Here is a 56,380-nt window from a genome sequence, read left to right as displayed (position 1 = left end):
TGTGGGCGAGGGCGGGGCCGCGGACGAGCGGGCGCGGGGGGTGCGGGGCGGGTAGGGTCCCGCCGCGGGCCCGTCGCGGAGGCCTTCTGTGCGGCGATTGCCGGCCATTTATGCCCTCTGAGCTGGGCGTTGTACGGTCCGTAGTCGTTTGGTTATAGATCGAAATGCGGCGTATGTCCGGGCGTGTCACTCTGACAGAGGCCCCATCCCCTCAGCCATTTGGGAGTGAACCCGCATGGGCACGATGGACCAGTTCAAGGACAAGGGCGAGCAGCTCTCCGAGCAGTCGAAGGAGAAGATCGCCCGCGAGAAGCGTGAGCGTGGGCGGTCTCCGCAGGCTCCGGGTGAGCGCGGCAAGCGTGAGCGCGGCTCGCACATGCCCGAGGAGGAGCCTTCGCGGCGGATGCCTCGGGAATCTGGCGAGGAGCGGTTCGACCGGGACGAGTACGACGTCTGACGGTTCGCTCTCTTGAAGGGGTGCCCCCATTGTGGGGCACCCCTTCTTGTGTGGCTCGGCTTCTTGTGTGGCTTATTGGCTCACTGCCTCGGTGGGAGTTTCGGCCGGGTTCGTTTCGGGATCCTCGAGTAGTCCGGGGGGCTTGCCGCCGGGTGGTGGTCCAGGAGGTCCAGCGCTACCTCGACCGCCTTGTGGAGCTGGGTGTTGCGGCCTTCCGCCCAGTCGACGGGGGTGCGCGCCACCTCGATGTCCGGGTTGACGCCGTGGTTCTCGATCGACCAGCCGTACGCGTCGAACCAGGCCGCGTTCATCGGCACCGTGATGACCGTGCCGTCGCTGAGGCGGTGGCGGCCCGTCATGCCGACGACGCCGCCCCAGGTGCGCTGACCCACCACGGGCCCCAGTCCGAGGAGCTTGAACGCCGCCGTGATCATGTCGCCGTCGGACGAGGTGGCCTCGTCGGCGAGGGCGACGACCGGACCCCGGGGCGCGTTGGAGGTGTACGAGATGGGCTGCGCGTTGCGCGTCAGGTCCCAGCCGAGGATCGTGCGCGTGAGCTTCTCGATGACGAGTTCGCTGATGTGGCCGCCCGCGTTGCCGCGTACGTCCACGATCAGGGCCGGGCGGGACACCTCCATGCGCAGGTCGCGGTTGAACTGCGCCCAGCCGGAACCGCCCATGTCGGGGATGTGCAGGTATCCGCACTTGCCGCCACTCAACTCGCGGACGACGGCGCGGCGTTTGGCGACCCAGTCCTGGTAGCGCAGGGGCCGCTCGTCGATGAGCGGGATGATGGCGACCCGGCGGGCGTGGCCCTTGCCCTCCGCCGTGGCGAAGGTCAGCTCGACCGTGGTGCCGCCCGCGCCCGCGAGCAGCGGGTAGGGGCCGGTGACGGGGTCGACCGCGCGGCCGTCGACATGCGTGAGGATCTCGCCCTCGCGGATGCCCATGCCGGCGAGCGGGGAGCGCGCCTTGGAGTCGGAGGAGTCGCCGGGCAGGACGCGCTTGACCACCCAGTTGTCGCCCCGGCGTACGAGGTTGGTGCCGAGCAGGCCGATCGCGCGCTGGTAGTGCGGCGGGCCCTCGTTGCGGCGGGCCGGGGTGACGTACGCATGGGAGGTGCCCAGTTCGCCGAGGACCTCGCGCATCAGGTCGGCGAACTCGTCGGGGGACGCGACCCGTTCGACCAGCGGCCGGTACTGGTCCAGGACGGCCGGCCAGTCGATGCCGCACATGTGCGGTTCCCAGAAGTAGTCGCGGATGATGCGCCCTGCCTCGTTGTACGCCTGGCGCCACTCGGCGCCCGGGTCGGCCTCGTGCAGGATGCGGCGCACATCTATCCAGACGGTCGAGTCGCTGTCGCCCAGCTCGTTGGAGGGGACGGCCTTCAGATCGCCCTCGTCGACCACGACGAGCCGGCTGCCGTCGCCGCTGAGCGCGAACGAGTCGAGGTGGACGACCAGCTCGGACTTCCTGGCCTTGGTGAGGTCGAAGTGCTCCAGCGTCGGCCGGCCGGTGGTGTCGCTCGGGTTGACGAACGTCTCGCCGAGGGCGCCGGAGATGGGCCAGCGCAGCCATACGAGGCCGCAGCCCGCGACCGGGCGCAGCGCCGAGTACTTGGAGGCGGACACCGGGAACGGCGTCACCCGGTTCTCAAGACCCTCGGTCTCCACGATGACGGTGCCGCCGCCCGGTCCGTTCCCGTCCGGGTCGAGCCCGCCGGCGGCGGGGCGGCCGTCGGGCGAGAGCGCGAAGGGTGATGGCGTGGCCGACGACAGCGGTACGAGGTAGGGGCGGCAGCCGAGCGGGAAGGACAGGTCGCCGGTGTGCACGTCGTAGACCGGGTCGAAGCCGCGCCAGGACAGGAACGCCAGATAGCGGCCGTCCCGGGTGAACACCGGGTTCTCGTCCTCGAAACGGCCGTTGGTGACGTCCACGATCGTCCGGTCGCTGATCCGTGCGACCTTGATCTGGCGCAGGGAGCGCCCGATGCCCGGGTGGGACCAGGTGATCCAGGCGCCGTCGGGCGAGAAGGCGAGATCGCGCACCGGCCCGTTGATGGACCGGATCAGCTCGGTCACCTCGTCCTTCGGCGCTTCCGGCGCTTCCGGCGCTTCCGGCGCTTCCTCCGCCTCCGTGCCGGAGGCTGAGGCGGAGGCGTCCTCGGACTCCTCGGTCGCCGCCTCGCCGGACACATTGATCAGCAGCAGCCGCCCGTCGTGCGAGGCGATGGCGATCCGCTCGCCCGCGGGGTCGGCCACCAGTTCCTGTACGCGGCCGAGCCGGCCCGAGGCGAGGCGGCGCGGCTCGCGGGCTCCGCTGGCCCGCGGCAGATCGGCGATCTCGACGGCGTCCTCGCCGTCGGCGTCCGTGACATAGGCGACCTGGCCGCCGTTGCCGAGCATCTCCGGCATGCGCACGCGTACGCCGGGGGTGTCCGTGATCACGCGCGACGGCCCGTCCCGGTGCGTCAGCCAGTACAGGCTGCCCCGTACGACCACCGCGCTGGCCCGGCCCGTCGTGTCCACGGAGATCGCGCTGATGTTGTTGGCGGCCGGCACCTGGGAGCGGCGGCGGCCGGCGCGCGGGCCGCCGAGCCGTACGTCCAGGCGGCGCGGCTCGCCGCCGGGGGAGAAGTCGTCGACGAGCCACAGCTCGCCCGCGCACTGGTACACGACACGCATGCCGTCCGACGAGGCGTGCCGGGCGTAGAAGGCGTCGTGGTCGGTGTGGCGGCGCAGGTCGGAGCCGTCGGGCAGGCAGGAGTACAGGTTGCCGGTGCCCTCGTGGTCGGAGAGGAAGGCGATCCGGCCGTCGACGAACATGGGCGACTCGAGATGCCCGTTGATGTCCGCGGCGATCTGCCGGCCCTGCAGCCAGAGCCGGCCGGTGGCGCCGCCGCGGTACCGCTTCCAGCTGGCCGGTTCGTGCGGCGGCTTGCCGGTGAGGAGCAGGGTGAGGTGTTCGCCTCCGACGTCGGCGATGGCGATGTCGGAGACGGGGCCCCAGGGCAGCTTGTCTCCGGGGGAGCCGTCGGTGGGGACGCGGTAGGCCCAGGAGAAGTAGGAGAAGGGCTGGCCGTGCGAGGCGACGGCGAGGATGTCGGCCTTGCCGTCCTTCTCGGGGGGTGCCCAGCCGCACACGCGCGTGTCGATGCTTCCCCAGTAGGTGAGGCGGCGCGCCGGGCCGCCGTCCACGGGGGCGAGATGGATCTCGGGATCGAGGCTGCGCCACGTCGTGAACGCGATGTGGTGGCCGTCGGGCGAGAAACGGGGGTGGCTGACCTTGGTCCGGTCGACGGTGAGCCGCCAGGCCCGCTCGGGGGTCTTCCCCTCGGGCGTCAGAGCCGCCATCCACAGATCGTCCTCGGCCGCGAAGCAGAGGCGGTCGCGGTGGAGGTGCGGAAATCGCAGATACCCAGGTGTGTAGTCGCTCGCGTCGCTCACCCAACCATGCTTTTACTCGGAACGGGTCATGGCAAGTTATGCCGGTATGGGGGACTTCGGGCGGGCTTCTCGGGGTGGTTTCGGCGGCTTCGAGGGCGGGCGTGACGTGAGACACGTACGAAACGGTTTCGTTTCGATAAGGAGGGGGGTACGCTCTCGGCTGTACGACACCGTTTCGTTCGGAGTGGGAGTGGATGAGCATGGCTGAAGCCGCGACGGTGCGCCGCAGCCGGATCACCCCCGAGCGCGAGGCCGAGCTCTACGCGGCCGTGCTCGACCTGCTCCGCGAGGTCGGCTACGACGCCCTGACCATGGACGCCGTGGCATCCCGCACCCGGTCCAGCAAGGCCACCCTCTACCGCCAGTGGGGGAGCAAGGCCGAGCTGGTCGTCAAGGCGCTCCGGCATCAGAAGCCGGTGAGCATAGGTGAGATCGACACCGGGAGCCTGCGGGGCGACTTCCACGAGATGGTGACGCGTGAGGACGACTGCCGGATGGAGCAGGACACTTCGCTGATGCGGGGCCTGGCCATGGCGGTGCACGGGAACGCCGATCTTCTGCAGGCCCTTCGTGAGCTGCTGTTCGAGCCGGAGATGACCGGTCTCGACCGGATGCTGCGGCGGGCCGTGGAGCGGGGTGAGATCCGCGCGGACAACCCCGCGCTCGGCTACGTCCCGCACATGCTGGTCGGCGGCCTCGTCGTCCGGGGACTGGTCGACAACAGACCGCCCACGCAGGCCTTCCTCACCTCGTACATCGACGCCGTGGTCCTCCCCGCCCTCGGCGCCTGACGTCCCCGGGGTCCCGCGACCCTCCTGCTTCACCTGACGCGACCGCTCACGTCGTCGGGCCGATGCCCCATGCCCTTCAAGACCCCACGACCTGACCCGGGAGTGCCTCCTCGTGGCCACATTCCTCTATAAACTGGGCCGATTCGCCTTCCGGCGACGGCACTTCGTCGCCCTGATCTGGGTGGCGCTGCTGACCCTCGCGGGTGTGGGCGCCGCACAGGCCCCCGCGGCCGGCTCCACCTCCTTCTCGATCCCCGGCACCGAGGCCCAGAAGGCCTTCGACCTGCTGGAGGACCGTTTCCCCGGCGCCAGCGCCGACGGAGCCACCGCACGCGTCGTCTTCAAGGCGCCCGACGGCGAGAAGATCACCTCTTCCGCCAACAAGGCCATCGTCAAGGAGACCGTCAAGGAACTCGGCACCGGCTCGGAGGTCGTCTCCGCGGCCGATCCGTTCCAGGCCAAGGCCGTCAGCCAGGACCGCACGATCGCCTACGTGCAGGTGTCGTACAAGGTCTCCGGCATGGAGCTGAAGGACTCCTCGCGCGACGCGCTCGAGGACACCGCGCAGGAAGCGCGGGACAAGGGGCTGACCGTCGAGATCGGCGGTGACGCGCTGCAGTCGGTGCCCGAGACCGGTGCCACCGAGGCCATCGGCATCGGCGTCGCCGCGGTCGTGCTCGTGATCACCTTCGGTGCGCTGCTCGCGGCCGGGCTGCCGCTGCTCACCGCGCTGATCGGTGTCGGCATCGGTGTCTCGACGATCACCGCGCTCGCGAACGCGCTCGACCTGGGCTCCACCACATCGACGCTGGCGATGATGATCGGCCTCGCCGTCGGCATCGACTACGCCCTCTTCATCGTCTCCCGCTACCGCGCCGAACTGGCCGAGGGACGTCAGCGCGAGGAGGCGGCCGGACGGGCCGTCGGCACGGCGGGCTCCGCGGTGGTCTTCGCCGGTCTCACGGTCGTGATCGCGCTGGTGGGCCTGGCCGTGGTCAACATCCCGATGCTCACCAAGATGGGCATCGCGGCCGCCGGCACCGTCGTCATCGCGGTACTCATCGCGCTCACCCTGATCCCTGCGCTGCTCGGATACGCGGGCAGGAAGATCAAGCCCGCGGGCGAGAAGAGCAAGCTGCTGGGCGGTGGCCGCAAGGCCAAGAAGGCCGAGGGCCAGGGCGAGCACGCGTCGCAGAAGCCGAACATGGGCACGCGCTGGGCGCGCTTCGTCGTCCGCCGTCCCGTCATCGTGCTGCTGCTCGGCGTCATCGGCCTCGGTGCGGCCGCGATTCCCGCCGGCTCGCTCGAGCTCGGCCTGCCCGACGACGGCTCGCAGCCGACCAGCACCACGCAGCGCAGGGCGTACGACCTGCTCTCCGAAGGGTTCGGGCCCGGCTTCAACGGTCCGCTGATGGTCGTCGTCGACGCGAAGTCCAGCGACGCCCCGAAGGCCGCCGTCAAGGAGGTCACCACCACCATCAAGGGCCTCGACGACGTGGTCGCGGTGACCCCCGCGACGTACAACAAGGCCGGTGACACCGCGATGATCACCGTGGTCCCGGACTCCAAGCCGTCCTCGGCCACGACCGAGGACCTGGTGCACGCCATCCGTGACGCCGGCGGCGACATCAAGGCGGACACCGACGCGAAGGTGCTGGTCACCGGCTCCACCGCGATGAACATCGACGTCTCGCAGAAGCTCAACGACGCGCTGCTGCCCTATCTGGCGCTGGTCGTCGGCCTGGCGTTCCTGCTGCTGATCGTCGTCTTCCGCTCGATCCTGGTGCCGCTCAAGGCCGCGCTCGGCTTCCTGCTCTCCGTGCTCGCCGCGCTCGGCGCCGTCGTCGCGGTCTTCCAGTGGGGCTGGCTCGCCGACCTCCTGGGCGTCGAGGAGACCGGTCCCGTGATGTCGATGATGCCGATCTTCATGGTGGGTGTCGTCTTCGGCCTGGCGATGGACTACGAGGTCTTCCTGGTCACGCGTATGCGAGAGGCGTACGTGCACGGGGAGCAGCCCCGGGAGGCGATCGTGACCGGGTTCCGGTACGGCGCCCGGGTGGTCACGGCCGCTGCCGTCATCATGATCGCGGTGTTCTCGGGCTTCATCGGCTCCAGCGAGTCGATGATCAAGATGATCGGCTTCGGTCTCGCGATCGCCGTCTTCTTCGACGCGTTCATCGTGCGCATGGCCATCGTCCCGGCGGTCCTGGCGCTGCTCGGCAAGGGTGCCTGGTGGCTGCCCAGGTGGCTCGACCGCGCCCTGCCGAACGTCGACGTCGAGGGCGAGGGTCTGCGCGACCTCCACGACACCCCGAAGGACCCCGAGCCGGAGCTGGTCGAGGCCGGTCTCCCGGCCATCGACGAGACGGTGCCCGTGGCCGTGCGCGAGCCCGTGGCCGTGGGGGCCGCGTCCGGGCCCGATGCCCGGCTCGCCCTGGCCGGTACGGCAGTCGGTTCGAGCGAGGAGCTGTATCTGCCGGACGCCTGTGGCATCCGCGGCACTGTCCGCAATGCGAGTGGTGCGGGCGTGGCGGGTGCCGCGGTGACGCTGATCTCGCCGAGCGGACAGCAGCTGGGCCGCTCCGTGGCGGACGCCGACGGCTCGTATCTGGTGGACGCCCCCGCGCCCGGCAGCTACGTGGTGATCGTGGCGGCCGAGGGGCACCAGCCGCACGCGTCCACGATCGCCGTGGGCGAGGAGATGCTGGGCCACGACATCGTGCTCTCCGGCACGGGCGGTCCGGCGGGCGCGGCGGTCCGAGGTGTCGTGAGTGCGGGCGAGGGTGCGAGCGGCCGGCCGCTGCCGGACGCACGGGTCACGCTGGTGGACGCGGTGGGTGACGTGGTCGCCACCGCCACGACCGGCGAGGACGGCGAGTACGCCTTCACCGGCCTGGCCGCCGGTGAGTACTCGATCGTCGCCAGCGGGTACCCGCCGGTGGCGGGCGCGCTGCAGGTCGGCGGGGCCGGAGTGGACGGCTACGACATCCGGCTGCACCACGCGGCCGAGTAGTCCACGCACCACCTGAGGACGCATGGCCTCCGGGTCCTCCGCGAGCGGGGCGGACCCGGGAGCGCCGCCCGTGGGGACGGGGCAGGCGCAAGGGGAAGGGCCCGGCGGCAGCGCGAGCGGCGCTGCCGCCGGGCCCACGCGCGCGTGCGGGGCCCGCGGGGCGTTTCGCCGCCTCAGTGCGTGATCGGACCCGTCGCCATGTACGTCCGGCGCAGGAAGCGGAACAGTGCGGACGAGTCGAACTGCACGACCGTCACGCCCTCGCGGGAGTGGAACTCCATCACGGCCTGCACACGGCCGCACGGCCAGATGCGGACATCGCCGCTGTCGGCCGGGGCGCGCAGCCCCTCCTCCAGCAGCTCACGGCGGAAGATCCAGTCGTGACGCTGCGGGGAACCCGGGACTCCGGGGAGGCTGACCCGTACGGAATCCGGGTCGGACTGCGGGTCGTAGCTCAGTTCGACGGGGAGTGGCTGGTCGTCTGCGGCGTCGGTCACCAGGTGGGCCCGCGCGTGCTGCTCGACGGTGGCGGCTGGCATCGGAGACTCCTTACGTCGACCCCCTCTTGTCATCTAATGTCGCATATTTTCATGAATGTGCCCCTCGGCTATTCGTGCTGAGACGCTCTTGCAAGCTATTCGCAACAAGGCTCTATGATCGAACGGTTCGCCATGCGTTCCGGCGCATGCCGAACCGAACGGACCGACGGACCCGCAGACGCCGCAGCAGGAGAGCGAGCCCACCCATGCATGTCCCTGACGGATTCATCAACGCCCCCGTCTCGGCTGCCACCGGCGTGCTCGCCGCGGGGGCCGTGGCGGTCAGCCTCAAGGGCGCCCGGCGGGAACTGGACGAGCGGACCGCGCCGCTCGCCGGGCTCGTCGCCGCCTTCATCTTCGCGGTGCAGATGCTGAACTTCCCGGTCGCGGCGGGCACCAGCGGCCATCTGCTCGGCGGTGCGCTCGCGGCGATACTCGTCGGCCCCTACACCGGAGTCCTGTGTGTGTCGGTCGTCCTGCTGATGCAGGGCGTCCTCTTCGCGGACGGCGGCCTCACCGCCCTCGGCGTGAACATCACGGACATGGCGATCGTCACCACCGTCGTCGCCTACGCCGTCTTCCGCGGCCTCGTGAAGGTCCTGCCGCGCACGCGCCGGTCCATCACCGTCGCCTCCTTCGTCGCCGCGCTGCTCTCCGTGCCGGCCGCCGCCGTCGCGTTCACGCTGATCTACGCCGTGGGTGGCACGACCGACGTGTCGATCGGCAAGGTCGCCACGGCCATGGTCGGCGTGCACATCCTCATCGGCATCGGCGAGGCCGCGATCACCGCGCTCACGGTCGGCGCCGTCGTCGCCGTCCGCCCCGACCTCGTGTACGGCGCCCGCGGGCTGACCACGCCGCTCAAGCTCCGCGTGAACGGCGAGCTGGTCGACGCGCCCGCCACGGGGCCCCGGCCGGTCGCCGCCCGGTCCACCCGCAAGGTCTGGATCACCGGCCTGGTCGCCTCACTCGTCCTCGCGGGCTTCGTCAGCTTCTACGCCTCCGCGAGCCCCGACGGCCTGGAGAAGGTCGCCCAGGACCAGGGCATCGACAAGCGGACCACCCAGCACGCCAGCTCCGACTCGCCGCTTGCCAACTACGGCGTCAAGGACGTCGGCGACGCCCGGCTCTCCGGCGGCCTCGCGGGCGTGATCGGCGTCGGCGTCACGGTCGTCGCGGGCAGCGGCGTCTTCTGGCTGGTCCGCCGCCGCCGTACCGCTGACACCGGCCCCACCGCCGTACCGCAGCAGGAGACCGTCTGACATGGGTGCTGGACACGCGCACCGGCTCTACCGGCGCGGGCACTCGCCCGTGCACCGGCTTCCCCCGCACACCAAGCTCGCGGCCGTCTTCGCCTTCGTCGTGGTCGTCGTCTCGACGCCGCGCGAGGCGATGTGGGCCTTCGGGCTGTACGCAGTGCTGCTGGGAGGGGTCGCGTACGCGGCCCGCGTCCCGGCCGGGTTCCTGCTCAAGCGGCTGCTGATCGAGATCCCGTTCGTGGCCTTCGCGGTGCTGATGCCGTTCGTCGCGCAGGGCGAGCGCGTCGACGTCCTCGGCCTCTCCCTCAGTGTCAACGGCCTGTGGGGCGCCTGGAACGTACTCGCCAAGGGCACCCTCGGCGTCGCCGCCTCCGTCCTGCTCGCCGCCACCACCGAACTGCGTGAGCTGCTGCTCGGCCTGCAGCGCCTCAAGCTGCCGCCGCTGCTCGTCCAGATCGCATCCTTCATGATCCGCTACGGAGACGTGATCACGGACGAGATGCGCCGTATGAAGATCGCCCGGGAGTCGCGCGGCTTCGAGGCCCGCGGCATCCGCCACTGGGGCGTCCTCGCCAAGTCCGCGGGAGCCCTCTTCATCCGCTCGTACGAGAGGGGGGAGCGGGTGCACCTGGCGATGCTCAGCCGCGGCTACGCCGGAACGATGCCGGTCATCGACGTGGTGACCGCGTCCCGGGCCCAGTGGTCGTACGCACTGGCCCTCCCGTTCGCCGCCCTTGTCGTATGCCTTCTTGGATGGACCCTGTGACCTCGACACCGCCCCCCTCGCTGGACGTATCCGGGCTCGCCTTCGCCTACCCGGACGGGCACCAGGCCCTCTTCGGGGTCGATCTGCGCATCGAGCGCGGCGAGCGCGTCGCACTGCTCGGGCCGAACGGCGCCGGCAAGACGACGCTCGTGCTGCACCTCAACGGCATCCTCACCGGCGGCGCCGGGGCCGTGAAGGTCGCGGGGCTTCCCGTCGGCAAGCAGCACATGGCGGAGATCAGGCGCCGGGTCGGCATCGTCTTCCAGGACCCGGACGACCAGCTGTTCATGCCGACGGTGCGCGAGGACGTGGCCTTCGGGCCCGCCGCGGCCGGCGTGAAGGGGCCCGAGCTCGAGGCCCGGGTGCACGGGGCGCTGGAGCGGGTCGGTATGGCGGAGTTCGCCGAACGGCCGCCGCACCACCTCTCCTTCGGGCAGCGCCGCCGCGTCGCCGTCGCGACGGTCCTGGCGATGGAGCCCGAGATCCTCGTCCTCGACGAGCCGTCGTCGAACCTCGACCCGGCGTCGCGACGCGAACTCGCCGACATCCTGCGCTCCTTGGACGTCACCGTCCTCATGGTCACGCACGACCTGCCGTACGCCCTGGAGCTCTGCCCGCGCTCGGTGATCCTCAGCGAGGGCGCGATCACCGCGGACGGGCCGACCGGTGAGCTGCTGGCGGACGACGAGCTGATGCGCGCGCACCGGCTGGAGCTGCCGTTCGGGTTCGATCCGCGGTCGGTGAGCGCCCCCACGGCCTGAGCCACCGAAAAAGCTACCCCCGGGTAACTTCCCGCTGTACTGCGCAGATACATTGAGCGCGATGCACTTGTGCACTCTTCTTGCGCCTGCCACCGGGGAGTTGGAACCATGACCGACGGTGCCGTTGCCGACACTCGTCCGGCGAAGATCGTGTACCTGGCCGAGGCCACCGCGCACGGCGGCCGCGACGGCTACGTCACCAGCCACGACGGGCAGCTGGACCTCAGGGTCGCGATGCCGCCCGCGCTCGGCGGTGACGGACAGGGCACCAACCCGGAACAGCTCTTCGCCGCCGGGTACAGCGCGTGCTTCCACAGCGCCCTCGTGCTCGTGGGACGCCGCGCCGGCTACGACCTGACCGGCTCCACGGTCGCCGCGAAGGTCGGCCTCGGCCCCAACGCCCAGCGCGGATACGGCCTCGCCGTCGCCCTCAACGTCTCGCTGCCCCTCCTCGACCAGGAGCTCGCGGCCCAGCTCGTGGACGAGGCGCACGAGGTGTGCCCGTACTCCAACGCGACCCGCGGGAACATCGACGTGTCGATCCTGCTCAGCTAGCAGGCGGGGGCCGTACGGACGGGTTCGCGCCCGCCGGTCAGCCCGCGTGCAGCATCAGGCCGATCCCGGCCACCATCAACCCCGCAGCCGCGAGCCTCGGCGCCCCGAATCTCTCCTTGAAGAACAGGGCGCCGATCGCCGCGCCCACGATGATGCTGGACTCCCTCAGCGCCGCGATCGGCGCGAGCTCGGCCCGCGTCTGGGCCCACAGCACCAGGCCGTACGCCAGGACGGAGAGCGCCGCGCCGAGCAGGCCGAGCGTCGCGAACGGACGCAGCAGCGAGACGAGTTCACCGCGCCACCGCCGGGCGGCGTACAGCGGGACGAGCAGGCCCTCCAGGGCCATCAGCCAGGCGATGTAGCCGAGCGACGAGCCGGAGGCGCGTACGCCCAGGCCGTCCACGACGGTGTACGCGGCGATGGACAGGCCCGTCGCGAGCGCCGCCCCGATCGCCGGCCACTCGGGGCGGCGGCCGCGCAGTCCCCAGAGCGCGACGCCGGTCAGTCCGGCGCAGGACAGGGCGATGCCCGCCGCCTGCCAGGCGCCCGGCGTCTCCTTGGCGAAGACCGCGGCCAGCACGGTCACCACGAGGGGCGCCGAACCGCGCGCGATCGGGTACGCCTGGCCGAAGTCGCCCAGCTTGAAGGAGCGCATGAGCAGGGCGTAGTACACGACGTGCAGCACGACCGAGGCCATCAGATACGGCCAGGCGCCGGCCTCCGGCACGGGGACGAAGGGCATGGCGGCCAAGCCGATGAGGGAGCCGCCGCCCGAGATCAGCGTGAAGCCGACCAGTTTGTCCGTGATGCGGTGGGCGATGGCGTTCCAGCTCGCGTGGGTGACGGCCGCCAGCAGGACGGCGGCCGCGACCACCGGCGTCACGCGAGCCGCTCGCGGACGTCCACCAGGGTGCCGCCCGCGTGGGCGATCAGCGACTTGGGGTCCATCGGGAAGACCGCGTGCGGGTTGCCCGCGGCGGCCCACACCACGTCGTGGTCGAGCAGGGAGCGGTCGGCGAGCACGCGGGTCTTCGTGCGGTGCCCGAAGGGCGGTACGCCGCCGATCGCGTACCCGGTGGTCTCGCGCACCACGTCCGCCTTGGCGCGGCCGACCTTCTCCGCGCCCAGCTCGCGCCGCACCAGCTCCACGTCGACGCGGGACGCGCCGTCCATGAGGACCAGGACCGGGACGCCGTCCGCGGCGAAGATCAGCGACTTGCAGATCTGGCTGAGCTCGCAGCCGATCGCGGCGGCGGCCTCGGCGGCGGTCCGGGTCGCCTCGGGGAAACGACGGATCCGCGGCAGGAGCTCGGCGAGACCGAGCTCCTGAACGGCCTCGGCGAAACGGGGATGGGCGGCGGAGGTCTCGGCGGCTGCGTCGGAAGCGGTCATGAGCGGCACGCTAGCGGTGCGTGTATGGGGCACGCTAACGAGTTCCGGCGGCTGGACGTCAGTTCCCCGCCGGCACGAGCGCCCGTTCCCCGCCCGTACCGACGCCCGTTCGCTTCAGCCGCCCGCCCGCAGCAGCGCCGCCACCACCGGTCCCGCCGAGTCGCCGCCGTGGCCGCCCTGCTGCACCACCGCCGCGGCGGCCAGGTCGCCGCGCCAGGCGGTGAACCACCCGTTCGGCTCCTTCTGGCCGTCGACCTCGGCGGAGCCGGTCTTGGCGCCGTAGTCCGGACCGAGCCCCGACATGGCCTCGGCGGCGGTGCCGTAGGCGGCCGTGTAGGTCAGGAGTTCGCGGAGCTGGGACACGGTGGACGCGGACATCGTCCGGGACGCCTTGGCCAGTGCGCGGCCGTCCACCGCCGGGGACACCAGGTACGGCTGGTGGAAGACGCCCGTCTTGGCCGTCGAGACGACCGACGCCATGTTCAGCGGGTTCATGCGCACCCCGCCCTGGCCGATCAGCGACGCCGCCATCTGCGCGTTGCTCTGCACGGGGACGGAGCCGTCGAAGGACGGGACGCCGATGGACCAGTTGTCCATGCTCAGCCCGAAGACCTGCTGGGCCTGCTTGGTCAGGTCGTCGTCCTTGAGTTCCTTCGCCTGGCTGATGAAGGCCGTGTTGCAGGAGCGCGCGAAGCTCGCCTTGAAGGTGCCGTTCTTGATCTCGAACTTGTCGTCGTTCTGGAACTTCCAGCCGCCGTACGTCACGTACTTGGGGCACGGGTGCGCCTTGTCGGCCGACGCGAGGCCCTTGTCGATCAGCAGCGACGACGTCACGATCTTCATCGTGGAGCCGGGGGCCAGGGAGCCCTGGAACGCCGTGTTGAAGTTCGGGTTCGAGTTGGCGACGGCGAGGATCTCGCCGGTCGACGGCCTCATGACCACCACGGACGCCCGCTCCCGGCTGGCCACCTGCTGCTCGGCCGCGGCCTGCAGAGTCGCGCTGAGCGTGGTCTTCACCGTGCCGGGCGTGCCCTCGGACAGCGTCAGCAGCGTCTTGTCGGGGATCTGCTCGCTCTTCTTCTTGGTCTCCTTGCGGACGATGCGCAGCTCGATCCCGGCCGTCCCCCCGGACTTCTTGCCGTACTTCTCGCGCAGCCCGTCCAGGACGGTGCCGAGCGAGGGGTACTTCGCGGCGGTGAGCGCGGTGCCGTTGCGGTCCACCGCATTGACCGGCGGGTCCCCGGCGGCACCCGTGACCAGCGTGTCGCCGTCCTTCAGATCCGGGTGCACGACGGACGGCTGCCAGTGGACCAGCGCCTTGCCGTCCTTCGCCCGGCGGGCGACGGTGAGCTCGGACTCGTAGGCGAGGGGCTTGCTCTTGCCCTTGTACGTGACCGTGGCGGCGACCTTGAACGTCACCGTGGCGTCGGACGGCTTGCCGCGGGTCAGCGTGACCTCGTCGATGTGCGCGTCCTTGTGGTACCCGGTCAGCGCGGCCGTGGCCGCCGTCGTGTCGTCCGTGTACGCGGCGGCCTTCGCGGCGTCGCCGGACTGCCATGCGGTGAGGAACCCGTCGGCGGCGGTCCGGACCTCGGCGGCCGTCACCGGGCCCGTCTTGATCTTCTTCACGACGCTGCCGGCGGCGGTTTCCTTGTCCTTCGGCGCGTCGGACATAAGGCTGTACGCGGCAAAGCCCGCGGCGCCCACAACCACTGCCGCCACCCCGCCGATCAAGGCGGGGTGCGTTCTTTTGCGCGCGGCGCGCCTTCTCTTCCCCACGAGTCCTCCGCTGCTCTGGTCCCCCAAACGCCTCACCGAGGCACCACACTAGAGCCTGCCGTCAAACCGTTCCGATTATGTGAGCAGGAGTGGGTCTTGGACCCATGCCTGGTCACTGCGGGCATCCCGAACGGTGTTGGATGCCCGGCTGGTTCCCCGCTTTCGCGTCCTGCTCGGCGACGGCACTCTCAGTGCGCGGTCCGTGGCAGGCGGGCAGGGTCCCTCACGCCGTCGGGTACCTGGCCGGGCCTGGGCGGTCCGATGCCCCACGCTCTGGTGCGGTGGGGGCGGTGCCGTCCGTCGCCGGATCGGGTGCCCGAGGGCGCGTCGCCCGATCGCGATGCTCGCGGGATATGCGCGGCCTGTGCGCGCCGGGCCAGCGCCCACTGGTCATGGGTGGCCTTGGTGATACTGCCCGCCCATCGCGATGACGACCGGCCCGTCAGCTCCCGCTTGCGCACCGCCCACGCCGCGGCGTCGTGCTCCGGACCCTGGCGGCAGCGGTCGGCGAGATCACCGGCGGCCAGAGAGCCGAGGAACGCGCCGACCTCATCCAGCACGGCCACGTCCCGGTCCGTCACGCGCAGCCGGTCCCGGACGGCCACCCCCGCAGGCCCCGGCACCACGAAGGGCGCAGCCAGCTCCCGCACTCCGTCCACCCCCTCATCCCCCGGCCCGACGATCCCGTCACCGCACTCAACGACCACCGCCCGCAAAGGTCACCTATTCGATCAACGAAACTCTGTTCGCCTCCAGGGGCCTCAGGACACGCACCGCGGAAGCGGGCCTCCAGCGCATGGCCAGACGACCAACCCCAAGCCCGCCCGGTGCTCACTCTTACTCACCAAGACTCACTACTGCTCAGCACACCGGCAGCAGTTCCCAACCCCCTACTCCCGCCCGAAAGGTGGGCAAGAGAAGGGGGGAAGCAAGGGGCGGCCCTCAGGCCCCGGCCAGGCCCCGGCCAGGCCCCGGCCTCAGCCGCCCGCCAGCAGTACGCCCTTCACGATCGGGCCGGCCGCGTCGCCGCCGTGCCCGCCCTCCTCGGTCATGGCAGCCGCGGCGATGTCGCCCCGGTACCCGGTGAACCAGCTGTTGGACTTGGCCTGGCTGTCGACCTCCGCGGAGCCGGTCTTCGCGCCGATGTCGCTGCCGAGCCCGGCCATCACCTGCGTGGCGGTGCCGGTGGCGCTCGTGGCGGTGAGATGCATCATCTGCCGCAGCTGCGCGGCGGTGTTCGGCTCAAGGCCCCGGGCGGTGGCGAGCTCACGGTCGTCGAGTTTCTGCGGGACGATCACCGGCTGCCGGAAGGCGCCCGTCTTGACCGTCGCCGTGACCGACGCCATGTTCAGCGGGCTCATCTGGACCTGGCCCTGGCCGATCGCGTTGGCCGCACGGTCGGGGCCCCCGGAGGGTGGCACCGAGCCGTCGAACGACGCGATCCCGGTCTTCCAGTTGTCCTGCCCGAGCCCGAACCGGTCCTGGGCCTCGTGGGTCAGCGACTCGTCCGTGAGCGGCTCCTCGTCGACGAGCTTCACGAAGGCGGTGTTGCATGAGCGCGCGAAGCTGTCCGCGAGTGTGGCGTTGTCGTTCGGCGCCAGACCCTTGAGGTTGTGGAAGGTCTGGCTCTGCCACACCGCGCTTTCGGTGCAGGGCGCCGAGCCGTTCATCGAGGTGACGCCGTTGTCGATCAGCATCGCCGCGGTGATGATCTTCATCGTGGAGCCGGGCGCGAGCTCCCCCTGGAACGCCGCGTTGAACTCGCCCCATCCGTGGTTCGCCACCGCCAGCACCTCGCCGGTGCTCGGCTTCACGGCGACCACCGACGACTTGGCGAACTTCTTCACGGCCGTCTCGGCCGCGGCCTGGACGCTCGCGCTGAGCGTGGTCTGCAGCTTGCCGGGCGTGCCCTTGTCGAGCGTCAGCAGCGTCTCGTCCGGTACGTCGGCGTTCTGGTGCCGCACGAACAGCTCGATGTCGGGAGTGCCGCCCGCATCGCCGCCGTACCGCTTGCGCAGCTGCTCCAGGATCGGCCCCAGCGAGGGGTACTTCTTCTCACTCAGCACGGCGCCGTCACGGTCCACCGCCTCGATCGGCGGCGCCGACGCCTCGCCCGTGACGAGCGTGTCGCCCTTCTCCAGGTCCGGGTGCACGACGGACGGCTGCCAGTCGACGAGGGGCTGCCCCGTGGTGAGGCCGCGGACGACGGTCAGTCCGGTCTTGTACGACAAGGGCTTCGACTTGCCCTCGTACGAGACCGTGGCTTTGACGGAGAACGGCACGCTCGCGCCGTTCGCCGTGCCCGGCGTCACCTTCACCCCGGTGATGTGCGCGTCGTCGCGGTAGCCCGCGAGCAGTGTCTGCGCGGCCACCGCGTTGTTCGTGAGGTCCGCGGCACCCGCCGCATCGCCCTTCTCCCACGCCGCGAAGAACTTCCGCGTGGTGTCGCGGATCTCGTCGCTGGTGAGCGGCCCGGTCTTCACCGCGCCCCCGTCCGCGGACGTGTTGCCGCCGGTGACCGCGGTCACCAGGTTGTACGCGCCGTACCCCGCGCCCCCGACCATCACGGCGAGCACCCCGCCGACCAGGGCAGTCTTCGCCCCCTTGCGCATGGTGCGCTCCCCCTCCCCATGCCCCGGTGGCCGTCGCGAAGACGTTCACAAGGGCGATCCCGAGACAGCACTGTAAACGCATGGGTGATGAACGGGTCGTGAGTTGACGGATGTTGTCCGAATGGAGATCCACCCTCGGTTCACGACAGTGTGGCGCCGATCGTCGAGAACCGGCGCGGTGGTCGGCGAGACCGCCGCTAAGGTCATGCCCATGACCAAAGCGCGTCTGGGGGATGACGGCAGGTACTACGGCGAGTTGCCGTGCCGGTGGTGCGAGACGCTGATCAATCAGGGCGGGCGCCGAAAGCCGCGGCTGTACTGCCGTACGTCCCACCGCTTGAAGACGTACGGCATGTGGGTCGTCGGCCTGGTCGGCTCCCTGTTCTGAGCCGGCTCGACCGACGCCCCGCGCTGCGGAGGAGGCCCGGAGGCACCGCCGCAGCACAGATGGCGGCTAGATCCAGGTGTCCAGCCACATCCGCGACCGCCAGGAATCCAGCGGAATCGCCTGCCCGGTATAGATCGGCCAGAAATAGATGAAATTCCAGGCGATGAGCAGGACCAGCACACCGGACGCCGTGGCGCCCACGACCCGCCGTCGCTCCGATGATCCCGGCGGTCCGAGAATCGCCCCGATCATCATCGCCACGGCCAGGCACAGGAACGGCACGAAGACGACGGCGTAGAAGAGGAAGATCGTCCGTTCCTGGTACATGAACCACGGCAGATAGCCGGCGGCGACGCCGCACGCGATCGCGCCCGCGCGCCAGTCGCGCCGGAAGAACCAGCGCCACAGCACGTAGAGGATCGCGAGGCAGGCAGCCCACCACAGGAGCGGGGTGCCGAGCGCCAGGACCTCGCGGGCGCACTTCCCGGCCGTGCCGGCGGGGCAGCCGTCCTGGCCGGCCGCCGGGTCCTCGTAGAAGTACGAGACGGGGCGGCCGAGGACGATCCAGCTCCACGGGTTCGACTGGTACGTGTGCGGCGAGGTCAGGTGGGTGTGGAACTCGTACACCTCGTGCTCGTAGTGCCACAGGCTGCGCCACCAGTCCGGGAACAGCCAGGACCAGCTGCTGTTCCTGCCGTCGGTCGCGGCCCAGTTCCGGTAGTAGCCGCCGGTGCCGTCGGTGGGCGAGAGGATCCAGCCGGTCCAGGACACGACGTACGTGGCGATCGCGACCGGCACGGTGGCCAGGAAGGCGATGCCCAGGTCGTACTTGAGGACGGCGAGGTACGGGTGGCGGGCGCCGGCGACCTTGCGGGAGCCGACGTCCCACACCACGGCCATCACGCAGAACGCCGCGAGGATGTACAGGCCGTTCCACTTCGTGCCGATGGCCAGGCCCAGCATCAGGCCCGCCGCCCAGCGCCACGGCCGCCAGCCCAGGCGGGTGTTGTCGCCGGTGTCCGCGTCCGGGCGGACCCGGCCGTCGGCGTCGACCGGGAGCGCGGCCGCGAGTCTCTCGCGCGCCTTGTCCCGGTCCACGACGAGGCAGCCGAACGCCGCCAGCACGAAGAACATCAGCACCTGGTCGAGCAGCGCGGTGCGGCTCATCACGAAGTGCAGCCCGTCCACGGCCATCAGGGCGCCCGCGAGGCATCCGAGGAACGTGGAGCGGAACAGCCGCCGCCCGATCCGGCACAGCAGCAGCACGGACAGCGTGCCGAGCAGGGCTGTCATGAACCGCCAGCCGAACGGGTTGAACCCGAACAGCCACTCGCCGACCCCGATGACGTACTTCCCGACCGGCGGATGCACGACATAGGCCGCGTCCGACGGCAGGGTGACGGCATCGCCCTGCTGCAGGATCTGGTCGTTGGCCTCCTTGGGCCAGTTGACCTCGAACCCGCGGTGGATCAGCGCCCACGCGTCCTTGGCGTAGTACGTCTCGTCGAATATCACGGCCTTCGGGCTGCCGAGGTTCCAGAACCGCATCAGGCCCGCGACGAGCGTGACGAGCAGCGGCCCCAGCCACCCCGACCAGCGCACCAGCAGGTCCGCGAGGTCCTTCGGGACCCCGAACGCCGCCCACAGCCGGGTGCCGGGCCGTGTGTAGGGAGGCACCAGCCGGTCGCGGACGTCGGTCGTGGTCCGCGGTACGTGGCCGAATCGGCGCAGCCGCAGCTGCCACGACGGCGGTCGCGGTTCGGTGGCCTGGCCCTGCCGGGTGTCCGTGGAGGACGCGGTACTGGTCACCGCGCCATCGTAGGGAACCGTCCTGTGCGATACCCGTGGACGGGCCTGATCCGGCCGGACCGATCGGTATCCGGCCTGACCGGCCGGGCCCGGTCCGCCCCTGCGAGGATGGAACGGTGACAGAGACCAGCCCCCACGGCACCCTCGTACTCGCCGGCACCCCCATCGGGGACGTGGCCGACGCGCCGCCCCGCCTCGCCGAGGAGCTGGCCTCCGCGGACGTCGTCGCGGCCGAGGACACCCGGCGGCTGCGGCGGCTCACCCAGGCGCTCGGTGTGCAGCCGGCCGGGCGGATCGTGTCGTACTTCGAGGGCAACGAGACCGCGCGTACTCCCGAGCTCGTCGAGGCCCTGGTGGGCGGGGCGCGGGTGCTGCTGGTGACCGACGCGGGGATGCCGTCGGTGTCCGACCCCGGGTACCGGCTGGTCGCGGCCGCCGTCGAGAAGGACATCCGGGTCACCGCGGTGCCGGGCCCGTCCGCCGTGCTCACGGCGCTCGCGCTGTCCGGGCTGCCCGTCGACCGGTTCTGCTTCGAGGGCTTCCTGCCGCGCAAGGCCGGCGAGCGGCTCTCGCGGCTCAAGGAGGTCGCCGACGAGCGCAGGACCCTCGTCTACTTCGAGGCGCCGCACCGGCTCGACGACACCCTCGCCGCCATGGCCGAGGCGTTCGGCGCGGACCGCCGCGCCGCCGTGTGCCGGGAGCTCACCAAGACGTACGAGGAGGTCAGGCGCGGCCCGCTGGGCGAGCTCGCCGCGTGGGCGGCCGAGGGCGTCCGCGGTGAGATCACCGTCGTCGTCGAGGGCGCGCCCGAGAAGGGCGCCGAAGAGCTCGACGCCGACGAGCTGGTGCGCAGGGTGCGGGTGCGCGAGGAGGCGGGGGAGCGGCGCAAGGAGGCCATCGCCGCCGTCGCGGCCGAGGCGGGGCTCCCCAAACGCGAGGTCTTCGATGCTGTGGTCGCGGCAAAGAAGAGCTCACAACTCGGCTCTGCCAGTGCATAGGTGAGCAAAGAACCGTGACGGCCTGCAGAACCCTCTACAGGCCTTGATCACGGCTCGCCGCCGCCACCGACTGTGACGAAGCCCGAGGGGAAAGCCGCAGCTGAGCTCCTCCACGCCTGCTGGTTTCACTCTCTGTAATCGAGAACATAGGTGTTCGAAGCCGGGCAGCCCAGCCGAAAGCGAAAACTTCGTCCAGCATCCAGTAAAGGGGCGATGCCTTCCCGGCTCGGCGGGTGTCCACTGGATGAAGACGACCTCGGACATCGCTGTCCAGGTCATTTGCTGTCCAGCGGACCAGAGGAGCTGGCATGAGTGAGAGCGCTGGAACCGGCCACCACACCTCGGCGACCCCCGTCGTCCACGAGTCGTACTCGTTCGCATGCATGCGCTGCGGACACGGCTGGGAGCAGTCGTACGTCATAGAGCACCACTTCGACGCCGACGGCACCGAGTTCCCGATGTACACCGTGGACGGAGAGCGTGTCCCGTCACCGCTGACCAGGCCCACCTGCCTGAACTGCGACGGACACGTGGTGCGGATCATGCGACCGGGGCAGGTGTCCTCGGTGCTGGACTCGATGCGCCGGCACCACGTCCCGCAGCAGCCGGCGCAGGCGGGGCAGAAGGAGGCCGCCGCCGGGGAGCCGGGCGTCGAGGGTGCCTCCAAGGAGCACCACTGGCACCTCTCCGACCTGCTGCATGCGTTCCACCGCAAGGCCGGGTGACCGGCCGCCGGCGAGACGCGGGAGCGGCCGAGGCGGCGTGAGGGCTTCGCGGCCCTCCTCGCAGGACTCGCGGCCTTCTTCGCAGGACCAGCGGCCCTCTTCGCAGGACCAGCGGCCCCCTTCGTAGGATCGGGGACATGCCTTCGAAAGCCGCCGCAGACGCCGCTCCACCGCTCCCGGAGCCGCTCCGGGTGCCCGTCGCGGACTCGCACACGCATCTCGACATGCAGTCCGGCACGGTCGAGGAGGGCCTTGCCAAGGCCGCGTCCGTGGGCGTGACCACCGTCGTCCAGGTCGGCTGCGACATCCGCGGCTCGCGGTGGGCGGCCGAGACGGCGGCCACGTACGAGAACGTGTGGGCGACCGTGGCCCTGCACCCCAACGAGGCGCCGCGCATCGTCCACGGCGACCCCGACGGCTGGTCCAGGCAGGGCGCCCGGCAGGCGGGCGGCGACGCGGCCCTCGACGACGCGCTCGCCGAGATCGACAGGCTCGCCGCGCTGCCCCAGGTCAGGGGCGTCGGCGAGACCGGCCTCGACTACTTCCGCACCGGGCCCGAGGGCAAGCACGCGCAGGAGAAGTCCTTCCGCGCCCACATCGAGATGGCCAAGCGGCACGGCAAGGCCCTCGTCATCCACGACCGCGACGCCCACGACGACGTGCTGCGGATCCTCAAGGAGGAGGGCGCGCCCGAGCGCACGGTCTTCCACTGCTACTCCGGCGACGCGGACATGGCCCGGATCTGCGCCGAGAACGGCTACTTCATGTCGTTCGCCGGCAACGTCACCTTCAAGAACGCCCAGCCTCTCCGCGACGCTCTCGCCGTCGCCCCGACGGAGCTGGTGCTCGTCGAGACGGACGCCCCCTATTTGACCCCCGCCCCGTACCGCGGACGGCCCAATGCGCCGTATCTGATTCCGGTCACTCTGCGTGCCATGGCGGATGTGAAGGGCGTCTCCGAGGATGCCCTGGCGACCGCCGTATCCGCCAATACTGCCCGCGTGTTCGGCTACTGACGGGCGGTCCGCCCGTCCCTTCTCCCCGGCGCGCGAGCATGCGACGCGGCCGCGACACCGCGAATCCGCGTTGCTTTGGAGAGCGGCGATGCTCGGTTAGGTTCTGACACCCGATCAGGACCCCTGGAGCGTCGCGTGAGCAATTCGCAGGACGAGACGTACGACAAAACGGCGGGGGAATGCGCCGAAACCGCGGCCCGGTGCGGCCTGCGGCCCGGCGGACGTATGGCGGCGCGGCATGCGGCGCGCCGGAGGAGGACAGCCGACCGGCACGACACGCTGCGGCGCATCGTGCCGCAGGCGCTGGTCGTGGCCTTACTGGCGGGTGGCACCACCGCGTTCGTCGCCGACGACAAAGTGGTCCACCTCACCGTCGACGGCAGACCACGCACCCTGCACACCTTCGCCGACAGCGTCGGCGACCTTCTCGCCGGCGAAGGGCTGGACGTCGGCGACCACGACATCGTGGCGCCCGCACCCGCGACCGCCCTGTCCAGCGGCGACGAGGTCGTCGTCCGCTACGGCCGGCTGATGCACCTCACCGTCGACGGGCAGCGCCGCAGCCTGTGGACGACCGCAGGAACAGTCGAGAAGGCCCTCGGCCAGCTCGGGGTGCGCGCCGAGGGCGCGTATCTCTCCGTCTCCCGCTCCGAGCCGATCGGCCGACAGGGTCTGCGGCTCGACGTACGCACCGAACGCACGGTCACGATCATGGCGGACGGGCGGGAGCGGACCCTCCGTACGAACGCGGCCACGGTCAGCGAGGCCGTCGACGAGGCCGGGATCCTGATGAACGGCCTGGACACCACGTCCGCCGAGCCCGACAGCTTCCCGGACGACGGCCAGACGATCACGGTCCTGCGCATCACCGAACGCAGGGCGGTGCGCCAGGAACCCGTCCCGTTCGAGGTGCACAGGACATCGGACCCCTCGCTGCTCCGCGGTACGCAGGTCGTGGAGCGGGCCGGGCGGAAGGGCGCACGGCGGGTCACCTACGCCCTGCGGACCGTCGACGGCGTCAAGCAGCGGCCCCGGGCGCTCAGGACCGAGGTGCTGCGGGAACCCGAGACGCGGGTCGTGCGGGTCGGTACCAGGACGCTGCCCACGACCGTCGACGGCGCCGAGGGCCTGAACTGGGACGCCCTCGCCCAGTGCGAGTCGGGCGGCCGCGCCCGGGTGGTGGACGCGTCCGGCAGGTACGGCGGCCTCTACCAGTTCGACCGCCACACGTGGCGCTCCGTCGGCGGCACCGGCAGCCCACAGGACGCCACCTCCACGGAACAGACCTACCGGGCCAAGAGGCTGTACGTACGCCGGGGCGCGAACCCGTGGCCACAGTGCGGCCACCGCTTGTACGGGTAGTAACCGTCCGACGTGCCCACCCCACGTACCCTGGGGCGGTGAGCACGCCCCACCCCGACGCCCTCCTCGGCCCCGCAGACATCCGCGAACTGGCCGCCGCCCTGGGCGTACGCCCGACCAAACAGCGCGGTCAGAACTTCGTCATCGACGCCAACACGGTCCGCAGGATCGTCCGCACCGCGGACGTCCAGCCGGACGACGTCGTCGTCGAGGTCGGCCCGGGCCTCGGCTCGCTGACCCTGGCGCTGCTCGAGGCGGCGGACCGCGTCACGGCCGTCGAGATCGACGACGTCCTCGCGGCCGCGCTGCCCGCGACGATCGCCGCCCGCATGCCCGCGAAGGCGGACCGCTTCGCGCTGGTCCACAGCGATGCGATGCACGTGACCGAGCTGCCGGGCCCGGCCCCGACCGCCCTCGTCGCGAACCTCCCGTACAACGTGGCCGTCCCCGTGCTGCTGCACATGCTCGACACCTTCCCGACCATCGAGCGCACGCTCGTCATGGTCCAGGCGGAGGTCGCCGACCGGCTCGCCGCCGCGCCCGGTTCGAAGGTGTACGGCGTGCCGTCGGTCAAGGCCAACTGGTACGCCGAGGTGAAGCGGGCGGGCGCCATCGGGCGCAACGTCTTCTGGCCGGCGCCGAACGTGGACTCGGGACTGGTGTCACTGGTGCGGCGCGCCAAGCCGCTCGACACGACGGCCTCGAAGCGCGAGGTCTTCGCCGTCGTCGACGCGGCCTTCGCCCAGCGCCGGAAGACGCTGCGGGCCGCCCTGGCGGGCTGGGCGGGGTCGGCCGCGGCGGCCGAGGCGGCCCTGGTCGCGGCGGGCGTGTCGCCGCAGGCGCGCGGCGAGTCGCTGACGGTCGAGGAGTTCGCGCGGATCGCGGAGAACAAGCAGCCTGTCGACAGCGAGGGAAACGCGTAAGTGAAGGGCAACGTGAGCGTCACCGTACGGGTACCGGCGAAGGTCAACGTCCAGCTGGCCGTGGGCGCCGCGCGCCCCGACGGCTTCCACGACCTGGCCAATGTGTTTCTCGCGGTCGGGCTGTACGACGAGGTGACGGTGGAGCCCTCGGACGCCCTGCGGGTGACGTGCTCGGGGCCGGACGCCGACCAGGTGCCGCTCGACCGTTCGAATCTGGCGGCCCGGGCGGCCGAGGCGCTGGCGTCCCGGCACGGCCTGGCTCCGGATGTGCACATCCACATCGCCAAGGACATCCCCGTCGCGGGCGGCATGGCGGGCGGCAGCGCGGATGCCGCGGGCGCCCTCCTCGCCTGCGACACGCTCTGGGGCACCGGCGCCGGCCGGGACGAGCTGCTGGAGATCTGCGCCGAGCTCGGCAGCGACGTGCCGTTCAGCCTGGTCGGCGAGGCCGCGCTCGGCCGGGGCCGGGGCGAGCTGCTGACCCCGCTGGAGGTGGGCGGCACCTTCCACTGGGTGTTCGCCGTCGCGGACGGCGGGCTGTCGACCCCGGCGGTGTACCGGGAGTTCGACCGGCTCACCGAGGGCGTGGCCGTCCCCGAGCCCGAGGCCTCGCCCGCCCTGCTCGAGGCCCTGCGCACCGGCGACGCCTCCGCGCTCGCTGCCGCACTCGCCAACGACCTGCAGCCTGCCGCGCTTTCGCTGCGCCCGTCGCTCGCGGAGACCCTGCGCGCGGGGACGGAGGCCGGTGCGCTGGCTGCGCTGGTGTCGGGCTCCGGCCCGACCACCGCGTTCCTGGCGAAGGACGCCGAGTCGGCGACGGCGGTGGCGGAGGCGCTGATCGCCTCCGCCACGTGTCGTACGGCTCGGGTCGCGGTGGCCCCGGCGCCCGGGGCCACCGTCATCTGACCCGACAGGATTGACGATCCGTCAGAAGGTCAGCTTCCAGCTGTTGATGTAGCCGGTGTCCGCGCTGTAGACGTCCTGCACCTTCAGCTGCCAGGTGCCGTTCGCCGTCTCGCTCGACGCGTCGACCGTGTAGGTGGCGCTGACGTTGTCGGCGGAGTCGCTGCTGCTGCTGTTCTTCAGCCGGTACGTCGAGCCGTCCGGGGCGACGAGGTCGATGACCAGGTCACCGCGGTAGGTGTGGACGATGTTCACGTTCACCGACAGGTCGCTCGGCGCGTTGCCGCTCAGGCCGCTGACGGTGATCGGCGAGTAGACCGCGGAGCCCGCGTCCGGGATCGAGACGTCGGTCGTCGACTCGAAGCTCGTACCCGGGTCCGTGCCGCCGCCGGAGCCGCTCGGGGTGATCTGCAGCAGCCGGTTGGGGCTGCCGGTGCCGGGGCTGGTGACGACGCCGGTGGCCGCTGCCGAGGTCAGCGCCGAGGCGACCTGGGACGGGGTGGCCGAGGGGTTCGCGCCCAGGTAGACGGCGGCCGCGCCCGTGACGTGCGGGGTCGCCATCGACGTACCGGACAGCGTCGTGGTGGCGGTGTCCGACGTGTTGTACGTCGAGGTGATGCTGGAGCCCGGCGCGAAGATGTCGACGACGCTGCCGTAGTTGGAGAACGACGACCGGGCGTCCGAGCTGGTGGTGGAGCCGACGGTGATCGCCGAGGCGACCCGCGCGGGCGAGTACGAGGAGGCGTTGGCGTTGTCGTTGCCCGCCGCGACCGCGTAGGTGACGCCGGAGGCGATGGAGTTGGCGACCGCCGTGTCGAGCACGGTGTCGGCGCCGCCGCCCAGGCTCATGTTGGCGACGGCCGGCTTGACCGCGTTCTGGGTCACCCAGTCGATGCCCGCGACGACCCCGTCCGTCGTACCGGACCCGTCGTCGTCGAGCACGCGCACGGCGACGATCTTCGCGGCCTTGGCGACACCGTAGGTGGTGCTCGCCACCGTGCCGGCGACGTGCGTGCCGTGCCCGTTGCCGTCCTGCGCGGTGCTGTCGTTGTCCACGGCGTCGTAGCCGTAGGAGGCGCGGCCGCCGAACTGGCTGTGGGTGATCCGGACGCCGGTGTCGATGATGTACGCGGTGACGCCCGCGCCGGCGCTGGCCGGATAGGTGTAGGACGAGCTGAGCGGCAGGCTCGGCTGGTCGATCCGGTCCAGGCCCCAGGTGGGGTTGGTCTGGGTGTCGGTCATGTGGACGGTCTTGTTCTGGACGACCTTGGCGACCGCGGGGTCGGCGGCGAGCCGCTCGGCCTCGGTCTCGCTCATCTCCGCGGAGTAGCCGTTGAGGGCCTCCTTGTAGGTGCGCTTGACCTCGCCGCCGTACTTGGCGGCCAGCGCCTTGCCCTTCTTGGAGTCGCCGCGGAAGCCCGCGTCGTCCTTGAGCATGACGATGTAGCTGTCCTTGATGGCGCCTGCCGCGTCGGCGCCGACGATCACGCCCTCGGCCGGGGTGGCCGCCGCGGCCGAGGGGGCGACGGCCGCGGCGCCGAGTGCCATGGCGGCGGCCGCGGCGATGAGGCCCGCGGCGGCGGAGGTCCGTCTGCGACGGCCTGTGGGGGGATTCGCGGGGGAGTGCATCACTGACATGGGGGAGTTCCCCTCTCGTTCGGTGGTGCCCTGATGAGGTGTGGGGGGTGGGGGATGCGAACGCGGGTCGCCGGATGCGATGTGGGGGGTAGCCGGTTCCCGTCGGTAACAGACTGATGGTCTTGGCAGGTCCGCATCAATGAGGGGAATCCCTAAACACGCGATTTCCGCGTATTCAGCGGGGAGCCGAGGCCGGTGAGCGCTCGTGCGCAGGGGCGAGCGGCCGAGCCGGGCCGCCGCACCCGTACTCTGGGAAGTCGGTCGATCCCCGAAGCAGGAGCGAAATGGCGGTCAATCTCGTCAATGTCGAAGCAGTCAGCAAGGTGTACGGCACCCGTGCCCTGCTCGACGGCGTGTCCCTCGGCGTCTCCGAGGGGGATCGGATCGGTGTCGTCGGACGCAACGGCGACGGCAAGACCACGCTGATCCGGATGCTCGCCAAGCTGGAGGAGGCCGACACCGGGCGCGTCACACACAGCGGCGGGCTGCGCATCGGCGTGCTCACGCAGCACGACTCGCTCGACCCCGAGGCGACCGTGCGGCACGAGGTCATCGGTGATCTGGCCGACCACCAGTGGGCGGGCAACGCCAAGATCCGCGACGTCCTGACGGGCCTCTTCGGCGGCCTCGACCTGCCCGGGTTCGAACGGGGCCTGGACACGGTCATCGGCCCGCTGTCCGGCGGCGAGCGGCGGCGCATCGCGCTCGCCAAACTGCTCATCGCCGAGCAGGACCTGATCGTCCTCGACGAGCCGACGAACCACCTGGACGTCGAGGGCATCGCCTGGCTCGCCGGGCACCTGCAGGCGCGCCGCTCGGCGCTCGTCTGCGTCACGCACGACCGCTGGTTCCTCGACCAGGTCTGCACCCGTATGTGGGACGTGCAGCGCGGCACGGTCTTCGAGTACGAGGGCGGCTACTCCGACTATGTCTTCGCGCGGGCCGAGCGCGAGCGCATCGCGGCGACCGAGGAGGTCAAGCGGCAGAACCTGGTCCGCAAGGAGCTGGCCTGGCTGCGGCGCGGCGCCCCCGCCCGTACGTCCAAGCCGCGCTTCCGTGTCGAGGCCGCCAACGAACTGATCGCGGACGTGCCGCCGCCGCGCGACAGCAGCGAGCTGATGAAGTTCGCGTCGTCACGGCTCGGCAAGACCGTCTTCGACCTCGAGAACGTGACCGTGCAGGCCGGGCCGAAGATGCTGCTCAAGCATCTGACCTGGCAGCTCGGCCCGGGCGACCGCATCGGCCTGGTGGGTGTGAACGGCGCGGGCAAGACGTCGCTGCTGCGGGCCATGGCGGACGCGGCCCGCTCGGAGGGCGAGCAGCAGCCGGCCGCCGGCCGGGTCGTCGTCGGCAAGACCGTGAAGCTCGCCTACCTCTCGCAGGAGGTCGCCGAGCTCGACCCGGACTGGCGGGTGCTCGAGGCCGTGCAGCAGGTGCGCGACCGGGTCGATCTCGGCAAGGGCCGGGAGCTGACCGCGGGCCAGCTCTGCGAGACGTTCGGCTTCGGCAAGGAGAAGCAGTGGACGCCGGTCGGCGACCTCTCCGGCGGTGAGCGACGCCGGCTGCAGCTGCTTCGCCTGCTGATGGACGAGCCGAACGTCCTCTTCCTCGACGAGCCCACCAACGACCTCGACATCGAGACGCTCACCCAGCTCGAGGACCTCCTCGACGGCTGGCCCGGCTCGATGATCGTGATCTCCCACGACCGGTTCTTCGTCGAGCGGACGACGGACCGGGTGTTCGCGCTGCTGGGCGACGCCACGCTGCGGATGCTGCCGCGCGGCATCGACGAGTACCTGGAGCGGCGCCACCGCATGGCCGAGGCCGCCGCAGCGGCCCCGGCCCCTGCCGCCGCAACTCCCACGGAGAAGACCGTCTCCGCGGCGGACGCCCGCGCGGCGAAGAAGGAACTCCAGAAGATCGAGCGGCAGCTGGACCGGATCTCGGAGAAGGAGTCCAAGCTGCACGCCGCCATCGCCGACAACGCGACGGACTTCGAGAAGGTCGCCGGCCTTGACGCCGAACTGCGCGAACTGGCGGGCGAGCGCGAGGAGTTGGAGATGCGCTGGCTGGAGCTGGCGGAGAACGCCTGACGAAGTGCGCCGCGTACGCCTGCACATGGCCGCGACGGCCCCGCTCCCCGGGAGCTGGGCCGTTCCCGTGTCGCTTTCGGTATCGCCGGGTCTCGCCTGTTCTCGCCTTGTCAGCCGCGGATGCGGGTTTTCCGTATTCCGGGCCCCACACTCCCCCATGCGAGGAATCTCGGTATTCCGGGTCACTTATCACCGGTAGGGGAAGCGCAACGTAGAACAAGCGTGTAGCTTCCGATGGACGGAGACCGGGGGGCCTCCGGATCCGTGGGGGGATCAGTGGGGGGAACTGGGGGGTTCTCGATGGGCGTGCGTCTCATGGTGGTCGACGACCACCGATTGCTCGCCGAGGCGCTCGCCTCGGCGCTGAAGCTGCGCGGGCACCGGGTGCTCGCCGCCGCCGCACCCGCGGCCGGGGCGGCGGAGCTGGTCATCAGCAGGGCGCCGGAGGTGTGCCTGCTGGGTACGGCGACGCCCGCGGAGCCGGGGATCTTCGACCCGGTGGTGAAGATCAAGCGGGAGCGGCCGCAGGTGGCGGTCCTGGTCCTCGGGCCTGTGCCGTCGCCGCGCGGGATCGCCGCGGCGTTCGCGGCCGGCGCCTCCGGTTACGTACGGCATGACGAGCGGATCGAGGGCGTCGAGCGGGCGATCATGAAGGCACGGGCGGGGGAGGCGGCGGTGGCGCCGCAGCTGCTGCAGGGGGCCTTCAGCGAGCTGCTCAATCCGGCGACGCAGCCGGACGACGAGGGGCAGCGGCTCCTCGAGATGCTCACGCCGCGCGAGATCGAGGTGCTGGTGCGCGTCGCGGACGGTGAGGACACCCGGCTGATCGCCGCCGGGATGGGGATAGCGCCGAGCACCGCGCGGACGCATGTGCAGCGGGTGCTGATGAAGTTGGGCGTCGGATCGCGGCTTGAGGCGGCGGCGCTCGCGGCGCGCACGGGGCTGCTGGACCGGGCGGGCCCGTCGCCCGTCGTCCTGCCGGACCTGCCCGGCCCCCCGGGTGCCGGGGATACGCCGACGGGGCCGGAGTCACCGTCAGCGCAGTGAACTCCGGCCCCGCGGGGGAACTTCCGGGGACTACTCCTCGTCGGGCGTCGGCGGCGCCGTCGGGCGCAGCTTCACCCAGACCAGGAAGAACAGGCCCAGGACGAGCATGCCGATGCCGGTCCACAGGTTGATGTGGACACCCTGCGCCTTGGCCAGGTCGGCGTCGGACGGGTTGATCCCGGCGATCGTGACGATGACGCCGTAGAGCACGAACAGGTAGCCGATGATCCGGCGGAGGTCGAAGAGGCGGGCGGCGGTCGCCGACTTGCTCTCCAGGTCGGAGACTTCGCGCTGCAGGTCAGACATGATTCAGTGCCTCCGATCAGGTCAGAAGGAGTAGGGGATGTAGCAGGCGGCGGCGATCACGATCGCGCCCCAGCCCAGCACGGCCGGCTTGCGGTACCAGCCCTCGTCGCCCTTCTGGGGCAGCTCGTCCATGCCGGGCGACCGGGTTCCGTAGACCAGACCGGCCAGTTCGGCCTTCGGCTTCGGCTTGGTGAAGAGCGAGACGACGACCATGACGACCGCACCGGCGACGAAACCGGCGATCGCGGAGACGAAGTTGGCGCCCTGGTCGGTCGGGATGTCGATGATGCCCTGCTTGTAGATCACGAAGTAGTTGATCATCGCGGCGACGGTGCCCGCGATCAGGCCCCAGAAGCCGGACTTCATGGACGCGCGCTTCCAGAACATGCCGATGATGAAGACCACGAACATCGGGACGTTGAAGAACGAGAACAGGGTCTGCAGGTACCCCATGATGTTGGAGAAGCTGGACGCCAGGAACGCCGTGCCGATGGAGGCCAGCACACCGACCGCGGTGATGAGGCGGCCGAACTTCACGTAGTACTTGTCCTCGCGGTCCTTGGCCACGTACTTCGCCCAGATGTCCGTGGTGAACACGGTGTTGAACGACGAGACGTTGGCCGCCATGCCCGCCATGAAGGCGGCGAGCAGACCGGTCACGGCGATGCCGAGCACGCCGTTGGGCAGCAGCTCCTGCATCAGGTAGGGGATCGCGTCGTTGTACGTCAGGTCCGAGCCGGCGGTGCCGATCTTCGGGACGAGGACGGCGGCGACGAGGCCCGGGATCATCACCAGGAAGACGATGAAGATCTTCGGGAAGGCGGCGATCAGCGGGGTGCGCTGGGCGGCGGACAGGTTCTTCGCGGACAGGGCGCGCTGCACCTCGGCGAAGTTGGTGGTCCAGTAGCCGAAGGAGAGCACGAAGCCGAGGCCGAGGACGATCGTCAGCCAGTTGGCGCCCAGTGCGTTGGCCTCACCTATGCCCGTACCGCCCCAGGCGGAGAGGAAGTTGTCGCCGTGGCTCTCCCGCAGCGAGCTGGTCAGGCCGTCCCAGCCGCCGACCTTCTTCAGGCCGAGGATGGTGATCGGGATGAGCGCGGCGAGGATCACGAAGAACTGCAGCACCTCGTTGTAGATCGCCGAGGAGAGGCCGCCGATCGTGATGTACACGAGGACCAGGAAGCCCGCGACGACGATCGCCACCCACTGCGGCCAGCCGAGGAGCGCCTCGACGACGATCGCGAGGGCGTACAGGTTGACGCCCGCGATCAGGATGGCGGCGAACGCGAAGAGGATCGAGCTCAGCAGGTGCGCGGACTTGTCGAAGCGCTGGAGCAGGAACTCGGGGACGGACCGGACCTTGGAGCCGTAGTAGAACGGCATCATCACCAGGGCCAGGAAGACCATCGCCGGGATGGCGCCGATCCAGTACCAGTGCACTACGGCGACGCCGTACTGGGCGCCGGTGGCGGCCATGCCCAGCAGCTCCGTGGCGCCGAGGTTGGCGGCGACGAAGGCGAGGCCGGTGATCCAGGCGGGCATCGAGCGGCCCGAGAGGAAGAAGTCGAGGCTGGTCTTCACGGAGCGCCGGGCGGCGAAGCCGATGCCCAGAACGACGATGAAGTAGATCGCCAGGATCGTGTAATCCAGCCCGTTCGTCGGGAGCCGGAGCCCGTCGGCGAGGTAATGCATGGGGAACTCGCTTCGTTGCGCGAACTTAACTCGCCGAAACCTACGCCGAATCTTTCAAGATCTGAACAGTTCAGCTGATGTTCTCTGTTTGATTGTGAGCGACCTCACGACTTTGTCCGGATTTTCCGTGTCAGATGCATTCACTTTGTAACGCACATCTCACCTGGGGTGAATCGCGCCCGCGCGGGTCTTCCGTCCGCCCTGCACGCCCATTGACGCTGCTGTTGCATTGTGGTTTGTTATGTGTAGTTCTGTTTGATGGGTGTGCTGAGGAGCCCGCAAGTGAAGAAGACCTCGACCCGGCTCGCCGACGGTCGCGAGCTCATCTACTACGACTCGCGTGACGACGTCGTACGGGATGCCACGGACCGGCGGCCGCTCGATGCGACCGCCACGACGTCGGAGATCCGCCGCGACCCGCTGCTCGGCGACTCCATCGCGATCGCCTCGCACCGCCAGGGCCGCACCTACCACCCGCCGGCGAACGAGTGCCCGCTGTGCCCCTCCGAGGGCGAGCGGCTGAGCGAGATCCCCGACTCGTCCTACGACGTCGTGGTCTTCGAGAACCGCTTCCCCTCGCTCGCCGGCGACTCCGGCCGCTGCGAGGTCGTGTGCTTCACCTCGGACCACGACAAGTCGTTCGCGGACCTCACCGAGGAGCAGGCGGCGCTCGTCCTGGACGCCTGGACGGACCGCACCGCCGAGCTGTCGAACCTGCCGTCGGTCGAGCAGGTCTTCTGCTTCGAGAACCGCGGCGCCGAGATCGGCGTCACCCTCGGCCATCCGCACGGCCAGATCTACGGCTACCCCTTCACCACCCCGCGTACGGCCCTGATGCTGCGCTCGGCCGCCGCGCACAAGGAGGCCACCGGCGGCGGCAACCTCTTCGACCAGGTCGTCGAGCAGGAGCAGGCCGACGGCTCCCGGATCGTCCTGGACGCCGAGCACTGGGTTGCCTTTGTGCCCTACGCCGCCCACTGGCCGTACGAGGTGCACCTCTACCCCAAGCGGCGCGTGCCCGACCTGCTCGCGCTCGACGAGGACGCACGCACAGAGTTCCCCAAGGTCTATCTGGAACTGTTGAGGCGCTTCGACCGGATCTTCGGTGAGAGTGAGCCGCCGACGCCCTACATCGCCGCCTGGCACCAGGCGCCGTTCAGCGCGCTGGAGGAGTTCGAGGGAGTCAGCCGTGACGACTTCGCGCTCCACCTCGAGCTTTTCACCATCCGCCGCACTTCCGGCAAGCTGAAGTTTCTCGCGGGTTCCGAGTCCGGCATGAACGTGTTCATCAACGACGTGCCGCCGGAGACCGCGGCCCAGCGACTGCGAGAGGTAGCGAGTTCATGAGTGGGAAGTACCTGGTCACCGGCGGAGCGGGCTACGTCGGCAGCGTCGTCGCCCAGCACCTGATCGAGGCGGGCCACGAGGTCGTCGTCCTCGACAACCTCTCCACCGGCTTCCGCGAGGGCGTTCCCGCAGGCGCCGCGTTCATCGAGGGCGACATCCGCGACGCCGCCAAGTGGCTGGACTCCTCCTACGACGCAGTGCTGCACTTCGCCGCGTTCTCGCAGGTCGGCGAGTCGGTCGTCAAGCCCGAGAAGTACTGGGACAACAACGTCGGCGGCACGATGGCGCTGCTCGGCGCGATGCGCGAGGCCGGGGTCCGCAAGCTGGTCTTCTCCTCCACCGCGGCCACGTACGGCGAGCCCGTCAACACGCCCATCACCGAGTCCGACCCGACGGCGCCCACCTCGCCGTACGGCGCGTCGAAGCTCGCCGTCGACCACATGATCACCAGCGAGGCGGTCGCGCACGGTCTCGGTGCGGTGTCGCTGCGCTACTTCAACGTCGCCGGTGCCTACGGCGCCTACGGCGAGCGGCACGATCCCGAGTCGCACCTCATCCCCCTGGTCCTCCAGGTCGCGGCGGGCAGGCGCGAGGCGATCTCCGTCTTCGGCGACGACTACCCGACGCCCGACGGCACCTGCATCCGCGACTACATCCACGTCGCCGACCTGGCCGAGGCCCACCTCCTCGCCGTGGACGCCGCGACGTCCGGCGAACACCTGATCTGCAACCTCGGCAACGGCAACGGCTTCTCGGTCCGCGAGGTCGTCGAGACCGTCCGCCAGGTCACCGGCCACCCGATCCCGGAGGTCATGGCCCCGCGCCGCGGTGGCGACCCGGCGGTCCTGGTCGCCTCCGCACAGACGGCGCGCGAGCGCCTCGGCTGGAACCCGTCCCGCGCGGACCTCGCGGGAATCGTCGCCGACGCCTGGGCGTTCGCGCAGGCACGTCAGGAGGAGAGCGGATCGTGAGCGAGAGTGTCGCGGCCGGGGTCGCCGCAGGGTTCGAGGAGCTGTACGGGGCCGCGCCGCAGGGTGTGTGGGCGGCGCCGGGCCGGGTCAACCTGATCGGCGAGTACACGGACTTCAACGAGGGGTTCGTGATGCCGCTGGCGCTCCCGCACACCGCGGTCGCCGCGGTCTCCCGCCGGGACGACGGCGTGCTGCGGCTGCACTCCGCCGACATCGACGGCCCCATCGTCGAGCTGCGCGTCGACGAGCTGCAGCCCGGCACGGACACCGGCTGGGCGGCGTACCCGGCGGGCGTCGTGTGGGTGCTGCGCGGGGCGGGCCACGCGGTCACCGGCGCGGACATCCACCTCGCCTCGACCGTCCCGACCGGCGCCGGCCTGTCGTCCTCGGCGGCCCTGGAGGTCGTCACGGCCCTCGCCCTGAACGACCTGTTCGAACTCGGCCTCACCCGCCCCGAGCTGGCGAAGCTCGCGCAGCGCGCCGAGAACGACTTCGTCGGCGTCCCCTGCGGCGTGATGGACCAGACGGCGTCGGCCTGCAGCACCGAGGGCCACGCCCTGCACCTCGACTGCCGCGACCTGTCGATCCGCCAGGTCCCCTTCGACCTGGCCGCCCAGGGCCTGCAGCTGCTCGTCGTCGACAGCCGCGTGAAGCACGCCCTCGGTGACGGCGCGTACGCCGAGCGGCGCGAGGGCTGCGAGACCGGCGCCCGGGCGCTCGGCGTCTCTCACCTGCGCGACATCGCGTACGAGGAGCTGCCCGAGGCCCTGGCCAAGCTGGACGACGAGCGGGTCCGCCGCTACGTACGCCATGTCGTCTCCGACGACCACCGCGTGGACCAGGTCATCGCCCTGCTCGACGCCGGTGACGTGCGCGCGATCGGCCCGGTCCTCACCGAGGGCCACGCCTCGCTCCGCGACGACCTGCGGATCTCCTGCCCCGAGCTGGACCTCGCCGTCGACACGGCGAACGCGGCCGGCGCGCTCGGCGCCCGGATGACGGGCGGCGGCTTCGGCGGCTCCGCGATCGTCCTCGTCGAGACGGCGGACGCGGAGACGGTGACCAAGTCGGTCGTCGAGGCGTTCGCGGCGGCCGGTTACACGGCGCCGCGGGTGTTCCCGGCGGTGCCGTCGGCGGGGGCGCGGCGCATCCGCTGACCGCGGCCCTCGCAGCGAACCGGATATGCGTGATCCCCGGCGGACAGCCGGGGATCACGCATATCTGTCTACTCCCGTCCCCGTGCGAAACATACGGCTCACCAAAAACGTGCTGGCCACCCAGTTTTGCGAATTTCCTTCCGCTCCGCCCGCCCGCCCGTACCCTGATTGGCAGCGCCGGTGGGGGCCGGTGCTGATCAGGGGGCGAGACAGTCGGGTACGACGCCCGGAGTGGGGTAGCAGTGTGAGCACGGCGGCGGCCGTGCTGCTGCGGTGATCCTTTCTCCGGGCGCCGTACCTGCGCCGGCCGCCCCCCGACGATCGTTCTCCCCTGCTCCTGAAGGAGCTTGGGGAAGGGGGTTTTCACGTGGTTCGCATCCGAGTCCTGGTCGTCGACGACCACCGCATCTTCGCCGAGTCGCTCGCCGCGGCTCTGGCCGCCGAGCCGGACGTCGACGTCTCCGCGGCCGGCAGCGGCCCGGCCGCGCTGCGCTGCCTGGAGCGGGCCGCCGCCGAGGGCCGCAGATACGACGTACTGCTCGTCGACGCCGATCTGGGCGGCATGGTGCCGGGCGGTCGCCCCGCCGTGTCCGTCCAGGAGAACAACGCGGACGGCCTGGTCGACGGCATCTCGCTGGTCGCGGGCGTCCGTTCGGCCCAGCCCGCGGTGCGCACGGTCGTGCTCGCCGAGAAGGACGACCCGCGCCGTGCGGCGCTCGCCCTCGGAGCCGGCGCCTCCGGCTGGGTCGCCAAGGACTGCTCGCTGTCCCGGCTGCTCACCGTCATCCGCGGCGTACTGCGCGACGAGACGCACCTGCCGCCCGCCCTGCTCACAGGCGTACTGCGGGAGTTGACGGCGGCTCGTAAACACCGCACGGAGAGCGAACGCCTCGTGGAGTCCCTCACCCCGCGCGAGCGCGAGGTGCTGCGCTGCATGGTCGCGGGCCTGGGCCGCAAGGCCGTCGCCGAGCGGCTCTTCCTCTCCCCGCACACGGTGCGTACGCACATGCAGAACGTGCTGGGGAAGCTGGGCGTGCACTCCACGCTCGCCGCGGTGGCGCTGGCGCGCCGGGCGGGCGTCGGCCCCGTGGATCTGGCCTCAGCCGGGGATGTTGTCGAACGGGGCGGTCAACTGGCGTAGCAGCGCGGCCAGTTCGGTGCGCTGGGCGCGCGAGAGCTCGCTGAGGATCGCCCGCTCCTGGTCGAGCAGCCCGGCGAGCGCCTGGTCGGCGCGGTCGCGGCCCTCGTTCGTGAGCCGCACCAGCACACCACGCCGGTCGCTGGGGTCCGGCAGCCGCTCGACGAGGCCCTTCTTCGTGAGCCGGTCGATGCGGTTCGTCATCGTCCCGGAGGTCACGAGGGTCTGCGTGAGCAGCTGGCCGGGCGAGAGCTGATACGGGGCTCCGGCGCGCCTGAGCGCCGTCAGTACGTCGAACTCCCACGGCTCGAGACTGTGCTCGGAGAACGCGAGGCGGCGGGCGCGGTCCAGATGCCGGGACAGCCTGCTCACCCGGCTGAGCACTTCCAGTGGTTCCACGTCGAGGTCAGGGCGCTCCCGGCGCCACGCTGCGACCAGCCGATCGACCTCGTCCTCCATGAGATCAAGTGTAGTGGGTCTGTCGATGTGAAGTCTCTTGACGTCAAGATATCTAGGGGTCGAGGATGGATGTGCGGCGCCCGAACCCCCGGGCCGCTGGACTCTCGCCGGACCCTGCCGACCCCACCCAGGACGGCGCCAAGGAGGCCTCGCCATGCCCGCCACCGCCCCCGTCTGGGACCCGCGCCAGTACCTCCGCCACGAGGGTCACCGCGCGCGGCCGTTCGTCGACCTGCTGGCCCGCGTCCCCGGCCTCCCGGCTGACGGCGCGGGGAGTCGGCCCCGTATCGCCGACCTGGGCTGCGGCCCCGGCAATGTGACGCGGCTCCTCGCGGACCGCTGGCCCGCCGCCCGCATCACCGGCTTCGACAACTCGCCGGAGATGCTGGCCCGCGCCGAGCCGCTTGCGGGCCCCACTGCGGGCGGAGGCCGCCTCGACTTCGCACTGGCGGATGCGACGACGTGGGCACCCTCACCGGACGAGCCGTACGACCTGATCCTCTCGAACGCCACGCTCCAGTGGGTGCCGGCCCACGCGGAGTCCTTCGCGTCATGGATCGCCGCACTCGTCCCCGGCGGCACGTTCGCCTTCCAGGTGCCGAGCAATTTCGACGCCCCCAGCCACGTACTGATGCGGGAACTGGCGGAGGCGGAGAAGTGGAAGGACCGCCTGGTCGGAGTCCTGCGCCACGGGGACGCGGTGCTGACGGCGGCCGACTACCTGGAGCGGCTGGTTGCTCTGGGTTGCGAGGCGGACGTCTGGGAGACGACGTACCTCCATCTCCTCGAGGGCGAGGACCCGGTCCTGGACTGGGTCAAGGGCACGGGCCTGCGCCCGGTGCTGACAGCACTCGCCGACGACCCATCGGCCACGGAGTCCTTCGTCACCGAGTACCGCGAGTTGCTCCGCGCGGCGTATCCGGCGACTCCGCACGGCACGGTCTTCCCCTTCCGCCGCCTCTTCGCGGTGGCCCGCAAGGCGGACGCCTGATGCTGGTGGCAGTCGATCACGTACAACTCGCGGCGCCACCGGGTTCGGAGGACGAGCTGCGGGCGTACTACGTGGACGTACTCGGCATGACGGAGATCCCCAAACCACCGGCGCTGGCGGCTCGGGGCGGCTGCTGGTTCCAGGCGGGGCAGGTGCAGCTCCACCTGGGCGTGGAGACGGACTTCCGCCCCGCGAAGAAGGCCCACCCAGGGCTGCGCGTACACGACATCGAGTCGTACGCGACCCGCCTCGCAGCGCGCGGGGCGGACGTGACCTGGGACGACGACCTCCCGGGCCACCGGCGCTTCTACTCCGAGGACCCGGTGGGCAACCGGCTGGAGTTCCTGGAGCCGGTCACGGCTGTTTGAGGGCGTCCACCGTGATGTCGGTGTCGATGTCGTACGGGACTCCGACCTTGAGGGTCCCGTCCAGCCGGTCGCAGCCCGGCCTCTGCCTCCGCTGCCTCGCGGATCCGCTGGACCTCGGCGATCGCGTCGCCCGGCTCCTGCTCGCGGCCGTCCACGATGCGCTCCAGCTCGCGCAGCCGGGCGGCCCGCTCCGGGTGACGCTCGATCGCGACGAACACGGCCCACGAATGCACGAATGCCCTGAGAGGGGCAAGGCTCTGCGTCTGCTGCGCGCTGGTCGTGGCCTCGACGCTACTTGCCCGCCGCAGTGCGGCCGCTCCGTCTTGTGGCAGGCGTGGAAGGCGGCCGCCGCAACAACGAGGACGAACACCGCGTCCCGTGGGGGGCGGACGCGATCACCCCCAGCGGGCCCGCCGAGGGCTTCGCCATCGGTGAGGCGATCACCAAGGCCTGAAAGAGACCCGCAGGGGCTAGCTCTTCCGGTGCCCTATCAACCGCGGCCTCTGCTCCAGCCCGTCCAACCCGTGCCACGCCAGGTTCACCAGATGCGCCGCCACCTCCGCCTTCTTGGGCTTGCGGACGTCCAGCCACCACTGGCCGGTCAGGGCGACCATGCCGACCAGGGCCTGGGCGTACAGCGGGGCGAGTTTCGGGTCGAAGCCGCGGCTTTTGAACTCGCGGCCCAGGATGTCCTCGACCTGCGTCGCGATGTCGGAGATCAGGGACGCGAAGGAGCCCGTCGACTGGGGGATGGGCGAGTCACGGACCAGGATGCGGAAGCCGTCCGTGTACTCCTCGATGTAGTCGAGGAGGGCGAAGGCGGCCTGCTCGCACAGCTCGCGGGGATGGCCGGCGGTCAGGGAGCCGGTGACCATGTCCAGGAGGCGGCGCATCTCGCGGTCCACCACGACCGCGTACAGCCCCTCCTTGCCGCCGAAGTGCTCGTACACGACCGGTTTCGAGACCCCGGCGCGGGCCGCGATCTCCTCCACCGACGTGCCCTCGAAACCCTTGTCGGCGAACAGCGTGCGACCGATCTCCAGCAGCTGCTGACGGCGCTCGGCACCGGTCATGCGGGTACGGCGCGGGCGCCGCGGCTTCTCGTTGCTCGGGGTGCTGCTGGAGTCGGTCGCCACGCTGTCAATCATGCCCGGTCGGCGGCCTCGGCCTTGCGGCGGGAGTCGATACGGGACTTCGACGGCCACCGCACGTCATACGCCCAACCCAGCTGTTCGCACCAGCGGATGATCCGGGCCGACGAATCGATCTGGCCGCGCTCGACCCCGTGCCGGGCGGAGGTCGGGTCGGCGTGGTGGAGGTTGTGCCAGGACTCGCCGCACGAGAGGGCGGCCAGCCACCAGACGTTGCCCGAACGGTCACGCGACTTGAAGGGCCGCTTGCCCACCGCATGGCAGATCGAGTTGATCGACCACGTCACGTGGTGCAGCAAAGCCACCCGTACGAGCGAGCCCCAGAAGAACGCCGTGAAAGCACCCCACCAGGACATCGTCACCAGACCGCCGATCAAGGCGGGCAGCGCCAGCGAGACCATGGTCCAGTAGATGAACTGGCGCGAGATCGTCCGGATCGCCTTGTCCTTGATCAGGTCCGGTGCGTACTTGTCCTGCGGCGTCTGCTCCTCGTCGAACATCCAGCCGAGATGGGCCCACCACAGGCCCTTCATCAGGGCCGGGACCGTCTCGCCGTAACGCCACGGCGAATGCGGGTCGCCCTCCGCGTCGGAGAACTTGTGGTGCTTGCGGTGATCGGCCACCCACCGCACCAGCGGACCCTCCACGGCCAGCGAACCCGCGATCGCCAGCGCGATGCGCAGCGGACGCTTCGCCTTGAACGAGCCATGCGTGAAGTAGCGGTGGAAGCCGATCGTGATGCCGTGGCACCCGAGGTAGTAGAAGAACACCAGGAGGCCGAGGTCGAGCCAGCTCACACCCCAGCCCCAGGCCAGCGGCACCGCCGCCAGCAGGGCCAGGAAGGGCACCGTGATGAACAGCAGCAGCGTGATCTGCTCGATCGACCGCTTCTGCTCACCGCCCAGAGTGGCGGATGGAACTGGGGTCCCGGTCTTGTCAGACGACGCCTGCGGGGCGTCTTGGATCACATCGGAGCTCGTGGTCATGGGGCGTCCCCTGTGGGGTCGAGGTGGTGGCAGGTGGTCTGGCGGGTGTCCTGGACAACAGTTTCCTACGCTTCCGTAACCTACGGCATCGTAAGTGTGGCGTCCCGCTGGCGTCTCGCGGTCCGGCGAGAGGCCTTGAGACGGCGCGCAGGCAAGGACACCTATCCTTGGAGTCGGTCGGACAGCGCGGTCCGCTCTCTTTTCTTCCCGGGCGCCCGGTCCCTGATGCGGCACCCGCCGCGCCAGGACCCGGGTCCCCTCCCAGACGTGCTTCAACACTGCAAGGAGCCGCACCTGTGAGCAGTGCCGACGACCAGACCATGACGACGAGCGCCGAGCTGCGCGCCGACATCCGCCGACTGGGCGATCTGCTGGGTGAGACGCTCGTACGGCAGGAGGGCCCCGAGCTGCTCGAGCTGGTCGAGCGCGTACGCCGGCTGACCCGCGAGGACGGCGAGGCCGCCGCCGAGCTGCTGCGCGGCACGGAGCTCGAGACCGCCGCCAAGCTGGTACGCGCATTCTCCACGTACTTCCACCTCGCGAACGTCACCGAGCAGGTACACCGCGGCCGCGAGCTGGGCGCCAAGCGCTCCGCCGAGGGCGGCCTGCTGGCCCAGACCGCGGACCGCCTCAAGGACGCCGACCCAGAGCACCTGCGCCAGACCGTCGAGCACCTCAACGTCCGCCCCGTCTTCACCGCCCACCCCACCGAGGCGGCCCGGCGCTCCGTACTGAACAAGCTACGGCGCATCGCCGCGCTCCTGGAGACCCCGGTCACCGAGGCCGACCGCCGCCGCTACGACACCCGGCTCGCCGAGAACATCGACCTGGTGTGGCAGACCGACGAACTGCGCGTCGTCCGCCCCGAGCCCGCCGACGAGGCCCGCAACGCCATCTACTACCTCGACGAGCTCCACGCCAATGCCGTCGGCGACGTCCTCGAAGACCTCACGGCCGAGCTGGAGCGCGTCGGCGTCAAGCTGCCCGAGACCACCCGCCCCCTCACCTTCGGCACCTGGATCGGCGGCGACCGCGACGGCAACCCCAACGTGACCCCCCAGGTCACCTGGGACGTGCTGATCCTCCAGCACGAGCACGGCATCAACGACGCGCTCGACCTGATCGACGAGCTGCGCGGCTTCCTCTCCAACTCCATCCGCTACACCGGCGCCACCGAGGAACTCCTCACCTCCCTCCAGGCCGACCTGGAGAACCTCCCGGAGATCAGCCCCCGCTACAAGCGCCTCAACGCCGAGGAGCCCTACCGGCTCAAGGCCACCTGCATCCGCCAGAAGCTGGTCAACACCAAGCAGCGCCTCGCCAAGAGCACCCAGCACGAGCCCGGCCGCGACTACCTCGGCACATCCGAGCTGCTGCACGACCTCACCCTCATCCAGACGTCGCTGCGCGCGCACCGGGGCGGGCTGTTCGCCGACGGCCGCATGAACCGCACCATCCGCACCCTCGCCGCGTTCGGCCTGCAGCTCGCCACCATGGACGTACGCGAGCACGCCGACGCCCACCACCACGCCCTCGGCCAGCTCTTCGACCGCCTCGGCGAGGAGTCCTGGCGGTACGCCGACATGCCGCGCGACTACCGCGCCAAGCTCCTCGCCAAGGAACTGCGGTCCCGGCGTCCGCTCGCCCCCACCCCGGCGCCCCTCGACGCCGCCGGTGAGAAGACCCTCGGCGTCTTCCTCACCGTCAAGAAGGCCCTGGAGGTCTTCGGACCCGAGGTCATCGAGTCGTACATCATCTCCATGTGCCAGGGCGCCGACGACGTCTTCGCCGCGACCGTGCTCGCCCGCGAGGCCGGACTGATCGACCTGCACGCCGGCTGGGCCAAGATCGGCATCGTGCCGCTCCTCGAGACCACAGACGAGCTCCGCGCGGCCGACGTCATCCTCGACGACATGCTCGCCGACCCCTCCTACCGGCGACTCGTCGCCCTGCGCGGCGACGTCCAGGAGGTCATGCTCGGCTACTCCGACTCCTCCAAGTTCGGCGGCATCACCACCTCGCAGTGGGAGATCCACCGCGCGCAGCGGCGCCTGCGCGACGTCGCCCACCGCTACGGGGTGCGGCTGCGGCTCTTCCACGGCCGCGGCGGCACCGTCGGCCGCGGCGGCGGCCCCACCCACGACGCGATCCTCGCCCAGCCCTGGGGCACCCTCGAAGGCGAGATCAAGGTCACCGAGCAGGGCGAGGTCATCTCCGACAAGTACCTCATCCCGTCCCTCGCCCGGGAGAACCTCGAACTGACGGTCGCGGCAACCCTGCAGGCCTCCGCCCTGCACACGGCCCCCCGCCAGTCCGACGAGGCCCTCGCCCGCTGGGACGCCGCCATGGACCTCGTCTCCGACGCCGCCAACGCCGCGTACCGGGGGCTCGTCGACGACCCCGACCTGCCCTCGTACTTCTTCGCCTCGACCCCGGTCGACCAGCTCGCCGACCTGCACCTCGGCTCCCGGCCCTCGCGCCGCCCGGACTCCGGCGCCGGCCTCGACGGGCTGCGGGCCATCCCCTGGGTCTTCGGCTGGACCCAGTCCCGGCAGATCGTGCCCGGCTGGTTCGGCGTCGGCTCCGGCCTCAAGGCACTGCGCGAAGCCGGCTTCGACACCGTGCTCGACGAGATGCACGAACAGTGGCACTTCTTCCGCAACTTCGTCTCCAACGTCGAGATGACGCTCGCCAAGACCGACCTGCGGATCGCCCGCCACTACGTCGACACGCTCGTGCCGGACGAGCTCAAGCACGTGTTCTCCGCGATCGAGGCCGAGCACGAACTCACCGTGCGGGAGGTGCTGCGCATCACCGGTGGCGAGAAGCTGCTTGACACCCACCCGGTGCTCCAGCAGACCTTCGACATCCGCGACGCCTACCTCGACCCGATCTCGTATCTGCAGGTCGCGCTGCTGAAGCGGCAGCGGGACGCGGCGGCGGCCGGCGAGGAAGCCGATCCGCTGCTCGCACGGGCACTGCTGCTCACGGTCAACGGTGTGGCGGCCGGGCTGCGCAACACCGGCTGAACCAGGTCAGCTGACGAAAAAGCGGGTGCCCGGGATTCCCCCGGGCACCCGCTCGCTGTTCGTGGTCCAGCCCCCGATTACGGGAAACGCGACATACGTCAGAGCGTCGCGAACGAAGCCGTGAGCAACGCGACCCCCAACCCCGCCGCCACCCACGCCGTACGCCGCATCCGCAAGCCCCCCGCGATGACGACGGCCGCCAGCAACAGCGCCCCGCCCAGCGGAACCCACGCATGCAGAAGACCCGCCACACCCGAACGGACCACCTCATCCGTACCGGGCTTGATCACCACCGGGACCTTCGCGCCCTTCTCCTCGGCGATCGACCGCTCGATCACCACACGGTCGCGCGGCTGCGAACCCGGCGACAAAGGAGCATACGAACCCGTGCACTGCTCCTCGCCGCACCGCAGCACCGTCATCGTGCCGCGCTCACGCCCCTTCGTGAACATCACATGCTGCGCCGACCCCCACGACTGCCACACCCCGCCGACCAGCAGCAACAGCGCAATCCCCGCCATCGCCACCCGCCGCCCGAGCAGCAACAACCCATACGCGCTCTCGCCCGCTCTGCGCGTACGACTGCGCTTGACGATGCCCGGGCGACGCGAAGAAACCGTGGCCGAAGTGGCTGAAGAGGCTGACGTGCTTGGCATGGCCGCGATCCTTGGCCATATGACAGCACCCGGTCAACCTCTACGGGCGAGAGGCCACAAGTGCCACAACACGTCCCGAACACACCGAGACGTCAGGAGTTGTACGCGCTCTGCGCCCGCTCCAGCCCCTCCGCCACCAGACACTCGACCGCATCCGCGGCCCGGTCCACGAAGTAGTCCAGCTCCTTGCGCTCAGCCGACGAGAAATCCTTCAGGACGAAGTCCGCGACCTGCATACGACCCGGCGGACGCCCGATCCCGAACCGCACCCGGTGATACTCCCGCCCCATCGCCTTCGTCATGGACTTCAGCCCGTTGTGGCCGTTGTCGCCACCACCCAGCTTCAACCGCAGCGTGCCGTAGTCGATATCCAGCTCGTCATGGATCGCCACGATGTTCGCCGTCGGCACCTTGTAGAAATCCCGCAGCGCCGTCACCGGACCACCCGAGAGATTCATGTACGACAACGGCTTCGCCAGCACCACCCGCCGACTCGCCGGACCCGGCGCCCCGATCCGCCCCTCGACGACCTGCGCCTGCGCCTTGCCGCTCCGCTTGAACGCGCCACCTATCCGCTCCGCGAGCAGATCCGCCACCATGAACCCCACGTTGTGCCGGTTCATCGCATACCCCGGACCAGGGTTGCCGAGCCCCGCGATCAGCCAGGGGGCGCCCGCATCCGACGTCGTCATCTGCATGTCTCCTTCATACGCGCCAGCCGCCGTCTTCCGCGCCTCTCGGCACGGAAAACGGCGGCTGAAGAACAAACTGCCGGAAGCACTCCCAGCGAGCGGAAACTACTCCGCGGCCTCGGCGCCCTCTTCCTCGGCACCCTCGGGCGCCTCCTCGGCCTGCGCGGCCAGCACCTGAAGGACGACCGCGTCCTCCTCGACGGCCAGCGTCACACCGTTCGGCAGCGTGATGTCCTTGGCGAGGACGGAGGCACCGGCCTCCAGGCCCTCGATGGAGACGGTGACAGCCTCGGGGATGTGGGTCGCCTCGGCCTCGACCGGCAGCGCGTTCAGCACGTGCTCGAGCAGGTTGCCGCCCGCGGCGAGCTCACCCTCGGTGTGCACCGGAACCTCGACCGAGACCTTCTCGCCGCGCTTGACCAGCAGCAGGTCGACGTGCTCGAGGAAGCCCTTGATCGCGTCACGCTGCACGGCCTTCGGGATCGCCAGCTCGCTGGTCTTGCCGTCGATGTCCAGGGACAGCAGGACGTTCGGCGTACGCAGCGCGAGCAGCAGGTCGTGGCCCGGAAGGGTCAGGTGCAGCGGGTCGGAGCCGTGGCCGTACAGGACACCCGGAACCTTGTTGTCACGGCGGATGCGGCGCGCGGCACCCTTGCCGAACTCGGTGCGGGTCGCGGCGGAGATCTTCACCTCGGACATGTGCACTCCTCGTAAGTCAGACGGATTTGTGGCGGTTACCCGGCCACACGACTGGCCTGCTACGAAGAGCGCGTCGATAACGGACCGCCGCACCCAATGAAAGTGCGGCCTCCCTCGCCGAGCAACTTGGACAGTCTACTCGGCGCGGCAGGCCGCACCCAAAACGATCTAGATCAGAGAAAGGTCACTGCTCCTCGAACAGGCTCGTCACCGAACCATCCTCGAAGACCTCACGCACCGCACTCGCGATCGTCGGAGCGATCGACAGCACCGTGATCTTGTCCAGCTCCAGCTCACCCGGCGTCGGCAGCGTGTCCGTGAACACGAACTCGCTCACCTTCGAGTTCTTCAACCGGTCCGCCGCCGGACCCGACAGCACACCATGCGTCGCCGTCACGATGACATCCTCCGCACCATGCGCGAACAGAGCGTCCGCAGCGGCGCAGATCGTGCCACCCGTGTCGATCATGTCGTCGACCAGGACACACACACGGTCCTTCACGTCACCCACGACCTCGTGCACGGTGACCTGATTGGCAACGTCCTTGTCACGGCGCTTGTGCACGATGGCCAGCGGCGCACCGAGACGGTCGCACCAGCGGTCGGCAACCCGCACCCGGCCGGCGTCCGGGGAGACCACGGTCAGCTTGTCGCGGTCGACCTTCGCACCCACGTAGTCCGCGAGGATCGGCAGCGCGAACAGGTGGTCCACCGGACCGTCGAAGAAGCCCTGAATCTGGTCCGTGTGCAGATCGACCGTAAGAATCCGGTCCGCACCCGCCGTCTTCATCAGGTCCGCGACCAGACGAGCCGAGATCGGCTCACGCCCACGGTGCTTCTTGTCCTGACGCGCATACCCGTAGAACGGCACGATCACGGTGATGCTCCGGGCCGAAGCCCGCTTCAGAGCATCGATCATGATCAACTGCTCCATGATCCACTTATTGATCGGAGCCGTGTGACTCTGGATCAAGAAACAATCCGCACCACGAGCCGACTCCTGATAGCGCACATAGATCTCGCCATTGGCGAAGTCGAACGCCTTCGTCGGCACAATGCCGACCCCCAACGCGCGAGCGACCTCCTCCGCCAACTCAGGATGCGCGCGGCCGGAAAAGAGCATCATCTTCTTCTGCCCGGTGGCCTTGATTCCGGTCACAGCACTGTCTCCTCAGACGAGTTCTCTACTGCCGCCCGCGCACCCGTCCGCAACGAGCCAGCCGAATTGTGTGCACCTATCACGGTACGCCGACTCCAGCGCACCTGTTTCCGGTCAGCTTTCGCCTTCCGGCTCCCGGGACACCGCCTCAGCCGCCTTCGCAGCCGCGCTCCCCGGACGCTTACGGGCCACCCAGCCCTCGATATTCCGCTGCTGACCACGCGCCACAGCCAGCGAACCAGGCGGCACATCCTTCGTGATCACCGAACCCGCAGCGGTGTACGCCCCATCCCCGATCGTGACAGGAGCCACAAACATGTTGTCCGAACCAGTACGACAATGCGACCCCACCGTCGTGTGGTGCTTGTCCTGACCGTCATAGTTCACAAACACACTCGCCGCACCGATGTTCGTGTACTCACCGATCGTCGCATCACCGACATACGACAAATGCGGGACCTTCGTCCCCTCACCGATCCTGGCGTTCTTCATCTCCACATACGTACCCGCCTTGGCCTTCAGACCCAGCCGCGTACCAGGCCGCAGATACGCATACGGCCCCACACTCGCCTGCGCGCCGATCTCCGCGCGATCCGACACGCTGTTGTCCACCCGCGCCCCCGCGCCCACCCTCGTGTCCGTCAGCCGCGCATTCGGACCCACCTCGGCACCCTCCGCGATGTGCGTGGCCCCCAACAACTGCGTACCCGGATGCACGATCGCGTCCTGCTCGAACGTCACCGTCACATCCACCCACGTCGACGCAGGATCCACCACCGTCACACCCGCGAGCATCGCCCGCTCCAACAGCCGGTCGTTCAGAATCCGCCGCGCCTCCGCCAGCTGCACCCGGTTGTTGATCCCCGCGATCTCATGGTGGTCCGCTGAGACCGAAGCACCCACCCGGTGGCCCGCCTCACGCAGGATCCCGAGGACGTCCGTCAGATACTCCTCGCCCTGGCTGTTGTTCGTACGCACCCTGCCCAACGCGTCCGCGAGCAGCCGGCCGTCGAACGCGAACACGCCCGAGTTGATCTCACGGATCGCACGCTGCGCCTCGGTCGCGTCCTTGTGCTCCACGATCGCCGTCACGGCACCGGAAGCCTCGTCCCGCACGATCCGGCCGTACCCCGTCGCGTCCGGGACCTCGGCCGTCAGCACCGTCACCGCGTTGCCATCGGCCGCATGGGTCCCGGCAAGCCGCTGGAGCGTTTCCCCCGCCAGCAGCGGAGTGTCGCCGCAGACGACGATCACAGTCCCGTCGACCGCCCCGCCCAGCTCCTCCAGAGCCATGCGCACCGCATGACCGGTGCCCTTCTGCTTCTCCTGCACAGCCGTACGAGCAGCCGCGTCGACCTCGGCCAGATGCGCCGCGACCTGCTCACGAGCGTGCCCCACGACGACCACGAGCTCCTGGGGGTCCAACTCCCGAGCGGCAGCCAGAACGTGCCCCACCAGGGAACGGCCACAGATGTCGTGCAGAACCTTCGGGGTGGCCGACTTCATACGGGTGCCCTCACCCGCTGCGAGGACGACGACGGCGGCCGGGCGGTTGGCGCTCACGGGAATGCCCTTCGGCTTCGGTGCTTCGGGTGGTGGACACCCGCAGGATACCGGGGCGTAGTGGGGCGGAAACGAGGGCGGGTCCTGACCTGGGAGGTCAGGACCCGAACTTTGCAGCTCCGCCGCTAGGACTCGAACCTAGACCGAAACACCTCCAAAGGGTGCCGTGCTGCCAATTACACTACGGCGGATCGCTGCGTCAGACCTTACCGGAGGTGGGGGGCGTGATCCCACTGACTGAAGCGACCATCCCAGTCCACCAGCCTTCGATGCGACGGTAGAGCTCCGCGCCTTGCGAGACGCGGATCACGAGGCAACCCCTGTAGTCGTCGCCTACGTTCTTGCGGACCGTCTTCGGGTTGTGCTTCTTGATCGTGGTCTTCTGGAAGGTGGCGACGTCGACGCCTACAAGGTCAGCCCAGTAGCGCTTGGCGCCCTCCACGTCCGCCGTCATGTGGATCATGACGCGGTAGCTGAGGCGTTCCGACTCGACGTCCAGCAGGCTCAGCCAGGCCAGGTAGATCTGGATGACCCCTGGATCGCTGTTGACGAAAAGAACGTTCTCCCGTCGCGCGTACGGCTTGTCCTTCGCACCTTCCGCCCAGTACAGAGCCACGCCAGCTACGAAGAGCTCCCGCTCTGTCATCGCGCCGACCTCACCAGCCGCCGTTACCTTCGTCTGCTGGCGCTCGACGTCACGGATGGCAAGCTCGTGCTCCCACCGTTTCCTCGCCGCGAGCTTCGCCTGCTCGGCCGGATCCCGCCGCTCCGGCTTCGGCAGATCCCGAACCCAAAGCGAGATCGAACTCTTCGAGCACCCCAGCTCTACCTGGATCTGGTCGTACGTCCAGCCCTGGAGCCGTAGCTCGCGGGCCTTCGCGCGGAGGTCGTCCTTCGCGTTCGGGCGCTTCGTCCACTCCGGCGGCGGCTCGCCCTCCAGCAGCCGGTTCAGGATGTCGTTGTTGTCGACGTGGAGGCGGTCGCGGATCTGGCGGCGGCTGAGGCCCGCCCTCCGCAGGGCGACGGCCTGCTCGCGCAGGCCCTCGAAGTCGGCGTATTTGCCGGTGATCGCTGTCATGGGCATACCGTCGCGGCGGAATGCGGGCGTCCGGGTGGAAAGCCGAGTTGATTAGACAGATCGTGTGATAGGCGTAACTTTCGGTGCTGTTCGAATGTTCGAGAAGCTGTTGTCGGTTGCGGTGAAACTCACCGGAAAACCGGCGGTCCCCGCCCGTACGCTGGGGGGCATGACCACGACGGGGGATGCTCACAGTGCGGCCGTGATCGGGCCGTGGTGGTGGGCGCGGTGGCGTAGTGCCGTGCTGGATGTGGGGCTGGCGGTGGTGTCGGCCGTGGAGTGTGCGGCCGAGGGGCTTCGGTTCGCGCATGACGCGGGGTTGCCGGTGCCGGTGGGGGTGGTTTTCGGGCTGGTGGCCGGTTCCGTGCTGGTGTTGCGGCGGCGGTGGCCGGTGGCGGTGGTGCTGGTGTCGGTTGCGATCACGCCGGCGCAGATGGGGTTCCTGCTGGGTCTGGTGGGGCTCTACTCGCTTGCGGCGTCGGAGGTGCCGCGGCGGATCATCGGGGCGCTGGCCGGTATGTCGTTCGCGGGGACGATGATCGTCGGGTTTGTGCGGGCGCATCAGGACATGGGGCACGGGGATCTGACGATAGGTGACTGGTTCGTCCCGTTTGTGGCGATCACGATGTCGTTGGGGATGACGGCGCCTCCGGTGTTGCTGGGTCTGTATGTGGGGGCGCGGCGTCGTTTGATGGAGAGTCTGCGGGAGCGTGCGGGCAGTTTGGAGCGGGAGCTTCAGTTGCTTGCGGAGCGGGCGGAGGAGCGTGCGGAGTGGGCGCGGAGTGAGGAGCGTCGGCGTATCGCTCGTGAGATGCATGACGTGGTGGCGCATCGGGTGAGTTTGATGGTGGTGCATGCGGCGGCGTTGCAGGCGGTGGCGCGGAGGGATCCGGAGAAGGCCGTGAAGAACGCGGCGTTGGTCGGTGATATGGGTCGCCAGGCGCTGACGGAGTTGCGGGAGATGCTGGGTGTGCTGAGGGCGGGGGAGGGTCCGGTGTCTGCGGGTGAGCCGGTGCCGTTGGCGGGGGTGGGTGTGGCGGCGGCTGCGGCGGCTTCGCGGGCGGCTGTGGATGAGGGGGTGGAGGGGCCGTCGCTTGCTGAGCTGGATGTGTTGGTGGGGCAGTCCAGGGAGGCGGGGATGGTGGTGGAGTTGTGGGTGGAGGGGGAGTCGCGTGTGTATGCGCCTGAGGTCGAGCAGACCGCGTATCGGGTGGTGCAGGAGGCGCTGACGAATGTGCACAAGCATGCGGCGGGGGCGAAGGCGCGTGTGCGGTTGGCGCATCGGGCGGCGGAGATTGCGATGCAGGTGGAGAACGAGCCGCCGCCGGCGGTGGATTCGGCTTCGGATGCGCGGTTGCCGAGTGGGGGGAATGGTCTGGTGGGGATGAAGGAGCGGGTGGCGGCGCTCGGTGGGGTGTTTGTGTCGGGGCCGACGGATGCGGGGGGTTTCCGGGTGTCGGCGGTGATTCCGGCGGTGAGCTGAGCGGGCCCCTTGTTGCTGGGCCTGCGGGCGGCGCGCTTGGCGGGAGCCGGGCGGGTGGGTCAGCCGACGGTGAGCCGGGTGGGCTGGGCTCCCATGAGGAGGGCTGACAGGGCTTGGTCGACGGTGTTGCCGAGGTACCAGTCGCCGCTGTGGTCGAGGCTGTAGATGCGGCCTTCGGCGTCGATGGCGAGGAGGGCCTGGGTCTCGCTTTCCTCGCCGAGTGGGCAGACCTCGCTGCCGAGGGCTCGTCCGAGGTCGCCGAGGGTGCGGGCCATGTGGAGCCCGTGGAGGGGTTCGAGGTGGAGGGCGGCGGGGGCGATCTGCCGTCCGGGTCCGGAGGGCGTGATGTGGAGTCCGCCGAATTCGGCCCATGCTTCGACGGCGGCGGGGAAGACGCTGTGTTCGTGTCCTGCGGGTGAGGTGTGTCCGCGGAGGGTGTCGGCCCAGTATTCGGCCTGTTTGATGTCCCAGCGTCCTGGTTGCCAGCCTGCTGTGCGCAGGGCGGCGTCGACGGCTACGGGGAATCGGGTGGTGGAGGTGCGGTCGGGTTGCATCGGCCTTCGTTCGGTCGTCCTGCGGGGGTGGATCCTGTTGTGCCCGGGGTGGGGGGTCAGTCGTCGGGCGCGGTGGGGTCGACGATGCGTACGCCGAAGTGGGCGGCGAGTGCGGTGCAGGAGCGGCAGGGCCGGGCGAAGCTGCCGTGGAGGGGGTCGCCGTCCTCGCGGATGCGCCGGGTGGTGAGTTTGGCGTTCTTGAGGGTTTTGCGGGCTTCGCCGTTGGTCATGGGTCTGCGTCGGGCGCGTTTGGAGCGTTCGTTGTCGGCGGCGCCGAGGTGCCGGGAGATGAGGATGGCTTCGGCGCAGCGTCCGGTGAAGCGTTCGCGTTGACCGCTCGTCAGGGCGTCGAGGAAGTCCTGTACGAGGGGGTGGAGTGCGGGGGGCTGTTCTCCGCGGGCGGGGGTGCCGGTGAGGGTGGTGCCGCGGACGGAGAGTGCGGCGGCGACGGTGGGGAGGATGCCGTCGCGGCGGTGGTTGAGGGCGGGAGCGTGCGGTGCTTCGGCGCTGCTCCAGCCGATCCGGGGGTCTCCGGATGCGGTGTCTGGTTGTGCTGTGTGCATGTGGTGCTCCCCTCTTGCCCGCGGTGGCTGCCGCCAGTGCGGATCGCCGCCGAGCGCGGGGACAGCCTGCCAAATGCGGTGAGCGGTACGGAAGCTGGGGGCTGTGCGACACGCTGGAGGTTCGGCTGTCGGTCACGGGCAGGTGATCGCTGGTCACGGAACCGGAGGTCCGGTGACCGGTGTCGTTCTACGGCATAGGCTGTCGACATCCGCGATCCATCTCTCAGTGCCGCAGGGGGCAACGGTCATGACGACAGGTCGGCTCGGGCAGCAAGCCGCGCCGCCGAACGCGGCTTACGCCGGGCAGGTCGTTCACTTCCCGGACCCGGTTCGGGCTGCTCGCCATCCTAGGGGCGTGCGGGTGGACGAGGGGGGCTTTCCGGACTTCTCGCCTTTTGCACGTGCGGCGGCTGAAATCGCCGATCCTCCGGAGGGGTTCGGGGTCGACGAGCTGCGTTTGACGGACTATGTGTCGGCGAACGCGGCGTTGGCGGCGCAGGGTCATGAGTTGTGGGACACGATTCCGCCGGTGGCGACGCCGCATGGCTGGACGTGGCATCACGTGCCGGGGGCGCGTCGTCTTGAGTTGGTGCCGGTCGAGGTGAAGGCGCTTCTGCGTCATCACGGGGGTCTGGCGACGGCTGCTGTGGATCAGAGCAAGCGGGGTACGCGGCCGTTGCAGGAGACGCGTCCTGTGCACTTCGGTCTGCCGAAGTCGTCGGTGGCGGTGACGGAGCAGCAGATCCTGGGTGTCGAGGAGGAGTTGGGTTATCGGTTGCCGGGTGCGTACCGGTCGTTCTTGAAGGCGGCGGGGGGTTGTGCTCCGGTGGGTGCCGCGTTGGACGCCGAGTTGGGGCTGCTGGTCGATCAGCCGTTCTTCACGGTGCGGGACGAGGCGGCGGTCAATGACCTTGTGTATGTGAACAAGTGTCTGCGTGACCATCTGACGAAGGACTATCTGGGGGTCGCGTTCGTCCAGGGCGGTCTGCTGGCTGTGAAGGTGAAGGGCGACCGGATCGGTTCGGTGTGGTTCTGCGCGTATGACGATGTGCGGGACCGGGACGGCTGGCAGGTGGCCGAGCGGGTGGAGCGGCTGTTGCTGCCCTGCGGTGATGACTTCGATGCGTTTCTGGCGCGGCTCGCGGGCAATCCGCCGGAGCTGGAGACCGTGGCCAACCTGATGGTGGACGGCGGCTTCGCGCGTGCCGTTCCGGTGTCCTCGGCGGGGGAGTGAGCTGGGCGATGGTGACCTTTGCGCAGGCGCAGGAGCGCGCGGAAGAGTGGATCAACGGTGATCTGCCCGCGTACCAGCATCGCGAGGTGCGGGTGCGGGAGTTCGAGCTCGGCTTCGTGGTGTGGGCGGAGGACCGTGCGGAGGGTCCGCGTTCGGACGGTGGCCGGCAGCGGCTGGTCATCGCGCGGGACAGCGGCGAGGCGACGTTGTGGCCGGGTCTGCCGGTGGGCGAGGTCATCCGCCGGTACGAGGAGGAGTACGGCGCGTCGGACGTGTCGGCGGCGTCTCCGGTGCTCGACCGGGTCGATCTCAATCAGACGTCGTTTCTGCTGACTCCGCCCGAGTGGTTGCAGGAGGCGGCGGACCGGCTGGGGGGTGCGGACCGGCGGGGGGCTGGGGGGTCCGGGGTTTCTGCGGGGTCGGGGTCGGGGTCGGCCGTGGGTTCGGCGGTCGGTTCGGGTTCGGCCGTGGGTTCGGGTTCGGGTACGGCTTCGGGGGCGGGTTCGCCGGGTTCGTCCGAGGGTGCCGGGGTTTCTGCAGGTGTTGCGGCCGGTTCGCTCTCGTCCGGCAGTTCTGCGGGCTCGGGCGACGGTACCGGCGGGGCTTCGGTGCATGACGCCGCGGCTGCCGGTGAGGGGCTGCCCGCGACGTCGCCGGGCGTTCCGGCCGGGGCGACGCCGTGGGCGGGGACCGACACCAACGCGGACCCGGGAGACGACCGTTCCGTGCCGCCTCCCGCGACGGTCTTCGCCCCGCCCCTGGTCGGCGCGGACGACGAGGAGATCCCGCCGCCCGGTGTGGCGCCGGACGAGAAGACCGCGCTGATGTCGGGCGGCAGCGGGCTGCCGCCCACCGCGGTCGCGCCCGTTCTGGACAGTTCCGGTGCACCCGCGTACGGCTATCCGCAGGCTCCGGCCATGCCGCCCGGCACCCCCGCGCCGGGCGCTCCGGGCATCCCGGGTGCGCCTGCGTCGTACGGCTATCCGGGGCCCGAAGCGGCCCGGCCGCCCGCGCCTGCGGTGGCGCCCGGGTCTGCCGCGCCCCGGCCTCCGGCTGCGCCGGGCACGCCGGGGGCTCCCGGTGTCCCCGGGGCTCCTGGCACCCCGCCTCCGCCTGGCGCCGGTGACATCGCCGATGCCGCGACCAGCAAGGCCGGGGCCCCGCCGCGGGACGCGCGAGGCGGCCTGCCGCCGGTGCCGCCGCCTCCGGGCGCTCCGGGTACGCCGGGCGCACGTCCTGGCAGTACGCCTTCGCCCAGCGGTTCCGGTGCTCCCGGCATCGCGCCGGGTGGTTACGTGCCGACGCAAGTCGTGCCGCAGTTGCCCCCCGACAGGTCCGAGGCACCGGGCGGCCCCAATCCGCCTGGCCCGCTCGGCGTTCCGCAGGCCCCGCCGGGCGCTCCCGGTGGTCTCGGTGCTCCGGGTGGCCCCGGCAGGCCGGGTACGCCGCCTGGCGACGTACATCATGCAGCCACGGTGCTGGCCGGTCCCGGCCCGGGCGGTCCGGGCGGGGTCGGCATGCCTCCGCAGCCGGGTGCGCCGGGCACCGCGGGTGCGCCGGGAACTCCGGGTGCCCCTGGTACGCCGCCGGGTGCCCCTCCGGGCGGTGTCCACCATGCGGCGACCGTGCTCTCCGGACCTCCGGGCGTTCCGGGTGCTCCGGGCGTCCCCGGCATGCCGCCGCCCGGTATGCCGGGGCCCGTACCGGGTCAGCCGATCCCGGGTCAGCCGATCCCCGCGTACGGCTACCCGCAGCAGCCCCCCGGTCCGCCGACCGTCGGCCCCGGCTACCAGGCCGTGCTGCGCTACCGCGCGCAGGACGGCGCCGAGCAGCAGCTCATCCGCCGCTCGGCGCCCGGTACACCGCACCCGGAGTGGCAGATCTTCCACGAGCTGCGCGCCATGAACGTCCCGCCGGACCAGGTCCTCGAGCTGCACACCGAGCTGGAGTCGTGCGAGCTGCCCGGCGCGTACTGCGCGCGCATGATCCGTGAGAACTGGCCGCAGGCGCGCATCACGTCGATCGCGCCCTACGGCAAGGACCATGCGTCGCGCCGGCAGGGTATGCAGCAACTGCTCGCGCATCAGGGTGAGTTGCACCAGGTCGCGGACGGGCCGGCGCGTCCGGCTCCGGTGCGTGCTCCGCTGCCGCAGGTGCAGCCCGCGCCACCGGTCCCGCCGGAGGGCGTCGCGCAGGAGCTGGCGGGCGCGTTCGGTCCCGGGGTCTTCCGGTTCGACCAGCGTGCGGTGTCCCGCCAGGGTGTGCCGGACATCGTGGCGCACACCCTGGTGGTGGCCGGACTGCCCGTCGACATGGGCCCGTTCTTCTGGGCGCAGGCCCAGCCGGGCCGGCCGGTGCCCACGCTCGCCGAGCTGGCGCAGGAGCGCGGGGTGCAGCCCGCGGCGGACGCCGGTTCGTATCTGGTGATGGGCAGCGACTTCGGCCGTGCCGTCTGCGTCCAGTACGGCACGGCGAACATCGTCGCGGTGCCGGTGGAGGCGGGGCCGGGCGGTGCTTCCGTACCGCCGCAGTTCGTGAACACCGGGCTGCCGGAGTTCGTGCGCTGTCTCGCCCTGCTGGGGCGGATGTGGCGGCTGCGGTTCGGGCTCAACCAGGAGCAGGCGGGCCGCTGGACCGTCGACTTCCAGGCGCAGCTGGCCGCCCTCGACCCGGGGGCGCTCGCGTCGCCGGAGAGCTGGTGGTCGGTACTGCTCGAGCAGATGTGGGACGGGCTGCTCTAGGCCCTGTCGTCAAATTCCCGTCGTCCGCCCGGAGGGCGGGCCTCGCGGTGTCTGGTGCGTGCGATCGCAAGGCGCCGGAGCGCCCTCGTGG

General features: G+C 70.4%; 49 protein-coding genes, 1 tRNA gene and 2 pseudogenes (1 of these 52 cut by a window edge). 29 read left to right on the top strand and 23 right to left on the bottom strand.

Going from position 1 to position 56,380, the window contains the following annotated elements; all coding sequences use genetic code 11:
* Both ACWD4J_RS27000 and ACWD4J_RS26995 read left to right on the top strand, forming a co-directional pair.
* On the top strand, nt 1-55 hold the 3' portion of the coding sequence (locus ACWD4J_RS27000) for an SDR family oxidoreductase (protein WP_451398014.1). It extends 839 nt beyond the left edge of the window; 55 of the gene's 894 nt are visible here — the last part of the coding sequence; the start codon falls outside the window, past its left edge; its stop codon occupies nt 53-55.
* 180 nt (nt 56-235) lie between these two features.
* Complete coding sequence (locus ACWD4J_RS26995; RefSeq protein WP_451398013.1) at nt 236-457, top strand: hypothetical protein; 222 nt, start codon at nt 236-238, stop codon at nt 455-457.
* Nucleotides 458-537: 80 nt separating this feature from the next.
* On the opposite strand, the gene ACWD4J_RS26990 is transcribed toward ACWD4J_RS26995, so the two are convergent.
* Complete coding sequence (locus ACWD4J_RS26990; protein ID WP_451398012.1) at nt 538-3,903, bottom strand: S41 family peptidase; 3,366 nt, start codon at nt 3,901-3,903, stop codon at nt 538-540.
* A gap of 200 nt (nt 3,904-4,103) precedes the next feature.
* Here ACWD4J_RS26990 and ACWD4J_RS26985 point away from each other — a divergent pair, with 200 nt between their 5' ends.
* The 3 genes and pseudogenes from ACWD4J_RS26985 to ACWD4J_RS26975 all read left to right on the top strand — a co-directional run bounded on the left by ACWD4J_RS26985 (nt 4,104) and on the right by ACWD4J_RS26975 (nt 7,707).
* The gene (locus tag ACWD4J_RS26985; RefSeq protein WP_451398011.1) at nt 4,104-4,694 is read left to right on the top strand and encodes a TetR/AcrR family transcriptional regulator; all 591 of its coding nucleotides are present in this window, start codon (nt 4,104-4,106) and stop codon (nt 4,692-4,694) included.
* A gap of 112 nt (nt 4,695-4,806) precedes the next feature.
* Nucleotides 4,807-7,038: pseudogene (locus ACWD4J_RS26980) on the top strand (MMPL family transporter); the annotation flags it as partial.
* 24 nt (nt 7,039-7,062) lie between these two features.
* Nucleotides 7,063-7,707: a carboxypeptidase regulatory-like domain-containing protein gene (locus ACWD4J_RS26975; RefSeq protein WP_451398059.1), complete on the top strand. Its 645-nt coding sequence runs from the start codon at nt 7,063-7,065 to the stop codon at nt 7,705-7,707.
* Between the two features lie 173 nt (nt 7,708-7,880).
* Here ACWD4J_RS26975 and ACWD4J_RS26970 read toward each other — a convergent pair whose 3' ends face one another.
* Nucleotides 7,881-8,246 (bottom strand): SsgA family sporulation/cell division regulator, encoded by a 366-nt coding sequence (locus ACWD4J_RS26970; protein ID WP_451398010.1) that lies wholly within the window; start codon nt 8,244-8,246, stop codon nt 7,881-7,883.
* Between the two features lie 206 nt (nt 8,247-8,452).
* Here ACWD4J_RS26970 and ACWD4J_RS26965 point away from each other — a divergent pair, with 206 nt between their 5' ends.
* The 4 genes from ACWD4J_RS26965 (at nt 8,453) to ACWD4J_RS26950 (ending at nt 11,587) form a co-directional block, all read left to right on the top strand.
* Nucleotides 8,453-9,508, top strand: a complete 1,056-nt coding sequence (locus tag ACWD4J_RS26965) for an energy-coupling factor ABC transporter permease (protein ID WP_451398009.1) — start codon at nt 8,453-8,455, stop codon at nt 9,506-9,508.
* A gap of 1 nt (nt 9,509) precedes the next feature.
* Nucleotides 9,510-10,271 (top strand): cobalt ECF transporter T component CbiQ, encoded by a 762-nt coding sequence (gene cbiQ / locus ACWD4J_RS26960; RefSeq protein WP_451398008.1) that lies wholly within the window; start codon nt 9,510-9,512, stop codon nt 10,269-10,271.
* The gene (locus ACWD4J_RS26955) at nt 10,259-11,032 is read left to right on the top strand and encodes an energy-coupling factor ABC transporter ATP-binding protein (protein WP_451398007.1); all 774 of its coding nucleotides are present in this window, start codon (nt 10,259-10,261) and stop codon (nt 11,030-11,032) included. The genes cbiQ and ACWD4J_RS26955 overlap by 13 nt, the downstream gene beginning before the upstream one ends.
* A gap of 108 nt (nt 11,033-11,140) precedes the next feature.
* The gene (locus tag ACWD4J_RS26950; protein WP_451398006.1) at nt 11,141-11,587 is read left to right on the top strand and encodes an organic hydroperoxide resistance protein; all 447 of its coding nucleotides are present in this window, start codon (nt 11,141-11,143) and stop codon (nt 11,585-11,587) included.
* Between the two features lie 37 nt (nt 11,588-11,624).
* Here ACWD4J_RS26950 and ACWD4J_RS26945 read toward each other — a convergent pair whose 3' ends face one another.
* The 5 genes and pseudogenes from ACWD4J_RS26945 to ACWD4J_RS26925 form a co-directional block, all read right to left on the bottom strand.
* A complete protein-coding gene (locus tag ACWD4J_RS26945; RefSeq protein ID WP_451398005.1) occupies nt 11,625-12,470 on the bottom strand; it encodes a DMT family transporter in 846 nt (281 codons plus the stop codon).
* Nucleotides 12,467-12,979: a YbaK/EbsC family protein gene (locus ACWD4J_RS26940; RefSeq protein WP_451398004.1), complete on the bottom strand. Its 513-nt coding sequence runs from the start codon at nt 12,977-12,979 to the stop codon at nt 12,467-12,469. The genes ACWD4J_RS26945 and ACWD4J_RS26940 overlap by 4 nt, the downstream gene beginning before the upstream one ends.
* Nucleotides 12,980-13,093: 114 nt before the next feature.
* Complete coding sequence (locus ACWD4J_RS26935) at nt 13,094-14,758, bottom strand: penicillin-binding transpeptidase domain-containing protein (RefSeq protein ID WP_451398003.1); 1,665 nt, start codon at nt 14,756-14,758, stop codon at nt 13,094-13,096.
* Nucleotides 14,759-15,108: 350 nt separating this feature from the next.
* A pseudogene (locus tag ACWD4J_RS26930) lies at nt 15,109-15,417 on the bottom strand (IS200/IS605 family accessory protein TnpB-related protein); the annotation flags it as partial.
* A 318-nt stretch (nt 15,418-15,735) separates the two neighbouring features.
* Nucleotides 15,736-17,370, bottom strand: a complete 1,635-nt coding sequence (locus ACWD4J_RS26925) for a penicillin-binding transpeptidase domain-containing protein (protein WP_451398002.1) — start codon at nt 17,368-17,370, stop codon at nt 15,736-15,738.
* Nucleotides 17,371-17,581: 211 nt separating this feature from the next.
* On the opposite strand from ACWD4J_RS26925, the gene ACWD4J_RS26920 reads away from it, so the two are divergent.
* The gene (locus ACWD4J_RS26920) at nt 17,582-17,758 is read left to right on the top strand and encodes a hypothetical protein (protein WP_451398001.1); all 177 of its coding nucleotides are present in this window, start codon (nt 17,582-17,584) and stop codon (nt 17,756-17,758) included.
* A gap of 66 nt (nt 17,759-17,824) precedes the next feature.
* Here ACWD4J_RS26920 and ACWD4J_RS26915 read toward each other — a convergent pair whose 3' ends face one another.
* Entirely contained in the window at nt 17,825-19,567 is a 1,743-nt protein-coding gene (locus ACWD4J_RS26915) for a dolichyl-phosphate-mannose--protein mannosyltransferase (RefSeq protein WP_451398000.1), read from the bottom strand.
* A 116-nt stretch (nt 19,568-19,683) separates the two neighbouring features.
* Between ACWD4J_RS26915 and rsmI the strand changes: the two genes are divergently transcribed.
* From rsmI to ACWD4J_RS26885, 6 genes are all read left to right on the top strand, one after another.
* Nucleotides 19,684-20,565: a 16S rRNA (cytidine(1402)-2'-O)-methyltransferase gene (gene rsmI, locus ACWD4J_RS26910; RefSeq protein ID WP_451397999.1), complete on the top strand. Its 882-nt coding sequence runs from the start codon at nt 19,684-19,686 to the stop codon at nt 20,563-20,565.
* A gap of 308 nt (nt 20,566-20,873) precedes the next feature.
* Nucleotides 20,874-21,290 (top strand): hypothetical protein, encoded by a 417-nt coding sequence (locus tag ACWD4J_RS26905; protein ID WP_451397998.1) that lies wholly within the window; start codon nt 20,874-20,876, stop codon nt 21,288-21,290.
* A gap of 137 nt (nt 21,291-21,427) precedes the next feature.
* Nucleotides 21,428-22,306, top strand: a complete 879-nt coding sequence (locus ACWD4J_RS26900; protein WP_451397997.1) for a TatD family hydrolase — start codon at nt 21,428-21,430, stop codon at nt 22,304-22,306.
* A gap of 75 nt (nt 22,307-22,381) precedes the next feature.
* Nucleotides 22,382-23,668, top strand: a complete 1,287-nt coding sequence (locus tag ACWD4J_RS26895) for a ubiquitin-like domain-containing protein (protein WP_451397996.1) — start codon at nt 22,382-22,384, stop codon at nt 23,666-23,668.
* Between the two features lie 38 nt (nt 23,669-23,706).
* Nucleotides 23,707-24,591: a 16S rRNA (adenine(1518)-N(6)/adenine(1519)-N(6))-dimethyltransferase RsmA gene (gene rsmA / locus ACWD4J_RS26890; protein ID WP_451397995.1), complete on the top strand. Its 885-nt coding sequence runs from the start codon at nt 23,707-23,709 to the stop codon at nt 24,589-24,591.
* Between the two features lie 12 nt (nt 24,592-24,603).
* Nucleotides 24,604-25,497: a 4-(cytidine 5'-diphospho)-2-C-methyl-D-erythritol kinase gene (locus tag ACWD4J_RS26885; RefSeq protein ID WP_451398058.1), complete on the top strand. Its 894-nt coding sequence runs from the start codon at nt 24,604-24,606 to the stop codon at nt 25,495-25,497.
* Between the two features lie 21 nt (nt 25,498-25,518).
* Here ACWD4J_RS26885 and ACWD4J_RS26880 read toward each other — a convergent pair whose 3' ends face one another.
* Nucleotides 25,519-27,132: a S8 family peptidase gene (locus ACWD4J_RS26880; protein ID WP_451397994.1), complete on the bottom strand. Its 1,614-nt coding sequence runs from the start codon at nt 27,130-27,132 to the stop codon at nt 25,519-25,521.
* 284 nt (nt 27,133-27,416) lie between these two features.
* Between ACWD4J_RS26880 and ACWD4J_RS26875 the strand changes: the two genes are divergently transcribed.
* Both ACWD4J_RS26875 and ACWD4J_RS26870 read left to right on the top strand, forming a co-directional pair.
* Entirely contained in the window at nt 27,417-29,225 is a 1,809-nt protein-coding gene (locus ACWD4J_RS26875; RefSeq protein ID WP_451397993.1) for an ABC-F family ATP-binding cassette domain-containing protein, read from the top strand.
* Between the two features lie 300 nt (nt 29,226-29,525).
* Nucleotides 29,526-30,272, top strand: coding sequence for a helix-turn-helix transcriptional regulator (locus tag ACWD4J_RS26870; protein WP_451397992.1), 747 nt, complete (start codon nt 29,526-29,528; stop codon nt 30,270-30,272).
* 30 nt (nt 30,273-30,302) lie between these two features.
* Here the strand turns inward: ACWD4J_RS26870 and ACWD4J_RS26865 are convergent, their stop codons facing one another.
* Nucleotides 30,303-30,578, bottom strand: a complete 276-nt coding sequence (locus ACWD4J_RS26865; protein WP_451397991.1) for a hypothetical protein — start codon at nt 30,576-30,578, stop codon at nt 30,303-30,305.
* Nucleotides 30,579-30,599: 21 nt separating this feature from the next.
* Nucleotides 30,600-32,270 (bottom strand): sodium:solute symporter family protein, encoded by a 1,671-nt coding sequence (locus tag ACWD4J_RS26860; RefSeq protein ID WP_451397990.1) that lies wholly within the window; start codon nt 32,268-32,270, stop codon nt 30,600-30,602.
* Nucleotides 32,271-32,552: 282 nt separating this feature from the next.
* Between ACWD4J_RS26860 and galT the strand changes: the two genes are divergently transcribed.
* The 4 genes from galT (at nt 32,553) to ACWD4J_RS26840 (ending at nt 36,886) form a co-directional block, all read left to right on the top strand.
* On the top strand, nt 32,553-33,617 hold the full coding sequence (gene galT, locus ACWD4J_RS26855; protein WP_451397989.1) for a galactose-1-phosphate uridylyltransferase: 1,065 nt from the start codon (nt 32,553-32,555) through the stop codon (nt 33,615-33,617).
* On the top strand, nt 33,614-34,588 hold the full coding sequence (galE, locus tag ACWD4J_RS26850) for a UDP-glucose 4-epimerase GalE (protein WP_451397988.1): 975 nt from the start codon (nt 33,614-33,616) through the stop codon (nt 34,586-34,588). The genes galT and galE overlap by 4 nt, the downstream gene beginning before the upstream one ends.
* On the top strand, nt 34,585-35,745 hold the full coding sequence (gene galK / locus ACWD4J_RS26845; RefSeq protein WP_451397987.1) for a galactokinase: 1,161 nt from the start codon (nt 34,585-34,587) through the stop codon (nt 35,743-35,745). The genes galE and galK overlap by 4 nt, the downstream gene beginning before the upstream one ends.
* Before the next feature lie 367 nt (nt 35,746-36,112).
* Nucleotides 36,113-36,886, top strand: a complete 774-nt coding sequence (locus tag ACWD4J_RS26840) for a LuxR C-terminal-related transcriptional regulator (RefSeq protein ID WP_451397986.1) — start codon at nt 36,113-36,115, stop codon at nt 36,884-36,886.
* Here the strand turns inward: ACWD4J_RS26840 and tamR are convergent.
* Complete coding sequence (tamR, locus tag ACWD4J_RS26835) at nt 36,845-37,342, bottom strand: MarR family transcriptional regulator TamR (RefSeq protein WP_451397985.1); 498 nt, start codon at nt 37,340-37,342, stop codon at nt 36,845-36,847. The genes ACWD4J_RS26840 and tamR overlap by 42 nt on opposite strands.
* Before the next feature lie 154 nt (nt 37,343-37,496).
* Between tamR and ACWD4J_RS26830 the strand changes: the two genes are divergently transcribed.
* The 3 genes from ACWD4J_RS26830 to ACWD4J_RS26820 all read left to right on the top strand — a co-directional run bounded on the left by ACWD4J_RS26830 (nt 37,497) and on the right by ACWD4J_RS26820 (nt 39,155).
* A complete protein-coding gene (locus tag ACWD4J_RS26830) occupies nt 37,497-38,333 on the top strand; it encodes a trans-aconitate 2-methyltransferase (RefSeq protein WP_451397984.1) in 837 nt (278 codons plus the stop codon).
* A complete protein-coding gene (locus tag ACWD4J_RS26825; protein WP_451397983.1) occupies nt 38,333-38,701 on the top strand; it encodes a VOC family protein in 369 nt (122 codons plus the stop codon). The genes ACWD4J_RS26830 and ACWD4J_RS26825 overlap by 1 nt, the downstream gene beginning before the upstream one ends.
* Before the next feature lie 325 nt (nt 38,702-39,026).
* Nucleotides 39,027-39,155, top strand: a complete 129-nt coding sequence (locus ACWD4J_RS26820; RefSeq protein ID WP_451397982.1) for a hypothetical protein — start codon at nt 39,027-39,029, stop codon at nt 39,153-39,155.
* Nucleotides 39,156-39,171: 16 nt separating this feature from the next.
* Here the strand turns inward: ACWD4J_RS26820 and ACWD4J_RS26815 are convergent, their stop codons facing one another.
* Both ACWD4J_RS26815 and ACWD4J_RS26810 read right to left on the bottom strand, forming a co-directional pair.
* Nucleotides 39,172-39,849 carry a TetR family transcriptional regulator gene (locus tag ACWD4J_RS26815; RefSeq protein ID WP_451397981.1) on the bottom strand — a complete coding sequence of 226 codons (678 nt, stop codon included), beginning with the start codon at nt 39,847-39,849 and terminating at the stop codon, nt 39,172-39,174.
* Nucleotides 39,846-40,838, bottom strand: coding sequence for an acyl-CoA desaturase (locus ACWD4J_RS26810; RefSeq protein WP_451397980.1), 993 nt, complete (start codon nt 40,836-40,838; stop codon nt 39,846-39,848). Before ACWD4J_RS26810 ends, ACWD4J_RS26815 begins: the two co-directional genes overlap by 4 nt.
* Nucleotides 40,839-41,134: 296 nt before the next feature.
* Between ACWD4J_RS26810 and ppc the strand changes: the two genes are divergently transcribed.
* Entirely contained in the window at nt 41,135-43,867 is a 2,733-nt protein-coding gene (gene ppc / locus ACWD4J_RS26805) for a phosphoenolpyruvate carboxylase (RefSeq protein ID WP_451397979.1), read from the top strand.
* A gap of 98 nt (nt 43,868-43,965) precedes the next feature.
* Here the strand turns inward: ppc and ACWD4J_RS26800 are convergent, their stop codons facing one another.
* The 7 genes from ACWD4J_RS26800 to ACWD4J_RS26770 all read right to left on the bottom strand — a co-directional run bounded on the left by ACWD4J_RS26800 (nt 43,966) and on the right by ACWD4J_RS26770 (nt 49,714).
* Nucleotides 43,966-44,523, bottom strand: a complete 558-nt coding sequence (locus tag ACWD4J_RS26800; protein WP_451397978.1) for a hypothetical protein — start codon at nt 44,521-44,523, stop codon at nt 43,966-43,968.
* A 92-nt stretch (nt 44,524-44,615) separates the two neighbouring features.
* A complete protein-coding gene (gene pth / locus ACWD4J_RS26795; RefSeq protein ID WP_451397977.1) occupies nt 44,616-45,215 on the bottom strand; it encodes an aminoacyl-tRNA hydrolase in 600 nt (199 codons plus the stop codon).
* A gap of 105 nt (nt 45,216-45,320) precedes the next feature.
* On the bottom strand, nt 45,321-45,914 hold the full coding sequence (locus tag ACWD4J_RS26790; protein WP_451397976.1) for a 50S ribosomal protein L25/general stress protein Ctc: 594 nt from the start codon (nt 45,912-45,914) through the stop codon (nt 45,321-45,323).
* 184 nt (nt 45,915-46,098) lie between these two features.
* Complete coding sequence (locus tag ACWD4J_RS26785; protein WP_451397975.1) at nt 46,099-47,073, bottom strand: ribose-phosphate diphosphokinase; 975 nt, start codon at nt 47,071-47,073, stop codon at nt 46,099-46,101.
* Between the two features lie 114 nt (nt 47,074-47,187).
* Complete coding sequence (glmU, locus tag ACWD4J_RS26780; RefSeq protein WP_451397974.1) at nt 47,188-48,636, bottom strand: bifunctional UDP-N-acetylglucosamine diphosphorylase/glucosamine-1-phosphate N-acetyltransferase GlmU; 1,449 nt, start codon at nt 48,634-48,636, stop codon at nt 47,188-47,190.
* Between the two features lie 117 nt (nt 48,637-48,753).
* Nucleotides 48,754-48,827, bottom strand: a tRNA-Gln gene (locus ACWD4J_RS26775).
* An 8-nt stretch (nt 48,828-48,835) separates the two neighbouring features.
* Nucleotides 48,836-49,714: a hypothetical protein gene (locus tag ACWD4J_RS26770; RefSeq protein WP_451397973.1), complete on the bottom strand. Its 879-nt coding sequence runs from the start codon at nt 49,712-49,714 to the stop codon at nt 48,836-48,838.
* A 169-nt stretch (nt 49,715-49,883) separates the two neighbouring features.
* Between ACWD4J_RS26770 and ACWD4J_RS26765 the strand changes: the two genes are divergently transcribed.
* On the top strand, nt 49,884-51,197 hold the full coding sequence (locus tag ACWD4J_RS26765) for a sensor histidine kinase (protein ID WP_451398057.1): 1,314 nt from the start codon (nt 49,884-49,886) through the stop codon (nt 51,195-51,197).
* A 59-nt stretch (nt 51,198-51,256) separates the two neighbouring features.
* On the opposite strand, the gene ACWD4J_RS26760 is transcribed toward ACWD4J_RS26765, so the two are convergent.
* A complete protein-coding gene (locus ACWD4J_RS26760) occupies nt 51,257-51,751 on the bottom strand; it encodes an SUKH-3 domain-containing protein (protein WP_451397972.1) in 495 nt (164 codons plus the stop codon).
* A 56-nt stretch (nt 51,752-51,807) separates the two neighbouring features.
* The gene (locus ACWD4J_RS26755; protein WP_451397971.1) at nt 51,808-52,314 is read right to left on the bottom strand and encodes a YwqJ-related putative deaminase; all 507 of its coding nucleotides are present in this window, start codon (nt 52,312-52,314) and stop codon (nt 51,808-51,810) included.
* Nucleotides 52,315-52,561: 247 nt separating this feature from the next.
* On the opposite strand from ACWD4J_RS26755, the gene ACWD4J_RS26750 reads away from it, so the two are divergent.
* Nucleotides 52,562-53,548, top strand: a complete 987-nt coding sequence (locus tag ACWD4J_RS26750) for an HNH endonuclease (RefSeq protein WP_451397970.1) — start codon at nt 52,562-52,564, stop codon at nt 53,546-53,548.
* Between the two features lie 8 nt (nt 53,549-53,556).
* Nucleotides 53,557-56,289 (top strand): SUKH-4 family immunity protein, encoded by a 2,733-nt coding sequence (locus tag ACWD4J_RS26745; protein WP_451397969.1) that lies wholly within the window; start codon nt 53,557-53,559, stop codon nt 56,287-56,289.
* Nucleotides 56,290-56,380: the final 91 nt, after the last annotated feature.

The organism is Streptomyces sp. NPDC002577, from assembly GCF_053594815.1.
The sequence above is the reverse complement of the archived record's forward strand: the minus strand, read 5'-3'. Positions and strand labels throughout refer to the sequence as shown.

Excerpts from the sequence above, each read along its gene's own strand:
- ACWD4J_RS26825 (WP_451397983.1), top strand. The coding sequence starts at position 38,333 with ATGCTGGTGGCAGTCGATCACGTACAACTCGCGGCGCCACCGGGTTCG.
- ACWD4J_RS26950 (WP_451398006.1), top strand. The coding sequence starts at position 11,141 with ATGACCGACGGTGCCGTTGCCGACACTCGTCCGGCGAAGATCGTGTAC.
- ACWD4J_RS26985 (WP_451398011.1), top strand. The coding sequence starts at position 4,104 with ATGGCTGAAGCCGCGACGGTGCGCCGCAGCCGGATCACCCCCGAGCGC.
- cbiQ (WP_451398008.1), top strand. The coding sequence starts at position 9,510 with ATGGGTGCTGGACACGCGCACCGGCTCTACCGGCGCGGGCACTCGCCC.
- ACWD4J_RS26970 (WP_451398010.1), bottom strand. The coding sequence starts at position 8,246 with ATGCCAGCCGCCACCGTCGAGCAGCACGCGCGGGCCCACCTGGTGACC.
- ACWD4J_RS26870 (WP_451397992.1), top strand. The coding sequence starts at position 29,526 with ATGGGCGTGCGTCTCATGGTGGTCGACGACCACCGATTGCTCGCCGAG.
- ACWD4J_RS26875 (WP_451397993.1), top strand. The coding sequence starts at position 27,417 with ATGGCGGTCAATCTCGTCAATGTCGAAGCAGTCAGCAAGGTGTACGGC.
- ACWD4J_RS26865 (WP_451397991.1), bottom strand. The coding sequence starts at position 30,578 with ATGTCTGACCTGCAGCGCGAAGTCTCCGACCTGGAGAGCAAGTCGGCG.
- ACWD4J_RS26940 (WP_451398004.1), bottom strand. The coding sequence starts at position 12,979 with ATGACCGCTTCCGACGCAGCCGCCGAGACCTCCGCCGCCCATCCCCGT.
- tamR (WP_451397985.1), bottom strand. The coding sequence starts at position 37,342 with ATGGAGGACGAGGTCGATCGGCTGGTCGCAGCGTGGCGCCGGGAGCGC.
- ACWD4J_RS26925 (WP_451398002.1), bottom strand. The coding sequence starts at position 17,370 with ATGCGCAAGGGGGCGAAGACTGCCCTGGTCGGCGGGGTGCTCGCCGTG.
- ACWD4J_RS26765 (WP_451398057.1), top strand. The coding sequence starts at position 49,884 with ATGACCACGACGGGGGATGCTCACAGTGCGGCCGTGATCGGGCCGTGG.
- ACWD4J_RS26815 (WP_451397981.1), bottom strand. The coding sequence starts at position 39,849 with ATGATTGACAGCGTGGCGACCGACTCCAGCAGCACCCCGAGCAACGAG.
- ACWD4J_RS26995 (WP_451398013.1), top strand. The coding sequence starts at position 236 with ATGGGCACGATGGACCAGTTCAAGGACAAGGGCGAGCAGCTCTCCGAG.
- ACWD4J_RS26745 (WP_451397969.1), top strand. The coding sequence starts at position 53,557 with ATGGTGACCTTTGCGCAGGCGCAGGAGCGCGCGGAAGAGTGGATCAAC.
- pth (WP_451397977.1), bottom strand. The coding sequence starts at position 45,215 with ATGACGACGTCGGATGCGGGCGCCCCCTGGCTGATCGCGGGGCTCGGC.
- ACWD4J_RS26760 (WP_451397972.1), bottom strand. The coding sequence starts at position 51,751 with ATGCAACCCGACCGCACCTCCACCACCCGATTCCCCGTAGCCGTCGAC.
- ACWD4J_RS26810 (WP_451397980.1), bottom strand. The coding sequence starts at position 40,838 with ATGACCACGAGCTCCGATGTGATCCAAGACGCCCCGCAGGCGTCGTCT.
- ACWD4J_RS26750 (WP_451397970.1), top strand. The coding sequence starts at position 52,562 with ATGACGACAGGTCGGCTCGGGCAGCAAGCCGCGCCGCCGAACGCGGCT.
- ACWD4J_RS26790 (WP_451397976.1), bottom strand. The coding sequence starts at position 45,914 with ATGTCCGAGGTGAAGATCTCCGCCGCGACCCGCACCGAGTTCGGCAAG.
- ACWD4J_RS26920 (WP_451398001.1), top strand. The coding sequence starts at position 17,582 with ATGACCAAAGCGCGTCTGGGGGATGACGGCAGGTACTACGGCGAGTTG.
- ACWD4J_RS26955 (WP_451398007.1), top strand. The coding sequence starts at position 10,259 with ATGGACCCTGTGACCTCGACACCGCCCCCCTCGCTGGACGTATCCGGG.
- ACWD4J_RS26880 (WP_451397994.1), bottom strand. The coding sequence starts at position 27,132 with ATGTCAGTGATGCACTCCCCCGCGAATCCCCCCACAGGCCGTCGCAGA.
- ACWD4J_RS26830 (WP_451397984.1), top strand. The coding sequence starts at position 37,497 with ATGCCCGCCACCGCCCCCGTCTGGGACCCGCGCCAGTACCTCCGCCAC.
- ACWD4J_RS26800 (WP_451397978.1), bottom strand. The coding sequence starts at position 44,523 with ATGCCAAGCACGTCAGCCTCTTCAGCCACTTCGGCCACGGTTTCTTCG.
- galE (WP_451397988.1), top strand. The coding sequence starts at position 33,614 with ATGAGTGGGAAGTACCTGGTCACCGGCGGAGCGGGCTACGTCGGCAGC.
- ACWD4J_RS26965 (WP_451398009.1), top strand. The coding sequence starts at position 8,453 with ATGCATGTCCCTGACGGATTCATCAACGCCCCCGTCTCGGCTGCCACC.
- ACWD4J_RS26900 (WP_451397997.1), top strand. The coding sequence starts at position 21,428 with ATGCCTTCGAAAGCCGCCGCAGACGCCGCTCCACCGCTCCCGGAGCCG.
- ACWD4J_RS26770 (WP_451397973.1), bottom strand. The coding sequence starts at position 49,714 with ATGACAGCGATCACCGGCAAATACGCCGACTTCGAGGGCCTGCGCGAG.
- ACWD4J_RS26905 (WP_451397998.1), top strand. The coding sequence starts at position 20,874 with ATGAGTGAGAGCGCTGGAACCGGCCACCACACCTCGGCGACCCCCGTC.
- ACWD4J_RS26755 (WP_451397971.1), bottom strand. The coding sequence starts at position 52,314 with ATGCACACAGCACAACCAGACACCGCATCCGGAGACCCCCGGATCGGC.
- ACWD4J_RS26860 (WP_451397990.1), bottom strand. The coding sequence starts at position 32,270 with ATGCATTACCTCGCCGACGGGCTCCGGCTCCCGACGAACGGGCTGGAT.